Below are 56,027 nucleotides of genomic sequence, written 5' to 3'. Positions count from 1 at the left end.
GGCCGCCGAACGGTCCGCCGCCTCCCTGTCCGAAGCTCACTGCTCTGTCCTCTTCCCTCCCGCGTCCGCGGGGCTCTGCTCCGGTCCGGGGCGCTGCGCCCCGGACATGTCGTCCGGTCTGGTGGTCTGGTGGTCTGGTGGTCTGGTGGTCCTGGTGTGCGTCGGCTCAGCCGCACGTCCGGGCGGCGGCCGGGCTCTCCCCCCGGGCCACCGCCTCGACGATGTCGCGGGCCTGGCCCAGCGTGTCCACGGGGTACACCGTCAGACCCTCGGGCACACGGCCGGCCAGCTCCTCGCAGTTCGCCGTGGGGGCGAGGAACGTCGTGGCCCCCGCCTCGGCGGCGCCGCGCACCTTCTGCGGGATCCCGCCGATGGGACCCACGACGCCGTCCCCCGTGATCGTGCCCGTTCCGGCGATCGAGGCGCCCCCCGTCATCGCCCCCGGGGTCAGCCGCTCGATCACGGTGAGCGCGAACATCAGACCCGCCGAAGGTCCGCCGATGTCCGGCACGGTCAGCTCGACGTCCACCGGGACCTCGTAGGCGGTCTCGATCAGGGCCCCCATCTGCCACGGCTGGGGCGCGCCCTCGGGGGCGGCCGCCACCGGCACCTCGAGGTCCTGCTCCACGCCGTCGCGGCGGACCGTCAGCGTGACCGGGTCGGGCCCCGCGGCCCCGACGGCGGCGCGCACGGCCTCCAGGTCGGCCACGGGCCGTCCCTCGGCGGCGATCACCTCGTCCCCGGCCCGCAGGACGCCCTCGGCGGGCCCGCCGGGCACGAGCTGCTGCACGACGAGCCGCTGGGGCACCTCGCGTCCGAGCTCGTGCAGGGCCGCGGCGGTCGCGGTCTGCTGGGAGTCCGACATGGCCGCCGAATTGGCCTCGCCGACCTCGTCGGAGGTGACGCCGGTGGGATACATCAGCTCGCGCGGGGCCACGTCCACGGCGGGGTCCGTCAGGCCGCGGCCGAGGTCGAGCAGGGAGGTGGTGCCGATGGGAGGACCCCCGACCATCACGGTGGTCATGTGCAGGGTCCCCTCACCCGGGTCCGCCTCGCCGCCCTCGACGCGCAGCACGGGTCGACCCTCGCGTTCGCCCAGCAGGTCCACGGCGGGGCCGGGGCCCTCGAGGATGTAGGGGGTGGGGGCCAGCAGTGCCAGCCCGGCGCTGCCCAGGGCGAGCCATCCGGAGAAGGGCACGCGGGCGGCGCGGGTGGTCCTCGAGGGCACTGCGCGCACGCGACACCGTCTTTCCTGGGGGTCCTGATCGGGCCGTCCTCGCCGCCGGGCACGGGCCGCGCGGCGACGGTCACACCAGTCTACGCGGGGCCGCGACCCCCGCCTGCCCCGCGCGACGCCGTGCGCCATGGGCGAACCGCGCCGCCGCGACGTCGGGAGGGCGGGCGCGCCGCGCCGACGCGGATACGCTGGAGACATGAGCAACGACGCGCGCACGCCCGGATCCGACGACGGCCGCGACCCCCTGGAGGAGATGCTGCGGCAGCTCTTCGGCGGCCAGGGCCCCGACCCGGACGAAGTCCGACGCGCCATGGAGGGCCTGGGCGGCCCCGGCGGGGTGCCCTTCGACCCGTCCCAGCTGAATCCGGCCATGATGCAGCAGGCCATGGCCCAGTTCCAGGCGATGATGAGCTCCGGCTCCGGCTCGGACGGCCCCGTGAACTGGGCTCTGGCGAAGCAGGCCGCCCGCCAGGCCGTGGCCGGCGAGGACCCGGCCGTCGGCTCGTTCGCGCGACGCGAGGTGGACGAGGCGCTGCGGCTGGCCGAGCTGTGGCTCGACGGCGTCACGCAGACCGAGCCCGTCGGCAGCGTCGGCGTGGCCTGGTCCCGTGCCGAGTGGGTCGAGGCGACCATGGACCAGTGGCGCCGGCTCACCGAGCCCGTGGCCGTCTCGATGTCCCGCGCGATGTCCGCGGCCATCGAGCAGCAGCTGCCGGGCCAGCTCCCCGAGGGCATGGACGCCTCCCTGCTCGGCGGGCTGCAGCCCATGCTGAAGAACATGGGCGGCACGATGTTCGGCCTGCAGCTCGGCGGCGCCGTGGGCGCCCTGGGCAAGGAGGTGCTCTCGGGCACGGACATCGGCCTGCCCGTCGCCGGCCACCGTCTCGCCCTCGTCCCCGTGAACATCGAGGAGTTCGGCGACGGGCTCTCGGTGCCGGACGACCAGATCCGCATCTACCTGGCCCTGCGCGAGGCCGCACGCATGCGCCTGTTCCTGCACTCGCCGTGGCTCGAGCGGGACCTGTACGCCGCCGTCGAGCAGTACGCCGCGGGCATCCGCCTGGACACCGAGGGCATCGAGCGGGCCGCGCAGTCGGTGGACCCGATGGACCCCGGCTCCCTGCAGGCCGTGTTCGACGGGGCGTCCTTCATCGCCGCCCCGGACGCCACCCAGCAGGCCGCGCTGGACCAGCTGGAGCTGCTCGTCGCCCTCGTGGAGGGCTGGGTGGACGTGGTGGTCGCCGAGGCCGCGCGCCCCCTCGAGTCGGCGGCCGCCCTGCGCGAGACCATGAACCGCCGCCGCGCCTCGGGTGGCCCGGCCGAACAGGCCTTCGCCGCCCTCGTGGGCCTCGAGCTGCGCCCGCGCCGCCTGCGCGAGGCCGCCGCGTTCTGGGAGCACGTCACGGCCGAGCACGGCACGGAGTACCGCGAGGAGATCTGGCGCCATCCCGAGCGTCAGCCCACGGCGGAGGACCTCGAGGACCCCGCCGGGTACGCCGGGCGCCGCTCCGCCGCGGACGCCAGCGCCGAGTCCCTCGACGACGAGCTGCGCAAGCTCCTCGAGGGCGGCTTCGGCGACGCGCCGCGCGAGGGCTGAGCCCCTCCCGGCACGACGGCGGCGGGCGGTCCGGCACCTCGGGTGCGGGCCGCCCGCCGTCGTGTCAGCCCGCGTCCTCGTCCTCCGCCCACCGGTCCGGCGCCGTGCGACCGCGGCCCTCGGCGAAGGTGACCCCCTCGAGGAAGGCCATCGCCTCGGCGTAGCGCGGGTACCGGTCCACGAGGCGTCGGAAGGCCGGGCCGTGTCCGGACTCCAGCAGATGGGCCAGCTCGTGGACGAGCACCGCCGCCACCACCCAGTCCGGCATGCCGCGCAGCTGCGTCGAGAGCCGGATGGTGCCGCGGGCCGGCGTGCACGAGCCCCAGCGGCGGCGCTGCCGGGCCGACCACGTGACCGCGACCGGACGGGCCCGCCCGCCCAGGTGCGCCGCCGAGAGCCGTCCCGCCCAGGCCAGGAGCGCGTCGTCGGAGCGGGCGTCGGCGGGGCGGCCGTCCGGGTCGGCCGCGGGCTGCCCCGTCCCGCCGCGTGCGCCCACCTTCGCAACCATCCGGCCGATCCACTCGCGCTCCTGCGCGGCCGAGAGCCGGGCCGGGACATTGACCTGCAGGCGGCCGTCGCGCCACGCCGCCGAGACGGTGCGGGTGCGGGCCGTGGAGCGCACGAGCCGCACGGGCGTGCCCTCCCAGTCCAGATCGATGCTCTCGCGGGCGGGACCGCGGTGGGCGGCCGGGACAGCACGGGGAGGGCGGCCGGGGGTGGGCGGGACAGGGCGCATCCGGCCATTGTCCGGCATGGGCAGCAGGCTGTGGACAATCCGGCGCGGTCCGGGAGTGCCCTGGCAGGGTGGGAGGCACCGAGCTGAGAGGAGAGCCGTGCGCACCGTCGCCGAGACCGTCACCACCGTCCCTCATGACGCCGCCGCGTCAGCGCTGGAGCCGGGGGCGTGGGCCCCGCCGACCGACGTCCATGTGGCGGGCCTCGACGCGGTGGGCGCGGCGATCGCCCACGCACTCGCGGGGGCCGGGGCGCTGCGCCTGGCCCTGTGGGATCCGCGGCCCGTCGACGCCGCGGACCTGGGGACCGGCCTGCTGCCCGGGGACCTCGGTCGGCCCCGGGCGGGTGCGCTCGCGCGCCGGCTGGGCGATGTGGCCCCCGGGCTGCGCCTCTACGCGCACCACGGCCCGGTGCCGGTGCTCGTGGGGCAGGCGACGGTGGCGGTGGGGTCCGTGCTCGACGCGGACCTGGCCGCGCACGCCCTCGCCGCCGACCACCCGCTGCTGCCGGTCACGGTGGGGCCGAGAGCGGTCACGGTCGGACCGTGGTGCGCCCCCGTGGTGCGCGGGTGCCCGCTGTGCCGATGGCCCGCGGACCCGGCGGGCGTCCCCGGTGCCCCGACGGCGCCCGGCCCGTCGGCGCACCGGGGACAGGTGGACGGGCTCGCGGCGCTGCGGGCCGCCGTGCTGACCGTGGACGCGCTGCGGACCGGACCGGCCCCCGGCGTGCTGCGGGCCGATCGGGTGACGGGACGCACGCGCCGAGTGAAGGTCCGCCCCCGGCCCGGCTGCGCCTGCGACCCGGACGCGCTCGGCTGGGCGTTCTGACGGGGGCGGCGCCGCCGGCGGAACGGGGTGCGGGCCCGCGGCTCAGGCCGTCGGGGTGCCGTGCAGCAGCTCGAGCAGCTCCGGTCCGTGCTTCTCCAGCTTGGCCTTGCCGAGGCCGGGCACCTTCAGGAGCTCTGCCGGGGTCCTCGGCATGGCCTCGGCGATGGCCACGAGGGTGGCGTCCGTGAACACCACGAACGCGGGCATCCGCATCTCGGCGGCCGTGCGGGTGCGCCAGTCGCGCAGCTCCTCGAGCACCGCCTCGTCGTAGGTGGCGGGGCAGTCCAGGCAGCGGCCGACCTTGCGCTCGGCTCCCGTCTCGAGGGGCTTGCCGCACGTGCGGCACACGGCGACCTTCGCACCCCGGCGCCGCGGCGCCGTCGGGCCGGCCGCGGATCCGCGGGCCGGGGCGTGCTCGCGGGTGCCGCCGAGGGTCGGGTCGATGGCCCACAGGAACCGGGAGGGCCGCCGGGTGGAGCGCCCGCCCGTGCCCCGCGAGAGCGTCCACGTCAGCGACAGGTGCTGGCGGGCACGCGTGATCCCCACGTAGAGCAGGCGCCGTTCCTCGTCCACCTCGGCCTGGGTCTCCGCGAAGGAGATCGGCATGAGCCCCTCGGACAGGCCCACGAGGAACACCGCATCCCACTCGAGGCCCTTGGCCGAGTGCAGCGAGGCCAGGGTGATGCCCTGCACCGTCGGCGCGTGCTGGTGCTGGGCCCGCTCGTCGAGCTCGGCCACGAGCTCGGTCAGCGTGAACTCGGCCCCGCGCGTCGTGGCGAGCTGGTCGGCGAGGTTGACGAGGGCGTGCAGGGACTCCCACCGTTCACGGGCCGCGCCGGTGGCCGACGGCGGTTCGGCGGAGTAGCCGAGCGAGGAGAGCACGTCCCGCACCCGGTCCGTGACGTCGTCACCCGTCAGGTCCTGGGCCGCGCGGGCGGCCGCCCGCAGCTGCAGGATCCCGTCGCGCACCTCGCGCCGGGAGAAGAACCGCTCGCCGCCGCGCAGCTGGTAGCCGATCCCCGCCGAGGACAGCGCCGTCTCGAAGGCCTGGGACTGGCCGTTGGTGCGGAACAGGACGGCGATCTCGGAGGCGGGCACGCCGTCGTCGATCAGCGCCGCGATCCGGTCGGCGACCCAGCCGGCCTCGGCCTCGTCGTCGGTGCACTCCGCGAACACGAGGTCGGGGCCGGCCGGCCGCTGGGAGACGAGCTCGAGGGGGTCGGGCCAGCGCGGCATCGTGCGGTCCCGCTCCCCCGCCTTGGTGCGGTCCGCCAGCAGGCGGTTGGCCGCCTCCACGATCTGCGGGCTGGACCGGTAGTCGCGCACGAGCCGGACCACCGTGGCCGCGGGGTACCGCTCACGGAAGTCGGTGAGGAAGCGGGAGGTCGCGCCCGTGAACGAGTAGATCGTCTGGGAGGCGTCGCCGACGACGCACAGGTCGCCGCGGTCGCCGAGCCAGAGGTCGAGCAGGCGGTGCTGCAGCGGCGAGACGTCCTGGTACTCGTCCACCACGAACACGCGGTACTGGTCCCGGATCGTGGCCGCGATCTGCGGCTCGGTGGACAGGATCCCCACGAGGATCAGCAGCACGTCCTCGAAGTCGATCATGTTCCGGGCTGTCTTGGCCTCCTCGTAGCCGGTGTAGAGACGGGCGACGGTGGTGGCGGTCCAGCCGGCGGGCATCTCCCGCTCCTTCGCGGCCTCGGCGTAGCCCTCGGGGGCGTGCAGGGAGACCTTGGCCCATTCGATCTCGCCGGCGAGGTCGCGCAGTCCGGCCCGGTCCACGGTCATCCGCATGCGCTGGGCGACCTCGGTGAGCAGGCGCACCTTGTTCTCGATCAGCGAGGGCATGGGGCCGCCCACGGCCTGGGGCCAGAAGTACTGCAGCTGGCGCAGGGCAGCGGAGTGGAAGGTGCGGGCCTGGACGCCGGCCACGCCGAGGTCGCGCAGGCGGGTGCGCATCTCCGCGGCCGCACGCGCCGTGAAGGTCAGGGCGAGGGTGCGGTGCGGGTCGAAGACGCCGGAGGCGACGCCGTAGGCGATGCGGTGCGTGATGGCGCGGGTCTTGCCGGTGCCGGCGCCGGCCAGGATGCAGACGGGCCCGTGCAGGGCCGTGGCGGCCCGGCGCTGCTCCGGGTCGAGGCCGCGGAGGATCTCGTCGGGAGTGCTCATGCGGGACGAGTCCTCCTAGGTGATCAGGGTCTGCGCATCGGGCAGCGTCCCACCGTACCAATCCTCGATGAGCGCCCGCGCGATGGACACGGCCCCGGGCAGGGTGACGTCGCCCTCGCGGGCCAGACGCGCGAGCTCCTCCCGCTCGAACCAGCGCACGGAGAGGATCTCCTCGCCGTCCGGAACCGGCTCGACGCCGGCCGGGGCCAGGGCGGTGAACCCGAGCATGAGCGAGCGCGGGAACGGCCACGGCTGGGAGCCGCGGTAGCGCGGGTGCGTCACCGTGATCCCGGACTCCTCCGCGATCTCCCGGACCACCGCGTGCTCCAGGGACTCCCCCGGCTCCACGAACCCGGCCAGGCAGGAGTACAGCCCCTCGGGCCACGCCGCGTTGCGGCCCAACAGGATCCGCCCGGCCGGGTCGATGACGGCCACGATCACCGCCGGGTCCGTGCGCGGGAACTGCTCCCGGGAGCAGTCGCGGCAGCGACGCACCCAGCCGGCCGCCTCGACGTCCGTGACGCCGCCGCAGAACGCGCAGAAGCGGTGGGTGGCGTGCCAGTTGGCGTTCGCGACGGCGGCCACGAACAGCCCGGTGTCCGCGTCGCTGAGGGCGGCGGCCGCATCGCGGAGGCCGACCCACACGGCGTCGGCGAGCGCGGCGGCCGCGTCCTCGGGCAGGGCCGCCGGCGGCTCGACGGCGACGGAGACCACCTCGCGCTCCCGCCCGTGCGGGCCCCGGTCCGCCGCGGTGCCGCGGCCCAGATACGCGGCCTCGGCCGGCACGGGACCGGAGGGCGCGGTGAAGACGAGCCGGCCGTCCGCGACCGGTGCGCGGCCGCCCTGCAGCCACAGGACCTCCGTCCCCTCGCGCGCCCAGGACGCCGCCAGGTGGCCCGGGTCGAGGCGGGCCACGGCACCGCGGTCCAGCTCCTCGCGGGCCAGCGGCAGGGCCAGGGGTGGTGCGGCGGTGGGGTCGGACGACGACGGGGGGCAGGAGGCCATGCGTCCAGGCTAGCGACCCGTCTCCGGTGCGCCCGACGACGGGGGAGGGCGTTCCGCGCCTAGGTGTAGGAGGGCATGACGTTGTTGACTCGGGCCGGTGCCAACGAGGTCGGAGGAGCGTCTCCGCAGGAGGTATGAGGCCGATGGTAGTTGTAGTGGTTCACCCACACCGCCAGGGCCTCACGCCGAGCCTGCTCTGAGGTGTAGGGGCGGGCGTAGATGACCTCATCGACCATCAGCCGGTTGTACCGCTCGACCTTCCCGTTATGGCGCGGGGTGTAGGGGCGGATCCGGTGGTGCCGGCCCCCGAGCGAGACCACCTTCGCGGTGAAGTCCGCAGCCCGATAGTTGTTCCCGTTGTCCGTGATCACCCGGTCCACGGTGATGCCGTGGGCGGCGAAGAACGCCCGCGCCCGGTAGTAGAAGCTCACGGTCGTGGCCGCCCGCTCGTCCTCCAACGCCTCGGTGTAGGCCAGGCGGGTGTACCCGTCGATCGCCGAGTGCAGGTAGGTGTAGCCGACCCGCCGGCCAGGCCCGCGCTTGGAAGCACGGCCTGCTTCACTTTCACGTCCGTGGGTGCGCCAGCCGCCCCCGTCTGGGATCTTCCCGATCTTCTTCACGTCCAGGTGCACCATGTGCCCCGGGCCGCGGGCGGTGATCTTCTGTGGTCGTTGGCGCAGGTCCTCACCCGTGGGCGCGAGGTCTGGCAACCGGGAGATGCCCAGCCGGTGCAGCCACCTGCCCACCGTTCGGAGGCACACCCGGTGGCCTTCAGAGACGAGGTGGTGATGGATCCGGCGGGCCGACCACTTCTCCCTGCGACGCAGGGTCTGGATCTGGGCCACCACCTCGGGGTCGAGCTGGGCAGGTGAACGGTGCGGCCGGCTGGGCAGGTCCTGAAGGCCGGCTTCTCCCTGGGCGCGGTAGCGGGCCACCCAGGTGGCCACCGTGGGCCGGCTCACCCGGAACTCGGCGGCCACGTGCGCTTGTGGGATCCCGTCGTGCAGGTGGCGGTGGACCATCCTGAGTCGGCCGGTGGGGGTCAGGGGTGCGTTAGCGTGAGTCATGAGTGGGTCTTTTCGGGCAGGTGGGTGGTGTAGGAACTTCCATCCTGCGGGGCGGGGCCCACTCGTCTCATCTCAGCCGGCGCCTCGTGGCAAGAACCTCATGACCCACAACACCTAGGCTGGAGGGGTGGATCGTCAGCCCCTTCGTCTCGCAGCCCTGGCCGCCGCGGCCGTCCCCGGCCTCGCCCCCGTCTCCGCGGAGGCGAGCCCGGACGACCCCGCGGACTTCTCGACCGCCGTCGTCGTGGACGGTGAGGGCCAGCGGTGGCGGGTCCGCTCGCCCCGCACCCCGGAGGCGGGCATCCGTCTCGAGACGGAGCTGCAGGTGCTGGCGGGCCTGACCCCGGCGGTGCGCGCCGGCCTGCCGTTCCGCACGCCCTCCGTGGCGGGCGCGGTGCGGCTCGAGGGGCTGCGCACCTTCGTCTATCAGGACATGCCCGGGCGTCCCGTCACCCTGGATGAGCTGGCCCGGCTCGGCGAGCCCGCGGTGCAGGACGTGGGCCGTGTGCTGGCCGCGATCCACACGCTGCCCTCGGATGTCGTGGACCACGCGGACCTGCCCTCCTACACGGCGGAGCAGATCCGGCAGCGTCACCTCCACGCCCTCGACCAGGCGGCCACCTCCGGCCGCGTGCCGCCCCTGCTGCTGCGCCGCTGGGAGGAGGCCATGGAGGAGGAGGCCCTGTGGCGGTTCACCCCGGTGCCTGTGCACGGTGACCTGCACGAGGACAACCTGCTCCTCGAGCGCGGCCGCGTGGTGGGCGTGACGGGCTGGACGGACCTGCACGTGGGCGACCCGGCCGGCGACGTCGCCTGGCTGGCCGCCGCCACGGACCCGGACCTGGCCGACCGCGTCCTCGACGCCTACGCGGCCCGGCGGGCCGACGCGGGGGCCGCCGACGACGGCGACGCCCACCTGATGCGCCGTGCGGCGCTGCTCGCCGAGTTCGCCCTCGCCCAGTGGCTCACGCGGGGCCTGGACCGGCACGACGCGGGGATGGTCGCCGAGGCGGAGGCCATGCTGGCCGAGCTCGAGGGCGACGTGCGCGCCGCGCAGGAGGCGGCCGCGCGCCAGGCGGAGGCCGACGCGGCCGCCGACGCCGCCGAGGACGCCCGGGATGCGGCGGAGGACGCCCGGGAGGCCGCGGCCGCGAGGACCGCGGACCCGGAGACGGGCCCGCTGCCCGCCGTCGAGGTGGTGCGGCCGATCAACGGCGGGCCAGGGCGTCCGTGATGTGACGCTCGAGCTCCTCCTCCCCCGGCAGGTCCGGGAAGGAGCGCTCCTGCCCGTGGGCCACGTACACGAAGCTGGCCCCGATCCGTTCCAGCGGGATCCCGTGCAGCCGTGACCAGGCGAGCCGGTAGACGGCCAGCTGCAGCGACTTGAGCTCGAGGTCGCGGCCCCGCGGCACGGCGCCGGTCTTCCAGTCGACGAGCTCCCAGTCGGCCTCGGGGTCGAAGGGCAGGCGGGGGTCGCCGCCGGAGCGGTAGATCGCGTCGACCCGGCCCCGCAGTGTGATCCCGCCGACCGTCGTCTCGACCGGGGCCTCGACGAAGGCCGGGGTGCGCTCCGCCCAGCGCGAGGAGCGGAACCACTCCTGCATCGGGCCGAGGTCGAGGGCCTCGTCGACCCACAGGTCCGCGGCGTCCTCGGCCGAGTCGATGTCCAGCATGCCGGTGGCCCCGAAGCGCTCCTCGAGCCACGCGTGGAACGCCGTGCCGCGCCGCGCCGCGTGCGCGGGCGGCCGGGGCAGGGGCCGGCGCAGCTGCTCGGCCACGGCCTGCGGGTCGGCGGCGAGCTCGCCGTAGAGGGACACGGAGACGTGCTCGGGCAGGGCGGTCTCCCCGCCCGTCCCGGCGACGTCCCGGCGGCGCAGCAGCACCCAGTCCACCTGGCGGGCCAGCTCCGGGTCGTCCCCGAGCGCCGCCGGGTCCGCGGCGTGCACGGCCGCGGCGGCCGCCTCCACCCCGTGCCGGCGGGCCCGGGAGCGGCGCGGCAGCGGCTGCCAGCGTTCCTCGTCCTCGGGGTCCTCCGGGTCGGCGACGAAGGCCTCCGGGCCGTCGAGCGGGTCGAAGGGCCAGCGGGCGACCAGCGTCCGGCCCGCGGCGGGGTTGGCCTCGGGCAGGTCGTCCTCGGCCGGGGCGGGGCCGAGCGCGACGCCGGGCACCTCCCCCGCCAGACCGGCCACCTCCTCGAGGAAGGCCGAGGCCGGCAGGGGCTCCTTGTTGACTCCCTTGAACAGGGAGGTGCTCAGCCACAGGGCGGATCGCGCGCGCGTGTACGCGACGTAGGCCAGGCGCCGCTCCTCGCGCTCGGCGTGGGCGGCCACGGCCACGGCATAGGGGTCCGGGTTGCCCTCCTGGGCCGCCTTCGAGCTGTATCCGGTGCCGGCCGACTGGACCCAGTCCCGCTGGTCCTGCGCCCACGAGCCGTCCCACTGCGGCAGCGACGCGCGGTCCCCGCGCAGGGGCCACGGCAGCGCGCCGGCCCGGGGGCTGGTCCAGCGGTCCGCCCGCGTGGAGGGGAACGTGCCCTCCTGCAGGCCGGGGACCGCGACGACGTCCCACTCGAGCCCCTTCGAGGCGTGCGCGGTGAGCACCTGGACCAGGCCGGGGGTGGGCTCGGCGTTCTCGACGCCGAGGCCGTCCTCGTGCTCGAGGACGGACTCCGTCCAGGCCAGGAACGCCGTCAGGTCCGTCGCCGTGGTGCCGGCGCCGAAGTCGCGGGCCGCGTCCTGGAACGCGTTCAGGTGCCGCCGGGCCGCGGCCGCGGAGACGCCGGGCCGCAGGGCCACCTCGACGTCCAGCCCCGTCTCACGGATCACCTCCGCGATGAGGTCGGCCGGGTCCTCCCCGGTGCGCGTAGAGAGCCGGCGCAGCTCGGCGTTGACGGCCCTCAGTCGGGCCAGGCCCTCGGGTGAGAAGCCGCGGCCGCGCGAGCCGACCCAGTCCGTCCCCTCCCCGGGCAGGGAGTCGAGGGCCTCCAGCAGGGCGGCGGCGTCGGCGTCCTCCTCGGGGCTCACGTCCCGGGCCGGGTCCGGGGCGTCCCCGGCGGGGTCCTCCCGCCCACCGCCGGCCCGCCGGGCCCGCAGCCGCGAGACGAACCGGGCGCGCTCCTGCAGCACCTCGAGGTCGGCCACGCCGATGCGCCAGCGCGGGCCGGTGAGCAGGCGGACGAGCTGGTCGCTGCGCGTGGGGTCGGCCAGCACGTGGAGGACGGCGAGCACCTCGGCGACCTCCGGCAGCGCCAGCAGCCCGGAGAGCCCGAGCACCTCGTAGGGCAGGCCGGCGGCGTCGAGCGCGTCCCGCACGGGGCCGAACTGGGCGCGGGTGCGGCACAGGACGGCGCGGCTCGGGGTGGCCCCCCCGGGCCCGGACCCGGTGAGGGCGCCGAGGCGGGCGACGACGTCGGCGGCCTCCTCCTCCGCGGTGACGAACCGGTCCACCCGGACGACGCCCTCCCCCGCGCCCGGCCGGGGCCGCAGGGTGCGCACCTCCACCGGCGCGCCGCCCGTCGCGGCGGCGTGGGCGTTCAGCGGTGCGGCGACGGCGTTGGCGACCGCCAGGATCGACTCCTCGTTGCGCCACGCGATCGTCAGGTGCGAGACGTCCGCGTTCACGCGCCGCGGGGCGCCGCCGGGGCCGGTCTCCAGTCGGGGGAAGGCGTGCGGGAAGGCGAAGAGCTGCCCGGCGGAGGCGCCGCGGAAGCCGTAGATCGACTGGTGGGGGTCACCCACCGCGGTGACGCAGTGCCCCAACCCGGGCGCGTCGTCCTCGGGGCCGCGCGGGCCGAACAGCCCGGCGAAGATCCGCATCTGGGCGTGGGAGGTGTCCTGGAATTCGTCCAGCAGCACCACGGGGAACCGCGCGCGCTCCTGCTCGCCGGCCGCCGGCACCTCGACGGCGATGCGCGCCGCGTGGCGCAGCAGGTCGCCGAAGTCCATCACGTCCTGCTCGCGCTTGACCTCGTCGTAGCGGGCCACGAGGTCCGCCATGAGGGCGCGGTCCGCCAGGCCGGTCAGGAACTCCTGGATCTCCTTCGAGGGGGTCTTGGCGCGCGGGGGCAGCGGCAGGGCGCTCCCCTGCTCGGCCAGCCGGGCGAGGAACTCGCGCACCTCGTCCGCACTCACCAGGTGCTCGGCCATGTCCCCGGCCAGCCGCAACGCCTGCGTGATGAGCCGGGACGGGGCCACGCCGAGGGTGTCCGCGACCACCGGATGCGAACGCACGACGGCGCCCATGAGCCGGTGGGCGTCCGCGCCTCCGAGCAGCCGCGCCTCCGGTTCCACGCCGATCCGCAGGCCGTGGTCCCTGACGAGCGCGCCGGCGTAGGAGTGGTACGTGGACACCGAGGCGCGGCCCAGGTCCTCGGGCTCCCCGTCGAAGCCGGGGATCTCGAGGCCGGAGCGCAGCAGGGCGTCCACGCGCCCGTTGATCCGCTCGGCGAGCTCACCGGACGCCTTCCGGGTGAACGTGACGCCGAGGACCTCGTCCGGGCGCACGAGACCGTTGGCCACGAGCCAGACCACGCGGTCGGCCATGGTGGCGGTCTTGCCGGAGCCGGCGCCGGCCAGCACCAGGCGCGGAGTGAGCGGGGCGGTGACCACCTCGGCCTGCTCCTCCGTGGGCGGGGGCAGCCGCAGCCGCGCCGCGATGTCCTCCGGGGAGTGGACCGCGTCCTCGACGCGCGGACGATCGGTCTGAGCGGCGGGATCGCCGGTCAGCGGGGCCATTCGGTGACCTGCCTTCCTTCGGAGCAGAGCGGACAGACGGAGGGCAGCGCGCACCGGCGGGCGCCGGCCTCGTGGAGGGCGAGGAAGCGCGGCCCCGTGGTGCGGCGGGCCGCCGTGAACACCTGCTCGAGCGCCCAGGTGTCCTCGTCCTCGAGGGCCGGCTGGTCCTGCACCTTGGTCTTCTGGGTGCCGGCGCCGAGCTGGACGAGGGCCGCGCCGGCCGGTGTCGTGGGGTGCTCCAGACCGGCGAGCGCGGCGCGCAGGGCGGGGTCCGTGGCGGGGTCGTCCCGGACCTGCTCCAGACCGCCGGCGCGGACGGCCACCTGATAGGCGGCCAGCTGGGGCTGGCGCGCCATCTCCGCGCCGGTGGGCGCGCTGCGGCCGGTCTTGAGGTCGGCGATGAAGGGTCGGCCCTGCGCATCCGCCTCGAGCCGGTCCACGACGCCGGTGATCCGGACGGTGGTCCCGCCCCAGGTCAGGTCCGCGAGGAGCCGCACCTCCTGGGCCACGGGCCGACGCCCGGCCGCCCGGGCGATGCTCCAGTAGCCGATGTAGGCGTCCACCAGGCCGCGGGCCCGGTCGTGCTCGATCTCCGTGATCCAGCCCTCCGGCAGGCCGAGTTCGGGCAGGCGGCGTTCCAGTTCGGCGCGCACGTCCTCGGGCACGCCCTCGGGGTGGTGTTCGGCCACCGAGTGCACGAGCGTGCCCACGGACTGGGCGAGGGTTCCGCCCGCGTTCGCGCCGACGTGGTACAGCACCCAGTTCAGCGGATTGCGCAGGGCCGTCTCCACGCGGGAGGGCGAGAGCGCGACGACCTCGCGCTCCGGGTCGACGAGCGCGGCCTCGGTGGACAGCGGCAGCAGGCCCCACCAGCGTCGGGGGTCCGCGACGGTCACGCCGTCCTCGGCGAGGACCGCCAGGCCGGCGGCCGCCGCGGCCCGGGATGTCGCCCCGTCGGCCGCGTCCGCCTCGTCCCCGGCCTCCAGGACGCGGCGCAGCCGGCCGACGAGCGCGGACGCCGTGATCGGGTCGGGGACCGCGGTGAGCCGCCGGACGCCGGCGGCGTCGCGCGCCTCGGCGGGCAGCCGTTCGGGCGGGTCCACCAGGTCGAGGAAGTCGGAGGGGCCCTCATCCGGCGAGCGGACGGCCGTGACGACCACCTGACGCCGTGCCCGGGAGACCGCGGCCGCGAGCATGCGCAGCTCGTCCTGACGCACCTCGCGCAGCCGGGTGCGGTGATCCGTGGGCCACGGGGCGTCCGCGGGCAGGGTCACGAGGTCCACGAGGTCGGTGGCGCCGAGCAGCTGGCCGCGCAGCCGGGTGTTCGGCCACACGCCCTCCTGCAGGCCCACGACGATCACCGTGTCCCACTCCTGGCCGGCCGCCGCGGCGGGGGTGCGCACGTGCACGGCGTCACCGGACTCGGCACGGCGGGCCAGGGTGTCCACGGGCAGGTCCTGGGACTCCATGTAGACGGCGAACGACTCGGGCGACGCGCCCGGGAACTGGTCCACGAAGCGCTCGGCCACCTTGAACAGGGCGACGACGGCGTCGAGGTCCGCGTCCGCCCGGCGGGACTCGCGGCGGTCGTTCGCGTGCTCGGCGGGCCGCAGCGCGAGCGAACGCCACCGCTCGGCCCGACCGGAGGCGGACCACAGCGCCCACAGCACGGTCTCGGGCGAGGCCGAGGGGGCGCGGGCGGCCTCCAGGCCGTCCCGGAGCATCCAGTGGACGCGGCGCAGGGCGCGGTGCCGCTCGTGCTCGGGGCCGGCCAGGCTCGGGTCCAGCAGGGCCGCGGCGAGCAGCGCGTCCGAGGTGCGCCGGCCGCCCCGGCCCCGCTCGGCGGCCAGCAGGTCCTGGCGCAGCCGCCGCACGTGCAGCGCGCTGGCCATCCCGTACCGGCCGGTGAGCAGTCCCACGACCTCGTCCGGGTCGAGCACGTCCTCGACCCGGGCCTCCGGATCCTCCGCGAGCGCCCCCGCCGCGTCCACCAGCGTGAGCAGGGGCGCGACGGCGGGCTCCTCCTTCAGCACGAGCCCGGCGGCGTCGCGCAGCACGGGGACGCCCTCGGCCTCCAGGTGGCGGGCGAGCGCGGCCACACGGGAGCCGGAGCGGGCGACCACGAGGATCCGGTCCAGGGGCACCCCGTCCTCGTGGTGGACCCGCAGCACCCGTTCGAGGACGAGCTGGTCCTCGTGGGCGCGGGTGGGCACGACGTGCGCGCGGACGGCGCCGTCACCGTCCGCCGGGACGGTCTCGGTCCGGGTCCGTTCGACGCCGGCGGTGCGCTGGCGGACCCGGCGGGCCACGCGCAGGTAGGCGTCCTGGACCTCGGCGCGCATGCGGTGCCCGCGCGTCAGCACCCGGACGCGCCCGTCCGGGGACGCGGGCGGGGCGGCCCCCGGCACGGGATCGGGGTCGAGGACCCCGGGGTACCGGGCGAGGAGGTCGGGCCGGGCGCCGCGGAAGCCCTCCACTGTGGTGTCCGGCGACGCGGTGAGCAGCACGTCCCGCCCGCGTCCGAGCACGGTGAGCAGGTCGTGCACGGCGGGGGTGGCCTCGTGGAGGTCCTCGACCACGAGCACGGCCAGGCGGTCCCGCTCCGCCGCCACGAACGCCTGCGCCGCGGCGTCGCGCTCCGGGTCCTCGGGATGCCGCTCGGTGAGCACGCGGACGGCGGCGGACAGCAGCCCGGCGGCGTCGAACGCCTCGGCCATGCCCAGGTCGATCCGGTCCCGGTAGTCCTGCAGCAGCACGGCCGCGGCCTCCCACTCGGGGCGCCCGTGGGCGGTGCCGAGCTCCTGCAGGCGGCCCGGCTCGAGGCCGAGCTCGCTCATGCGGTCCACGAGCTCGCGGACCTCGCGGCGGAATCCCCGCGCCTCCACGGCGGGGGCGACGTCGGCCGGCCAGTCCGGCGCGGCGGCGAGGCCGGCGGCGTAGCCCTCGAGCAGCTCGGCGATGACCGTGTCCTGCTCGGCACCGGTGAGCAGCCGGGGGGCGACCTCCAGATGCCTCAGCGGTCCCGTGACGCGGGCACGGCGCAGCAGGTCGAACGCGTAGGAGGACCAGGTCCGCACGGGGGTGACGGCGCGGGTGCCCCGACCGGCGGCGGCGAGCCGGCGGGTCAGCGCGTCGCGCAGCCGCGCCGCCGCATCCCGGCTCGGGGCCAGCAGCAGGAGGGACTCGGGGTCCAGCCCCGCCTCGATCCGGCGGGCCGCGTACTCGACCGCCACGGTGGTGCGCCCCGTGCCGGGGGCGCCCAGCACGAGCACGGCGTTGTGCCCGGGGGCGAGCGAGGCGATCGCCTCCTGCTCGTCCGTGAGCGTGATCCGGTCCTCGGGCGCGGCGGCCGTGCGCACCAGCCGAGCGGCCCGTTCCGGCGCCGCCGCGTCGTCGTCGAAGGGGTCCACCCCGTGTTCCCTGGTCATGGCCTCATCCTCGCACCGGGCCCGGACACGATACGGTCGGCGATCGCACGGATCGCCCGCGCGGCGCCGTCGTCGGGCTCCCAGCGGGCCCGGGGCAGGTCCACGCGCCCGGCCGGGGTGCGGGGCATGGCCTCGCGTTCGTGCTCGACGGCGGCCCGCGCGGCCAGCTCCGGAGGCAGCGAGCCGTCGGCCCGGACCACCCGCCACCACGGCGTGCCGGGGCTCGATTCGGCCATCGCCCGGCCGGCCTGCCGCGGACCGCCGACCCCCAGCAGGCCGGCCAGCCCCCCGTAGCTGACGGCGCGTCCGGGCGGGACCAGACGGGCGAGCGCCTCGAGCCCCTCGCCGAGGGTGAGCGGTCCGTCGTCGCGGTGGCGGGCGCCGGGGAGCACAGGGTGATCGGTCACGACCCCATCCTGTCGTGTCCGCCGCTCCGGGTAGCGTGAGGCGCGTGACTTGGCATGAGAGCATCCGCGCCGGCTTCGACCTCGAGACCACCGGACGTGATCCGCGCACCGCGCTGATCGTGACCGCCACCCTGGTGATGGTGGACGAGCAGGGCCGCGCCGCGTCGTCGGCCGAGTGGCTCGTGGACCCGGGCGTGCCCATCCCGGCCGAGGCGGCCGAGGTCCACGGCGTCACCACGGAGCGGGCGCAGGCGGAGGGCATGCCCGCCGCGCAGGGTGTCACGGAGATCACCGAGACCCTGCGGGACCTGTTCGCCGCGGGCATCCCCGTGGTGGCGTTCAACGGCGTGTACGACTTCACGGTGATGGACCGGGAGGCGCGCCACCACGGGCTGACGCCGCTCGAGGCCCGCCCCGTGATCGACCCGTTCGTGCTGGACAAGCAGGTGGACCGGTTCCGCAAGGGCAAGCGCACGCTCTCCGCGGTGTCCGAGCACTACGGGGTGACCCTGGAGAACGCGCACACCTCCGCGGCGGACGCCCTCGCCGCCGTCCAGGTGGCCGACGCCCTGGCCGCCCGGTACGAGCAGCTGCGCGTCGCGCCGGTGGACCTGCACGAGCGGCAGGTCCGCTGGAAGGCCGAGCAGGCGGAGAGCTTCGAGCAGTACCTGCGACGCAAGGACCCGCAGGCCACCGTCTCGCGCCACTGGCCGGTCGAGGCCGAGCGCTGAGCGCCCGGCCCCGACCCGCACCCGGGTCTCAGCCCTGGGGCGTCGCCGCCGCGGCCGCCTTCGCCGCGGCCGGCAGCGCGTCGAGCACCCGGGTGACCGCCGCGTCGTCGTGGGCGGCGGAGACGAACCAGGCCTCGAACACGGACGGCGGCAGGTACACGCCGGAGGCCAGCAGCGACTGGAAGAACGGGGCGTAGCGGAAGACCTCCTGGCCCTGGGCGTCCCGGTAGTCCCGCACGCCGGTGCCGGAGGTGCCGAACGCCAGGGAGAACAGGGTGCCGGCCCGCTGGATCGAGTGGTCCACGCCCTCGGCGTCGAGCGCGGCCACGAGGCCCTCGCGCACGGCGTCCGAGGCGCGCGTCACGGCCGCGTAGACGGCCTCGTCGGCGCGGGAGAGCGTGGCGTGGCCGGCGGCCATGGCCACCGGATTCCCGGAGAGGGTGCCGGCCTGGTACACGGGGCCGAGCGGGGCCAGGTGGTCCATGATCTCGGCGGAGCCGCCCAGGGCGGCCGCGGGCATGCCGCCGCCGATCACCTTGCCGAAGCACCAGACGTCCGGGGTCCAGCCCTCGGGCTGTCCGGACAGGCCCCAGCCGCCCGTGGCGGTGGCGCGGAAGCCGGTGAGCACCTCGTCCCAGATCAGCAGCGCGCCGTGGCGGCGGGTGATCTCGCGCAGGAACGCGTTGAAGCCCTCGGCGGGCTCCACGACGCCCATGTTGCAGGGCACGGCCTCCGTGATGAGCGCGGCGATGCGCTCGCCGTGCTCGGCGAACACGGCCTCGACGGCGGCGCGGTCGTTGTAGTCCACCACGAGGGTCTCGGAGGCGGCGGCCTCGGTGACGCCCGCGGAGCCGGGCAGGGCGGCGGTCGCCACGCCCGAGCCGGCCGCGGCCAGCAGGCCGTCCGAGTGGCCGTGGTAGCAGCCGGCGAACTTCACGATCAGGTTGCGGCCGGTCACGCCGCGGGCCAGGCGCAGGGCCGTCATGGTGGCCTCGGTGCCGGTGGACACGAAGCGCACGCGCTCGACCGGGACCTTGGAGGCGATCAGCTCGGCCAGCGCGGTCTCCTCCAGCGTGGAGGTGCCGAAGCCGAGGCCGCGGTCCACGGCGGCGTGCACGGCCTCGACGACCTCGGGGTGCTGGTGGCCCAGCAGCATGGGGCCCCACGAGCAGACCAGGTCCACGTACTCGTTGCCCTCGACGTCGGTCAGGTACGGGCCGCGTGCGCCGGCCATGAACCGGGGCGTGCCGCCCACCGAGCCGAAGGCGCGCACGGGTGAGTCGACGCCGCCGGGGATGACGGCCTGGGCCGCGGCGAAGGCGGCGGCGTTGGTGGTCGGCTGGGACGCGGTCACAGGGACCCCTCCTTCATCCAGCGGCCGAGCTCGGCCGCCCAGTAGGTGAGCACGGAGTCGGCGCCGGCGCGCCGGATGGAGAGCACGGACTCGACGATCGAGGCCTTCCGGTCGATCCAGCCGTGCGCGGCGGCGGCCTCGATCATCGCGTACTCCCCCGAGATCTGGTACGCGGAGACGGGCACGTCCGCCATGTCCGCCACGTCGCGCACGATGTCCAGGTAGCTCATCGCGGGCTTGACCATCACCATGTCCGCGCCCTCCTCGAGGTCGAGGGCGACCTCGAGCAGGGCCTCGCTCCGGTTGGCGGCGTCCATCTGGTAGGTCTTGCGGTCGCCCGTGAGCTGGGAGTCGACGGCGTCGCGGAACGGCCCGTAGAACGCCGAGGAGTACTTCGCGGCGTAGGCGAGGATCGCGGTCTCGTGGTGGCCGGCGCCCTCGAGGGCCTCCCGGATCACGCGGACCTGGCCGTCCATCATCCCGGAGGGGCCGAGCACGTCCGCACCGGCCTCGGCCTGCGCGACGCCCATCCGGGCGTAGATCTCCAGCGTCGCGTCGTTGTCCACGGTGCCCTCGGCGGTGAGCACGCCGCAGTGGCCGTGGTCGGTGAACTCGTCCAGGCACAGGTCGGACATCACGACGAGCCCGTCCCCCACCTCCGCCTTCACGTCCCGGATGGCCCGGTTCAGGACGCCGTCCGGGTCCAGGGCGGCGCTGCCGACGGCGTCGCGCGTGGTCGGCACGCCGAACAGCATGATGCCGCCCAGGCCCAGCTCGGCGGCCTCGGCCGCGGCGGCCTTGAGCGAGTCCGCGGTGTGCTGCACGACGCCCGGCATCGAGGCGATCGGCACGGGCTCGGCGGCGCCCTCCTTGATGAAGGCCGGCAGGATCAGCTCGGCGGGGTGCAGGCGCGTCTCAGCGACGAGGCGGCGCATCGCGGCGGACCGGCGCAGACGCCGGGGACGGTGCAGCGGGAAGGACATGACGGGGTCACACGCTCCTGGTTCGGGGACCCGTCCAGTCTAGGCGCGGAGGCTGACCGCGCGCCGGGTACAGTCATGGCGCCCCGTCCGCCGTCGAGAGGCCCGTGATGCCCCCGCGCCTGCGCCCCGGTCAGACCCTGCTGCTGGCCTCGCTCGTCTTCGGCCTGTTCTTCGGCGCGGGCAACCTGATCTTCCCCGCCGGCCTGGGCCGGGATGCGGGCGCCGCGGTCACGCCGGCCACGCTCGGCTTCCTCGTCACGGCGGTGGGGCTGCCGGTTCTGGGCATCGTCGCCTCGGCGGTGACGGGGGCGCGCTCGGTCCGTGAGATGACGGCGCCCGTCTCCCGGCGCTTCGCCGTGGCGTTCACGTGCCTGCTGTACCTGACGATCGGCCCCCTCTTCGCCATCCCCCGCACCGCCACGGTGTCCTATGAGATCGGTGTCGCGCCCCTGGCGGGCGACGGCGGCCTGCGGCTGCTCGGCTTCACGGCGGCGTTCTTCGCGGTCGCCGCGGTCGCGGCGTTCCGTCCGGGCCGGCTCATGGAGTGGGTGGGGCGGTACCTGACCCCGGCGTTCCTGGTCCTGCTCGGCGCCCTGGTGGCGGCCGCCGTCGTGGCCCCGATGAGCACGGGCGCCCTGCCCTCGCCGACCCCCGCCTACGCCGACGGGGCGCTCGTGCGGGGCCTGCTGGACGGCTACGCCACGATGGACGCGCTCGCCTCGCTCGCCTTCGCGGTCGTGATCGTCGACGCCGCCCGGCGCCTGGGCGTGACGGGCCCGCGCCGCATGGCGGTGGAGCTGGGCAAGGCGGGGCTGCTCGGCGGCGCGGCGATGACGGTGGTCTACGCCTCGCTGGCGTACATCGGCGCCACGAGCCACGGCGCGTTCGCGCAGGCCACGAACGGCGGCGACGTCCTCGCCCGCAGCGCGAGCCACTTCTTCGGCACGGCGGGCGCGTACCTCATCGCGGCCATCGTCTTCGTCGCGTGCCTGAAGACCTGCATCGGACTGATCGTGGCGTGCGCCGAGATGTTCGCGGAGATGTTCCCCGGGTCCTACCGGCTGTGGGCGGGCCTCTTCCTCGTGGTGTCCTTCGCGCTCGCCAACCTGGGCCTGGAGGCGATCATCGCCTGGTCCGTCCCGGTGCTGATGTTCCTCTACCCGATCGCCGTCGTCGTCATCCTGCTCGGCCTCGCCTGGGCCTGGGTGCGGGACCGCCCGGCGGTGGCCCGCTGGGTGGTCGCCTGCACGGGGCTCGCCGCCTTCTTCGACCTGCTGGGCGCCCTGCCGGAGGCGCTCGTGACGACGCCGCCCGTCACCGCCCTGACGGGCCTGGCCGGCCGGGTGCTGCCCGGCTACGCGGTCGGCTTCGGCTGGGTGGTCCCGGCGCTCGTCGGGCTGGTCGTCGGCACGCTGGCCGCCGCCTCGCGGCCCCGCTCCCGCCGGGGCGAGCGGGAGGCGATCCCGGTCACCGCCGGCCACGGGCGCACCGCCGCCGACTAGGGTGGGACACATGCCCGAACCCACCCCCGCATCCCTGCGCATCGCCGTCCTGATGGACAGCGACAACGTCTCCCCCAAGTTCGCCCCCCTGATCCTCGAGGAGCTCGCCACCTACGGCACCCCCACGATCAAGCGCGCGTACGGCGACTGGACCACGACCAACCTCAACGGCTGGAAGAAGGCGCTGAACCACCACGCGATCCAGCCGGTCCAGCAGTTCGCCTACACCGTGGGCAAGAACTCCTCGGACTCCGCGCTCATCATCGACGCGATGGACCTGCTCTGGATGGGCAACGTGGACGCGTTCGCCCTCGTCTCCTCCGACTCCGACTTCACGCGCCTGGCCACCCGCCTGCGCGAGGGCGGCAAGCGCGTGATCGGCCTGGGCGCCCGCAAGACCCCCGCCTCCCTGCGCAACGCCGTGGACCAGTTCATCTACCTCGAGCTGCTCGGCACCGCCACGGACCACGACGTCGACGACGACGAGACCGGCGAGGACGCCCCCGCCAAGGAGGAGAACGCCAAGGCGTCCGAGGGCTCCGGCCGCTCGGGGTCCCGCCGCGGCGGTCGAGGCCGCGGTCGCGGGGCAAAGACCACCGACGCCACCGACACCCCCGAGGCCACGGACGCGGACGCGGAGGCCCCCGCTGTCGACGAGGCCCCTGCTGCCGACGAGGCCCCCGCCGCCGACGAGGCGCCCGCCGGGGACGCCGCCGCCGGCAAGGACGGGAAGGCCGCGGAGGCGAAGTCCGGGGCCGGTCGGCGGGGCCGCCGTGCGTCGTCGTCGGACGTCACCGAGGACCCGACCCCGCCCGAGGTGCCGGTCGAGGCCGAGCCCGAGCACGACGAGGCCGACGCCGCCCCGCGCATCGACCTGCAGGCCGCGCTCACCAAGGCCGTCAACGCCACGAGCACCGACGACGGCTGGGCCACGCTGTCCCTGATCGGCCAGCACCTGAGCCGCACCCACGTGGACTTCGACCCGCGCGACTTCGGGCACTCCAAGCTCTCCACCCTCGTGGAGGACCAGCCGTACCTGCGCACCCGCACCGAGGGCCGGACCATGGAGGTCTCGCTGGTCCGCCGCCGCAGCCGCCGCGCCGAGGGCTGAGCGGCACGGCCCGTCGTCCCCCGCGGCCGGCGGGCCGGTCAACCGGCCGTTCACCCGCCGGCCACCCGCCCACCACGCCCGCCCGGTAGGCTCCCCGCCATGGGGAACACTCTGGGCTTCCTGCGCGGCGTCGACCGCCTGCACGCCTTCTACACGGAGAACGTGCGCATGCTCGCGCACGCGTACGACCTGACGGACGAGGAGGCCTCGGAGCTGCTCGCCAACACGGGCTTCACCAACGTCTCGGTCGCCATCCTGCGCGGCCCGCGGGTGGACATCATGGCCGCCGCCACCGGCGTGCCGCAGGACGAGAAGCACGACGCCGGCCCGGCGCCGTCGGAGGACGACGCGCCCGACCCGGACGGCGACCGCCCCGACTGAGCCTCGCCTCGCGTGCGGCCGGGCGGCTCAGGCCGCACCGCGCAGCACGGCCAGCACTCCGGCCGCGTCCGGCGTGGGGGCCGTCCCGAGCAGGGGCAGACCCCGCCGCGCGCACGTGTCACGGGTCGGCGCGCCGATCGCCACGAGCCGCACCCGCTCCCCCACCAGTGGCGTCAGACCCGCGGCCACGAACTCCTCCGCCGCGGACGAGCTGGTGAGCACCACGGCGGTCCCCGCCGCGACCGCGGCCAGCCGCGCGGGCGTCACGACGTCCCCCCGGCCCTCGTCCGCCGCCCCGTCGAGCAGCCGCCTGCCGGCCTGCGCCGGATACGGCACCGTCCGGTAGGCGAGCCCGGTCCGCACGTCCCAGCCCGCCGCGCGCAGGCCGTCGGCGAGGCGGGACCGGGCCCGATCGGACTGGGGCAGCCACGCGCGGGCGCCGCGGGGATGCAGGGCGGCGAGTCCGGCGATCAGGCCCTCGGCGGAGCGGTCCTCGGGCGGCAGCCACGGCGCCGCGTCGCAGCCCGCCTCGGTCAGCACCCGTGCCGTGCCCGGTCCGGTGACCGCGATCCGCGCGCCCGCCGGGACATGGCCGTCCCAGCCGACGGCCCTGAGCGCGCGCACGGTGTTGGGGCTCGTCAGCACGAGCCAGCGGGACCCGTCCGAGCGCACCGGCCCGGCCGCATCACCGTCGGCCCCCGCCCAGTCCGCGAGCAGCGCGCGCAGGGGGCCGTCGTCGTCGGGCAGCGCGAAGTCGGTCAGCGGCAGGAAGCCGACCCGCAGCCGCCGCCCCGCCACCTCGGTGCCGGCGAGACCGGCCTCGAGGTCGCCGGCCTGGGCCGGCTGGCGGGTGAGCAGGACGCGCATCTCAGGCCGGGTCGTCGGGGCGCGGGGCGCCGTCGCCCCGGTCCACCCCGCGCACCGTGCCGGGCAGCAGGTCGGCGCCCTCGGCCACGAACTGCTCGGCCACGTGCACGCCGAGTGCCTCCGCGGCCACGAACAGGGTGTCCTCGAGCCACTCGTCGGCGGCCGCCGGGTCGCCGGCCACGTCGGCCGGCACCGGGTCGAGCTGCACGGACGAGGTCCGGCGCAGCACGCGCGAGCCGTCGAGGGCGGCCACCATCGCGGTCATCTCGATGCGCGGCGCGCCGGCCTCGCCGTCGGTCACGCGGGCCACGGCCCCGATCGGCGCGGCGCAGCCGGCCTCGAGGCGGCGCAGCAGGGCCCGCTCGGCGGTGACCGCCACGTGGGTGTCCCGATCGTCGACCAGCTCGAGGGCGGCGTGCAGCCTCCCGACCGGCGCCTCGGGGTCCAGGAGCGCCCGACCGAGGAAGGACTCGTCCTCGGCCCGGATCTCCACGGCCAGGGCGCCCTGCCCGGGGGCGGGCACCATGACCTCCGGGTCGATCCGCTCGGTGATCACGTGGTCCAGGCCGAGCCGGTCGAGCCCGGCACAGGCCAGGATCACGGCGTCGAGGTCACCGCGGGGCGAACCCGCGGCGGCCGGGGCGTGATCGTCGTGCTGCTCCAGCCCGGGCACGCGGGCCAGGCGGGTCTGCACGTTGCCGCGGATGTCCACCAGCTCCAGATCCGGGCGCAGCGCCTTGAGCTGGGCCACGCGGCGCGGCGAGCCCGTGCCCACCCGGGCGCCCTCGGGCAGGGTCGCCAGGGTGAGGCCGTCGCGGGCGCACAGGGCGTCCCGCAGGTCGGCCCGGGCCGGCACCGCGGCGATCTCGAGGGTCTCCGGTTGGACGGCCGGCAGGTCCTTGAGCGAGTGCACGGCCGCGTCCACGACGCCGTCGAGCACGGCGGCCCGCAGCGCCGAGGCGAACACGCCGGTGCCGCCCAGCGAGGCCAGCGAGCCGGTGGTGACGTCGCCCTCGGTGCGGATCACCACCAGCTCGTGGGCCAGGCCGGAGCGCTCCGTGAGCGTCTCGGCCACGTGGGTGGTCTGCGTGGTCGCCAGGGCGGAGCCCCGGGTGCCGATGCGCAGGGGGGTCACGGTCTCAGGCCTCCTCGGCGGGGGCCGCGGCGCCCGCCTCGTGCTCGGCCAGCCCGCGCACGGCGGCGTCGACAGCGGACGTCGTCGGCCGCGTCGAGCCGTCCCGCATCACCTTGACGCAGCAGTCCGGCCGGCACACGTCGTACCACGCCGGGAAGCAGCCGACCGCGGCGCGACCCTCGCGCCGGCCCAGCCGCTCCTCCACGATGTCCACGAGCCCGGCCACGAACCGCGGGTCGGTGCCCGGGGTGGGGCTGCGACGGAACCCCACGCCCAGCCCCTCGGCGGTCTCCTTGGCCTCGGTGTCGAGGTCCCAGACCACCTCCATGTGGTCCGAGACGAACCCCAGCGGCACGACGATGAAGCCCGCCACGGCACGCCCCTGCGCGTCCGTCTCGGCGCCCTCGCCCGCGAGGTGCTCCATCGCGTCGTTGATGTCCGGCTCGAGCCACGGCACCGAGGGCGGGCCGGAGCGCGACTGGTACACGAGCGACCACGGCACGTCCGCGGCCTCGGGCACGCCGGCGAGGATCTCGCGGGCCACATCGAGGTGCTGCGCCGAGTACACGTCCGCACCCTCATCGCCCGGCTCCGCCCCCGCCTGCGCGCGCAGGTCGGCGGCGAGGCCGCGCGGGCCGGCGGCGGCGGCGTCGGAGGTGGGGATCGAGTGGGTCGCGAAGAGCACGTGGATCCGCGCGTCGTCCCCCAGCTCCGCGCGCAGCGAGGCCAGGTCCGCGCGCAGGCCGTCCCGGAACGGCTCGATGAAGCCGGGGTGGTTGAAGTACTGGCGCGTCTTGTCCAGGTCCACCTTCCCGGTCAGGCCGGTCTGCTCCAGGGCCATGCCCATGTCCTCGCGGTACTGGCGGCACGAGGAGTAGCAGGAGTACGCGGAGGTGGTGACCGTCAGGATGCGGCGGTGCCCGTCGGCGTGCATCCGCGCGAGGGTGTCCGGGAAGTAGGGCTCCCAGTTGCGGTTGCCCCAGTACACGGGCAGGTCCAGGCCGCGGGCGGCCAGCTCGGCCTCGATGGCCGCCTTCAGCGCGCGGTTCTGCGCGTTGATGGGGCTGACGCCGCCGTTGGCGCGGTAGTGGGTGGCGACCTCCTCGAGGCGCTCGTCCGGGATGCCGCGCCCGCGCGTGACGTTGCGCAGGAACGGGATCACGTCGTCCTGGCCCTCGGGCCCGCCGAAGGAGGCGAGCAGCAGGGCGTCGTAGTCCTTGGGGGCCATCACGCCGCACACGTCGTAGTCGACGCCGGCGGCGGCCTTCTCGGGCGTCCGGAGGGCCGGGGCGACGCCGGCGTCCGGGCCGGTGTGGACGGGCGCGTCGGCGCGGGGCTCGGGGGCGGTAGTCATCAGGCCAGCACCTCCGCGATCTCGGCGGTCTCCAGACGGCGTCCGGTGTAGAACGGCACCTCGCTGCGCACGTGCAGGCGGGTCTCGTTGTTGCGCAGGTGGCGCATCATGTCCACCAGGTCCGTCAGCTCGTCCGCCTCGAGGCCCAGCAGCCACTCCCAGTCGTTCAGGCCGAACGCGCTGGTGGTGTTCGCCCACACCTGCGGGAAGTCCTGGCCGAGCTGGCCGTGCTCGCGGAGCATGCGGGCCCGCTCCTTCGGGTCCAGCAGGTACCAGTCGTACGAGCGCACGAACGGGTAGAAGCACAGCCACTTCAGGGCCTTGCGGCCCATGGCGAAGGCGGGGACGTGGTCCTTGTTGAACTCGGCCATGCGATCTGCGCCCATGGCCGAGAGCACCATCGTGGTGCCCTCGAGCAGACGGGTGCGGCGCAGCTCGCGGATGGCGGCCTGCAGGTCCTCGGGCACCTGGCCGTACATCCACACCATGACGTCGCCGGCCTCGCGCATGCCGGAGACGTCGTAGACGCCGCGCACGGTCACGCCGGTCTGGGCCACCCGCGCGACGGCCTCGTCGAACTCCTTGGCGGCCTTCTTCGCGTCGCGGCCCTCCAGTCCCAGCCAGCCTGGCTCGCCCTGCGGGCGGGCGAACACGGTGTAGGTGGTGAACCAGTCCTTGCCGGCCTCGGCAGGGGTGGTGGTGCTGTCCTTGGTCATGGTCCTCTTCCTTGGGATCCGATTGCGTCAGGGGTGGTCTGGGGGCGAGGTCAGCCGGCGGGCGGTGCGTCGGCGCCGAGGGTGCGGTCCACGCCGGCGACGACGGCGGCCAGCCCGGTGCCGTGCACCCAGCTGCCCACGAGGTCGAGGCCGGGCACGTCCCGTGCCCAGTCGATCAGCGTGTCCGCCTTCGCGCGGTCGGGGCCGGCCTGCGGCGGGATGGAGCGGCGCCAGCGGGTGACGGTGCGGGCGACGACGTCCTCCTCCGCCAGCGGCACCCCGGTGAGAGTCGCCGTGTCCACGAGCGCCTGCGCGAGCAGCTCCTCGTCCGCGCTGCGATGGCCCAGGGCCTCGGGCCCGCCGCCCTGGCGGCCGTAGGACAGGCGCAGCACATGGCGGTGGGGGTGACGGGCGACGCCGTCCTCCTGCGGCCGCGCGACGACCTCGCGCAGCCACGCCCACTTGGCGGTGGCGTGGGTCAGGGCCTTGGCGGCCACGTCCGTCCCGGCGCCGACCAGCACTCCGGTGCCGCGTGGCGCGTCGTCCAGGCCCGCGGCCTCGACGACGAGCGTGGCCAGCGCGATGCCCTCGCCGAGGGCGGGACCGGCGTCGGGGTCCAGGGCCTCGGCCGAGAGCGGGGCCAGCAGGTCCCAGGCGGTGACGCCGTCCACGGCCAGCACGACGCGGTCCACGTCGAGCCCGCGGACGACCTCGTCGTCCCGGTCCGAGATCTGGGCCCACCAGCCGCCGGTGGCGGGCACGCGGGACAGGGCGGCCACCCGGACGCCGCGCAGGACGGTGGCCCCGTCCTCACGCAGCGCCTCGACGAGCCGACCGGTGAGGCGGACCATGCCGCCGTCCAGCCCGGCCACGAGCGAGCCGGGTGTCCCGGTGGACCGCAGCGCGGCGACGCCCGCGGCCAGCCCGCCGTGCTCCACGGCGGCGGCGAGCAGGCCGGGGGCCACGCGCGCCAGCTCGACGACCGCGGGGTCGGCCGAGTGGACTCCGGCGACGACGGGGGCCACGAGGCGGTCGAGCACCTCGTCGCCGAGGCGGTCGGCCACGACCTGCGCGACGGTCACCGGTTCACCGGCCGCGAGCGCGGCGGCCCAGCGATCCATGGGGGCCTCGGCGTCCTGCCGGGCGCGCTCCAGGCCGGCCGGCGTGAGGGCGGCGGCGAGGTCCTCGGCGTCGAGGTCGCCGGGGATGCCGACGATGCCGAGACGCGGGGCACGCACGGGGCCGGCGGGACCGTGCAGCCACGAGCCGAGGGGCTCGGGCGCGACGATCTTCTCGCCCAACCCGAGCTCCTCCACGAGCGCGCGCACGGCGGCGCCGCGGACGGCGAACGACTCGGCGCCGCCGTCGAGTTCGAGGGTCTGGGTCTCGGGGGCCCCGGTCTCGCCGTGCGAGGGGACGTCGAGGAAGCGCGGGGAGACCGCGCCCCCGAGCACGGAGGTGGCCTCGGCGAGGGTCACGTCCCAGCCCGCCGCGGACAGTCGGTGGGCCGCGACGAGGCCGGCGATGCCGCCGCCGACCACGAGCGCCGTGCCGCTCATGCGCGCTCCTCCCGCTCGGCGGTCTCGGCCCCCGGTGCCGGGTCCTGGCCCTCCCGCTCCGGCACGGGCAGGGAGTGGATCAGCTCGACCACGCGGGTCAGCACGGCCGCGTCCGTCTCCGGCGGCACGCCGTGGGCGAGGTTGACGACGTGACCGGGCGCGACGGCGCCGGAGGCGACGACGTCGCGCACGTGGGCCTCGAGGACCTCCCACGGGGCGGCGAGCAGGGCCGGGTCGATGTTGCCCTGCAGGGGCACGGCGCCGCGTCCGTCGGGGCCGGGGTTCGCGCTGAGCCGGCGGTGCGCCTCGGCGAGCGTGAGGCGGTGGTCCACGCCGACAGCGGTCGCGCCCGCGTCACGCATGTGGTGCAGGAACTCTCCGGTGCCCGTGCCGAAGTGCAGGAGCGGGGCGCCGTCGGGGACGCCGGGCCCGGCGAGGTCGGCGACATGGGCGAGGGCCGCCGTCGAGTGCGGCTGCACGTGCTCGAGGTAGTCGTCCGCCGAGAGCGAACCGGCCCACGAGTCGAACAGCTGCGCGGCGGAGGCGCCGGACTCGAGCTGGGCGCGCAGGAACTGGCCGGACACGGTGGCCGCCCAGCCGGCCAGGGCGGCCCAGGTCTCGGGGTCGGCGTGCATCATGCGTCGCGGGCCGAAGTGGTCGCGGGAGGGACGGCCCTCCACCATGTACGCCGCCAGCGTGAAGGGGGCGCCGGCGAAGCCGATCAGGGGGCGCGGGCCCAGCTCGGCGACGGTGGCCGCGACGGCCTCGCGGATGACGTCCAGGGCGGCGTCCTCGAGGACGGGCAGCGCGGCGACGTCGTCGGCGGTGCGGACGGCCTGGCCGAGCACGGGGCCCACGCCGGGCTGGATCTCCACGTCCACGCCCGCCAGGCGCAGGGGGACCACGATGTCCGAGAAGAAGATCGCTGCGTCGACGTCGTGGCGGCGCACCGGCTGCATCGTGATCTCCCGGACCAGGTCCGGCATGAGGCAGGAGTCGAGCATCCCGATCCCCTCGCGCACCCGGCGGTACTCGGGCAGCGAACGGCCGGCCTGCCGCATGAACCACACGGGGTGGCGGTCGGGGCGCTGGCCGCGCAGCGCGCGAAGGAGCGGGCTGGCCACGGTCGAGCGTGACGGATCCTCGGTGCGCAGCGGGTGCTCGGCGGGCAGTGCCGGGACGGCCGCGGGGGTCTCGGGGGTCTGGGACAGGGCGGACATGCCCCCAGTGTCCCACCGGTCGTGTCCCGGTGGCACATCAGCGTCCTCCGTGAGCGCCGTCACACTGGCCGACGGCACCCGGGTCAGGTCCGCCTTCCCGGACGGGCGGGGCGGTCGGGGCTAGACTTGGCCCGCTGTGACTGTCTTCTCTCTCGTCGCCTCCCACCATGACCTGGACCTGGACACGGTCGCCCGCCTCAGCGCCGGCGCGACCGGGGTCGGGCCCGCCCTGCCCGGCAGCGGCGCGGCGGGCGCCATCGTGCTGGCCACGTGCAACCGCGTGGAGATCTACGCCGAGGCCGACGGGGCCGGCGTCGAGGCCGCCCGCGCGGGGCTGCTGTCCGCCGTCGCCGCCTCCACCTCCCTGCCGGACGAGGACGTGCACGCCGCGTTCCGCACGCTCGACGCCGACGCCACGGCCCGTCACCTCTTCGAGGTCGGCGCCGGACTGGACTCCGCCGTGGTGGGCGAGCGCGAGATCGCCGGTCAGGTCCGACGCGCCCTGACGGCGGCCCAGGAGGCCGGCACCGCCTCGGGCCCGCTCGTCCGCCTCTTCGAGTCCGCCACGCGCACGGCCAAGGACGTCGGCTCCCGCACGGCGCTCGGCGCGGCCGGCCGCTCGGTCGTCTCCGTCGCCCTGGACCTCGCGGAGGAGCTGCGCGGTCTCACCGACGCCGCGGCCCAGCGCGACTTCTGGGCCGGGGCCACCATCCTGCTGATCGGCACGGGCGCCTACGCCGGCACCACGCTCGCGCAGCTGGCGGACCGGGGTGCGACCACCGTCGGCGTGCACTCGGCCTCGGGCCGCGCGGAGCAGTTCGTCGCGGACCGCGGCGGCTGGGCCCTCGCGCTCGGCGGCGAAGCCGTGGCCGGTGCCGTCGCCGAGGCGGACGTGATCATCGGCTCCTCCGGGGGCGAGCGCCAGATCAGCCCCGAGCGCCTGCAGGAGCTGCGCGAGGGCGGACGGCGCCCGCTCACGGTGGTCGACCTGGCCCTCTCGCGCGACTTCGCCCCCGCCGTCGCGGACCTGCCGGACGTCGACCTCATCACCCTCGAGTCGGTGCGGCTGGCCGCCCCCGAACAGGCCGAGGTCGCCGTCGCCGAGGCCCGCGCACTCGTGGACGACGCCGTCGAGGAGTACCGCGCGGCGCAACGCGGCCGCAGTGCCGACGCGGCGATCAAGGCCCTGCGCCGCCACACCCTCGGCGTGCTCGACCGGGAGCTCGAGCGCGTGCGCGCCCGCCACGGCTGCACGGCGGCCGCCGAGGAGGTGGAGTTCGCCCTGCGCCGCATGGTGAACCTGCTCCTGCACGAGCCCAGCGTGCGCGCCAAGCGACTCGCCGCCGAGGGCCGGCTCGACCGCTATGAGGACGCCCTCGAGGCGGTCTTCGGGATCGAGGCCCCCGGCCGCCCCGCCCCTGCCGTGGGCACGGTCGAGGCGGCCTGCCCCGCGCACGAGGACGAGGGCGGCGCCGCGCGCATCGCGTGAGCCCGCCCCGCGCCAGGAGGACCCCGTGACCGCCCACCCCGCCGCCACCGCGCCCGACGAGCCCGGGCGAGGCCGTCGTCTGCCCCGGCACGAGCGTCGCCGCCAGCTGCTGGACTGCGCCCGCGCGGTCTTCGCCGCGGAGCGGTACGCGGGGGCCTCCATGGAGCAGATCGCCGAGCGGGCCGAGGTCTCCAAGCCGGTCCTCTACCAGCACTTCCCCGGCAAGCACGAGCTCTTCCTCGAGCTGTTGGACGCCGAGGTCGCGAGCCTGCGCGCGCTCCTCGAGGCGGCGATGGACACCCGTCGGGGCAACCGTGCACGGGTGCGGGCCACCGTGGCCGCCGTGTTCGAGTACATGGCCTCCCCCGAGCGGACCCACCGCCTCATCTTCGACTCCGGCATCGACGGGGACCCGGAGGTGCGCACGCGGAGCGAGGCCGTGCACCGGCTGCTCTCCTCCGAGGTCGCGCGCACCATCCGCGCGGACACCACCGTGGCCGAGGCCGAGGCCGAGGTGCTCTCCCGCGGACTCGTCGGCTACCTCCTGGGCGCCGCCCGTCACTGGGCGGACCGGCTCGACGCCGACGCCCGCCCCGCCGCGGCTGAGATGGCCCGCACGGTGGACGCGCTCATCTGGCGCGGCCTCACCTCGTTGCCCTCCGCGGACGACGCCCCGCGCTGACCCGGCCGTCCGGCCCGTTTCGCCCGCGGGTGAACCTCGTGGGCGCCCGCCCACCTCACCGAGCGGTCCCGTAGGCTGACGGCGGACCGCACAGGACGCGACGAAGAGAAGAGGTTCCCCATGGAGATCCGCATCGGTGTGCAGCACGTCGGCCGCGAGGTCGTCATCGACAGCGAGCAGTCGGCGGACGAGGTCCGCTCCCTCGTGGACGCCGCCGTCGCCGACGGCACCCCGCTGGTCCTGGCGGACGCCAAGGGCCGCCAGGTGGTCGTCCCCGGCGACCGCATCGGCTTCGTGGAGATCGGCGCGAAGAAGTCGGGCCCGCTCGGGTTCGCCGCCTCCTGACCCGCCCGCACGCCCCGGTGATCCGCCGGGGCGTGCGTCGTCTCGGCCCCCTGCCCAGGAGCATCGCCATGTCCTCCCACGCCCTCGGCCTCCGCGGCCCTGCCGACCCGGCCCTGCTCGATCGCCTCGCCGCCCTGCGGACGGAGCTCGAGCTGCCGCCGGCCTTCCCCGCCCCCGTCCTGGCCGAGGCGGAGGCGGCCGCGCGTGAGGTGCACGCGGGCCTGACCGGGAGCCCGGACCACGCGGACCGCACGGCCCTGCCGTTCGTCACCGTGGACCCCGCCGGCTCCACGGACCTGGACCAGGCCCTGCTCCTGACCCCCGCCGACGACGACGGCATCCTCGTCCGCTACGCGATCGCGGACGTGCCCGCCTTCGTGGCCCCGGGCGGCGCCGTGGACGCCGAGGCCCGCCGTCGCGGCCAGACCGTGTACCTGCCGGACGGCCGGGTCCCCCTGCACCCGGAGGTGCTGAGCGAGGACGCCGCCTCCCTGCTGCCGGACCGCGAGCGCCCGGCGTTCGTGTGGACGTTCCTGCTGGACGCCGCGGGCGCCGTCGTCGAGATGGGCCTCGAACGCGCCCGCATCCGCTCCCGGGCGCAGCTGACGTACGGGCAGGTGCAGGCCTTCCTCGACGCACAGCCGGGGGCGCAGGCGCCGACGACGCCGCGTCCCGGGGTCACCGACGCGGACTTGGCCGCCGCCGAGGGGTGGCCGGCCGAGGTGCGCGACTCGCTGACGCTGCTGCCGGAGGTGGGCCGACGGCGGGCCGCGCAGGAGGCCGCCCGCGGCGGTGCCTCCCTGAACCTGCCGGACCAGGAGGTCCGTGTCACCGAGGACGGGGCGCACGAGCTCGTGCACCGGGCGCCGCTGCCGGCGGAGGAGCACAACGCCCAGCTCTCCCTGCTGACCGGCATGGCCGCGGCCGAGCTGATGCTGGCCGCCGGAGTCGGGATCCTGCGCACGATGCCGGCGCCGGACGCCGACGCCGTCGCCGCCTTCCGAGAGCGCACGCGCGCCCTGGGCGCCCCGTGGAACGAGGACCAGGACTACGGCGCCTACCTGCGTTCCCTCGACCCGGCCGACGCGCGGCACCTGGCGGTGCTGCACGCGGCCACCGGGCTGTTCCGCGGCGCCGGGTACACGGCCTTCGACGCGCAGGCCGAGGACCCGGCCCTGCGCACACCGCCGGCCGAACCGGCCCAGGCCGCGCTCGCCGCCCCCTACGCCCACGCCACCGCTCCCCTGCGCCGGCTCGTGGACCGCTTCGTCCTGGCCCTGTGCCACGCCCACGCCTCCGGCGCCCCCGCCCCCGCGTGGGTCCGCAGCGCCCTGCCCGAGCTGCCCGCCCTCATGGCGGACTCGTCGCGCCGGGCCTCGGCCGCGAGCCGGACGGCGGCGGACCTCGTGGAGGCGGCGGCGCTCGAGTCTCGCGTCGGCGCGGAGCTCGAGGGGATCGCGGTGCGCGAGGCGAAGGACGGCACGGAGGTGTGGCTGCTCGACCCGGCCGTGAGCCTGCGGGTGCCGGGCAGCGTCCCGGCGGGCACCCGGGTGCGCGTGCGGATCGAGGGCGTGGACCGCGCCTCGGGTGCGATCACGGCCGCGGGGGTAGACTGGTCGCACAGCTCACGCTGACCCAGGATGACCGGTCGCTCTCTGATCACCCTGACCCGCCGCCCGCGCCCCTGACGCCCGGGACGGCACCATGACCTGCCGGATCCGGCACGGCCCGCCTCGCACGGCGCGCCCAGCCCGGTTCCACGGGGCGCCGCCCGTCGGCCGCTCCGCGTGCTTGCCTCGCGATCGGCTTCCGCTTGAACCGCGCGCACGGCGGAGCCGGGCCCTCCGCCCGCCGTGACGACGCCCGACCAGGAACGCGAGTCGCCATGACCCAGAACTCCGAGCACACCCCCGCCCCCGCCGACGTCGACCCGACGGTCGCGGAGATCGCGGAGGACATCGTCACCGAGGACGCCGCCCCCGTGGCCCCCGAGCAGACCTTCGCCGACTTCGGGGTGCACCCCAAGATCGTCGAGGCCCTGGAGGCCAAGGGCATCGTCCACCCCTTCCCCATCCAGGCCATGACCCTGCCGGTCGCCCTCGGCGGCCACGACATCATCGGCCAGGCCAAGACCGGCACCGGCAAGACCCTCGGCTTCGGCATCCCCGCGCTGCAGCGCGCCATCGGCCCGGGTGAGCCCGGTTGGGACGGCCTCGAGGCCAAGGGCACCGCGGGCGCCCCGCAGGCCCTGATCGTCGCCCCGACGCGCGAGCTCGCCGTCCAGGTGGCCGGCGATCTCACGGCCGCCGCGGCCCGGCGCCCCCTGCGCATCGCCACCATCTACGGCGGCCGCGCCTACGAGCCGCAGATCGAGGAGCTGCAGCGCGGCGTCGAGATCGTCGTCGGCACCCCCGGCCGCCTCATCGACCTGATGCGCCAGCGCCACCTGCGCCTGGACCTGGTGAACACCGTGGTGCTGGACGAGGCCGACGAGATGCTGGACCTCGGCTTCCTCCCGGACGTCGAGACCCTGCTCGCCGCCGTCCCGGCCGTGCGCCAGACCATGCTGTTCTCGGCCACCATGCCGGGTCCCGTGGTCGCGATGGCGCGCCGTTACATGACGCAGCCCACCCACATCCGCGCGGCGGACCCGGAGGACGAGGGCCTGACGAAGAAGGACATCCGTCAGCTCGTCTACCGCGCCCACCACATGGACAAGGACGAGCTCGTGGCTCGCGCCCTGCAGGCGGAGGGCCGCGGCCGGACCATCATCTTCACGCGCACCAAGCGCACGGCAGCCCGCGTGGCGGACGAGTTGACGGCGCGCGGCTTCGCGGCCGGCGCGCTGCACGGCGACCTCGGCCAGGGCGCCCGTGAGCAGGCGCTGCGCGCGTTCCGCAACGGCAAGGTGGACATCCTCGTGGCCACCGACGTCGCGGCGCGCGGCATCGACGTCGACGACGTCACCCACGTGTTCAACTTCCAGGCGCCGGAGGACGAGAAGACCTACGTGCACCGCGTGGGCCGCACGGGCCGCGCCGGCAACAAGGGCGTGGCGGTGACCCTCGTGGACTGGGAGGACATGCCGCGCTGGTCCCTGATCGACAAGGCGCTCCGCCTCGGCCAGCCCGAACCGGTGGAGACCTACTCCTCCTCCCCGCACCTGTTCTCCGACCTCGGCATCCCGAAGGGCACGAAGGGCCGTCTGCCGCAGGCCAAGCGCGTGCTCGAGGGCCTCGAGGGCGAGACGCTCGAGGACCTCGGCGGCCCCGAGGCGAAGCAGCGCGACGGCGGCCGCGGACGGGGTCGCGAGGGCGGCCGGTCCCGCGACGGCGAGCGCGGCGGACGTGAGGGCGGCCGCGGCGGACGTGGCGGTCGGGGCCGGGGCGGCCGCTCCGGCGAGGGCCGTGACGCGGCGCGCGGCGGGGGCCGCGGCGAGCGCTCCGAGCGCTCGGGCCGGGGCCGTGGTGAGGCACCCGCCGAGCAGCGCGCCGAGGGCCGGGGCCGTGGTCGCGGCGAGGGCCGCGAGCGCACCGCCTCGCGCTCCGAGGCCCCCGCAGCCCGGACGCCGGAGCCGGTGGCCGGCGTCGAGCTCACGGAGGCCCGCCGGGCCGAGCGCGCCGAGGCCCGGGCCGAGGCCCGTCGTCGCCGGGGCGGCCGCACCCGCACGCGCCGCCGCAACGGCGAGGTCGTGGACGGCTGACCCTCCCGTCCGGGCCCCCGGGAGTCTTCTGCGCGAATGACCCTTCCGACCGCCGTGCAGGCGGCCGGAAGGGTCATTCGCGCAACGGATCCTCCGCCGTCGCCCGGGCCGTCCGGGTTCAGCCGCGGATGATCGCCGTGCCGGTGCCCTGCCGCTCGATCTCGGCGAGCACCTCCGCGCCCGTGGTGTGCTCGCCGATCGGATTGGGCTTGCCGGTGCCGTGGTAATCGGACGAGCCGGTGACGAACAGTCCGTGCCGGTCCGCGAACGCGCGCAGCCAGGTGCGCTCCTCCGCCGGGTTGTCCCGGTGCTCGACCTCGACCCCCGCCAGTCCGGCCTCGGCCATCTGCTCGAACACCTCGTCGCCCACCACGCGGCCCCGCATGCGCGCCCGGGGATGCGCGAACACCGGCACCCCGCCGGCGGCCCGGATGAGCGCAACCGCCTCGGCCGGGTCCGGGGCGAAGTGCGGCACGTAGTACTTGGACCGGCCGGCGAGGATCTCCCGGAACGCCGCGGACCGGTCCGGGACGGCCCCGATCGTCACGAGGGCGTCGGCCAGGTGGGGCCGGCCGATCGTCGCGTTCTCCGCCGCGTGCTCCTGGACCAGCTCCCACGTGATCGGGAAGTCCGCGCCCAGGCGCCGCACCATCTCCTGCGCCCGGATCAGCCGCGCGTCGCGGGCCAGGCCGACCTCCCGCAGCAGGGCGGGGTCCTCGGGGTCGTGCAGGTAGCTGAGCACGTGCACGCTCACGCCGTCGGCGGAGGTGCAGGACATCTCCATGCCGGGCACGAGCGTCAGCCCGGTCTCCCGCGCGGCGTGGGCGGCCTCGGCCCAGCCGGCGGTCGTGTCGTGGTCGGTGAGCGCGAGGCCGTCCAGCCCGGCCCGCGCCGCCGCACGCACCACGTCGGCCGGCGGCTCGGTGCCATCGGACTCGGTCGAGTGCGTGTGCAGGTCGTAGCGGGCCATGGCGGCCATGGTACCGAGACCCGCGCGCGGCGGCCCCGACCTGCCCGCGCCCACCGGTGCCATGATGGAGGGCATGACCGATGCCGCACAGCACCCCGCCCAGACCGCCCCCGACCAGCCCGCCGCCACCCCCGAGGCGGGCGCCGACGGCGCCGGCGCGGTGAACCCCCAGCCGCTGGCCGAGCGCGTCGACAACCGCTCGCAGCGCCCCGCCTCGAACGCCTTCCGCGACTTCATGGCCTCCGGCTGGGCGCCCTCGTCGCAGGCCCTGCCCGATCCCGACGCCTCTGCCCCGTACGCCGCCCGGCGGCGGGCCGCCGTCTCCGCGCGCTTCCCGGGCGAGCGGATCGTGGTGCCGGCCGGCCGCCTCAAGGTCCGCTCGAACGACACCGACTACCGCTTCCGCGGGCACTCCGCGTTCGCCCACCTGACGGGCCTCGGCGTGGACCACGAGCCGGACGCCGTGCTCGTGCTCGAGCCCGCGGACCCGGGCGCCGGCGACGACGGCACGGACCACACCGCCACCCTGTACTTCCGTCCCCTGGCCGGCCGGGACACCGAGCAGTTCTACGCGGACTCGCGCTCGGGCGAGTTCTGGATCGGCCCCCGTCCGACCCTGGCCGGCCTGGCCGCCCGCACGGGTCTGCGCACGGCGGGGCTCGAGGAGCTCGAGTCCGCCGTCACCAAGAACGTGGCCGCGGACGGCACCGCGGTGCGGCTGCTGGCCGAGACCGACCAGGACGTGGACGCGCTGCTGGCCGCCGTCCGGACCGAGGCCGGCGTGGACCTGGCCGCCGCGGCCGAGGCCGACGCCCAGACCGCCGAGTTCCTCTCCGAGCTGCGCCTGGTGAAGGACGCGTGGGAGGTCGAGCGGATGCGCGCCTCGGTGGCCGCGACCATCGCGGGCTTCGAGGACGTCGTGCGGGCCCTGCCGCGCGCCGTGGGACACGACCGCGGCGAACGCGTGGTCGAGGGCGCCTTCTTCGCCCGCGCCCGCCTCGAGGGCAACGACCTGGGCTACGACACGATCGCGGCCTCCGGCAACAACGCCACGATCCTGCACTGGATCCGCAACACGGGCACCGTGCGCCCGGGTGAGCTGCTCCTGCTCGACGCCGGCGTCGAGGACGACTCCCTCTACACCGCGGACATCACCCGCACCCTGCCCGTGTCCGGCACGTTCACGGACGTGCAGCGCCGCATCTACCAGGCGGTCCTCGACGCCGCGGACGCCGCCTTCGCGATCGTGCGCCCCGGCATCCGGTTCCGCGAGCTCCACGCCGAGGCCATGCGGGTGCTCGTCGACCGCCTCGACGGCTGGGGCCTGCTGCCGGTCTCGGCCGAGGTCGCGCTCTCGGACGAGGGCCAGCACCACCGGCGCTGGATGCCCCACGGCACCTCGCACCACCTCGGCCTCGACGTGCACGACTGCGCGCAGGCCAAGCGCGAGCTCTACCTGGACGGCGTGCTCGAGCCGGGCATGGTCTTCACGATCGAGCCGGGTCTGTACTTCAAGGAGGAGGACCTGGCCGTGCCGGAGGAGTACCGCGGCATCGGCGTGCGCATCGAGGACGACATCCTCGTGACCGAGGACGGGGCCGAGAACCTCTCCGCGGCCCTCCCCCGCACCCCGGACGAGATCGAGGCCTGGATGGCGCGGCTCCAGGCGTGATCCGGCGCGGAGGGCGCCCCTAGGGTTCGGACCATGGGTATCGACCTGACCACCGAGCTCACCGCCCTCCGCGACCGCCTCCTCTCCGCCGAGGCGGAGCACGCCGACCTCATCTCCCGCGTCCGGGAGCGCCACCGGGCCTCGGCCCGGAACCTCGTGCACTACGTCGCCCTGCGCGGCACCGACCTGCGGCCCCTGCAGGAGGCACTGAGCGACGCCGGCCTGTCCTCTCTGGGCCGCATGGAGGCCGGCGTGCTGGGCCACGTGGACGCCGTGCTGGCCGCCGCCCGCGCACTCGACGGCGAGCCCGCCCCCGCGCCCGAGGACGACGCCCTGACCTCCGCCGAGGGCCGCGCCATCCTCGCCCGCAACGCGGCGAGCCTGCTCGGTCCGGCCCGCGGCGACCGGGACGCGCGCATCATGGTGACCATGCCCTCCGAGGCCGCCACGGACCCAGAGCTCGTGGCCCGGATCGCCGAGGCCGGCATGGACCTGGCGCGCGTGAACTGCGCCCACGACGACGAGCAGGCGTGGGCCGCCATGATCGCGGCGGTCCGCCGGTGTGCCGGTGCGGGCCGGCCCGCACCCCTGGTCGCGATGGACCTGGCCGGGCCGAAGGTGCGCACCGGCCCCATCGAGCCGGGACCGCGCGTCGTGAAGGTGAAGCCCGCCCGGGACCCCTCCGGGATCGTCACCGAGCCCTCCCGCGTGTGGCTCGCCGCCGGGCCCCACGACGCCGTGGCCACAGCGGACCGGCCGGACGGCGCCGTCGTCGTGCCGCTCGCGGACCCGGAGGGGAAGACCCTGGCGGTCCTGCAGCGCGGCGACGAGATCGAGCTGACCGACGCGCGTGGCGCTCACCGCAGGCTCGAGGTCGAGCAGGTGGACGGCGAGGGCGTGCTCGTGCAGGCGGACAAGACGGTCTACTGGGCGACGGGCACGGCGCTGACGACGCCGCACGGGCCGCTCGAGGTCGGGCCGCTGCCCCCGCTCGAGCAGTCCATGCGCGTGCACGAGGGCGAGGAGATCGTGCTGGCCCGCTCGCTCGAGCCGGTCCCCGCGGTCGACACGCCGCCCTACCGGATCGGCCTCACCCTGGCGCAGGCGTTCGCGGACGCGGCGGTCGGCGACCGGGTCTCCCTCGACGACGGGCGGATCGGCGCGCGGATCACGGCGGTGTCCGACGACGAGATCACCCTCGAGGTGACCCAGGCCGGCCCGCGCGGGGCGAAGCTCAAGGCGGAGAAGGGCGTGAACTTCCCGGACACGCACCTGGACATCCCGGCCCTCACGGACGAGGACCTCGCCCACATCCCGTTCGCGGCCCGCCAGGCGGACATGGTGAACATGTCCTTCGTCCGCTCGGCCGAGGACGTGGCCCAGCTGATCGACGCGCTCGAGGCCGAGGACGCGCCGGACGTGGACATCACGCTGAAGATCGAGACGGTGGAGGCCTTCCGGCAGCTGCCGCGGATGCTGCTCGAGGCGATGCGCTGGCGGGACGTCGGGGTGATGATCGCCCGCGGCGACCTGGCGGTGGAGGCCGGCTTCGCACGGATGGCCGAGCTGCAGGAGGAGATCCTGTGGCTGTGCGAGGCCGCGCACGTGCCCGCGATCTGGGCCACCCAGGTCCTCGAGTCCCTCGCCAAGACCGGCCTGCCCTCACGGGCGGAGATCACGGACGCCGCGATGGCGCAGCGGGCCGAGGCCGCGATGCTGAACAAGGGCCCGTACATCGACCGCGCCGTCACCGTCCTCGGCGACATCCTGGGCCGGATGCACGGTCATGCGAGCAAGAAGCGCGACATGCTCCGGCGGCTCGAGTCCTGGTCCCTCTGACGGGGCTCAGCCGCGCGGCTCGTCCTGGGGCCGGGGCGGGTGGCCGCCGCGCGCCTCGATGAGCTTGGCGACCTCCTCCGGGGGCAGGGTCACGCCGTAGGAGCGGTCCAGGCCGGTGGGCGCGGGGTCCGCCTCCGGGACGGGCCGGGCCGGCGCCTCGGGTCCGCCGGGAGCGGGCGCCGCGTGGGACCCGCCCGACGACGGCGCGGCGGCCGGGGTGGCCTGCACGGGCCCGTCCTCGGCCTCCTCCGCGGCGGGCGCGGGCGCCGGCTGCGGGGCCGCGGGCGGCGTCGGGGCCGCGGCACCGCCCAGGCCCAGCTCCTGGCGGGCGCGGGCGGCGTGGTCGAACGCGACCACGAGGTCGAAGGCCGTCGGCACGACGGCCTGCGAGGACGCGAAGCCGTGCTGGCCCCGACGCATCGCGAAGCCGATCACGCCGAAGATCAGCCACACCGCCAGGCCCAGCAGCATGGAGGTGAGGATCTGCCCCGGGCCGGCCTCGGGGGCCAGCAGGTAGAGGAACACGCCGATCAGTCCACCGAAGAACACGCCGCGCACTCCCGCGGACAACGCCACCTGGGCGTAGTTCAGCCGGCCGCGCACCCGCTCCACGACCCGCAGGTCCTTGCCCACGATCGACACGGCGCTCACGGGGAAGTCCGTGGCGGCGAGGCGGTCCACCTGCTCGCGCGCCTGCGCGTAGGTGGCGTAGGTGGCCAGCAGCTCTCCGCGGGGCAGGCCCTGCTCGGCGCCGGGCTGAGGGTTGGACATCATGAACGACATGGACCCATTGTGCCCGGCCCGGCGCCCGGGCGGGCGGCGGTCCGCCGTACGCGGACACGGAGCCGCGGTCCGGCACGCCGTAGGCTGGGTCGGTGAGCTCCCCCAAGATCTTCGTGGCCCGCCTGCTGGGCCTGGACGTCTTCGACCCCCTCGGCGACCGCCTGGGACGGCTGCGCGACGTCGTCGTGCTGGACCGCGGCCCCGCCGCAGCCCCGTTCGCCACCGGCCTCGTGATCGAGGTCCCCGGCAAGAAGCGCGTCTTCGTCCCGATGACGCGGGTGACGTCCATGGACTCGGGCCGGATCATCACGACCGGGCTGATCAACCTGCGCCGGTTCTCCCGCCGTGGCGCCGAGCAGATGGTGGCCGCCGACCTCTTCGACCGGAAGGTGCGCCTCTCCGACGGGTCGGGCGAGGCCTTCCTGGAGGACATCGGGCTGGAGCAGCAGCGCAACGGCGACTGGCTGGTCTCGGACCTGTACGTGCGCCGCATCGTCGGCCGCGGCCCCTTCGGCCGCGCCCAGCGGGGCGAGCACCTCCTGCTGAACTGGGACGAGGCCCGCTGGACGGCGCAGGCCGACCCGCAGGGGGCCACGAGCTTCCTCGCCGCGCACGAGGACCTCAAGCCCGCCGACCTGGCGGACATGCTCCACGACATGTCGGAGAAGCGCCGCGTCGAGGTCGCCAGCGAGCTGCAGGACGAACGCCTCGCGGACGTGCTCCAGGAGCTGCCCGACGACGACCAGGTGCAGATCCTCTCCCAGCTGGACATCGACCGCGCCGCCGACGTCCTGGAGGAGATGGACCCGGACGACGCGGCGGACCTGCTCCACGAGCTGCCCGACTCCCAGCAGGAGCTGCTGCTCGAACGCATGGAGCCGGAGGACGCCGAGGACGTCCGGCGCCTGCTCGAGTACGAGGAGGGCACGGCGGGCTCGCTCATGACCCCCGTGCCGGTCATCCTCCCCCCGGAGGCCACCGTGGCCGAGGCCATGGCGACCATCCGACAGCAGGAGATCTCCCCCGCGCTGGCCTCGCTCGTGATCGTGGCCCGGCCGCCGTTGGAGACGCCGACGGGCCGGTTCCTCGGCGTCGTCCACTTCCAGCGCCTGCTGCGGTACCCGCCGCCGGAGGCGATCGGCAACATCATGGACAAGGATCTCGAGGCCGTCTCGGACCTCGCCCCCATCGCCCACGTGACCCGCGAGCTCGCGACCTACAACCTCACGTGCATCCCCGTGGTGAACGAGCAGGACCGCGTCGTCGGGGCTGTGAGCGTGGACGACCTGCTCGACCACATCCTGCCCGACGACTGGCGGGCCATGGACCTCGACGACGCCGAGACCCGCCCCGCAACCTGACCCCGCGGCCCGCCGCCGCACGACACCGGAGGTGTGAGCATGACCCAGACCGCGCGAGACCTGCGCCCGGGCCGCGGCACCGGCCTGGACACCCCGCTGAGCGCCAGCGGGCGCCGCGTGCCCCGGCTGGCCCCGAACCCGGACGCCTTCGGCGAGGCCACCGAGGGCATCGCCCGCTTCATGGGCACCCCGCAGTTCCTCGTCTGGATGACGCTGTTCTGCGCCGCCTGGCTGGGCTGGAACACGTTCGGCCCGATGGAGTGGCGGTTCGACTCCGCCGAGCTCGGCTTCACCGCGCTCACGCTCATGCTCTCCCTCCAGGCGTCCTACGCCGCACCCCTGCTCCTGCTGGCGCAGAACCGCCAGGACGACCGGGACAAGGTCGCGCTGCGCGAGGACCGTGACCGCGCCGAGCGCAACCTCGCCGACACCGAGTTCCTCACCCGCGAGATCGCCGGTCTGCGGCTGGCCGTCCAGGAGGTCGCCACGCGCGACTTCGTGCGCGGCGAGCTGCGCGGCGTCCAGGACGACCTCAGGGACGACCTTCGCGAGGCGCTGCGCGCCGAGCTGCGGGAGGAGATCCGGGAGGAGATCCGGGAGGAGCTGCGCGCCGGCCTCCCGGGCGCCGAGGCCCAGCCCCGCAAGAACAAGAAGACCAAGGGCCGCGGCCGGGATGCGCGGCGCGGCGACGCCGGCGCCGAGCCCACGACCACCACGCTCGCCACCCTCGCGGCCCAGGAGGCCCGCGAGGCCGACGGGTCCGGTCCGGCGGCCGGTCCCGCCGACGGTGCGGGCCCGGTGGACGGGGGCGGCCGATGAGCGCCCTGGGCCTGCCCGTGCCCGAGGTCCGCACCGACCTCGAGCGCCGGGTGCTGGAACGGCTCGCCACGGTCCAGGACCCCGAGATCCGCCGCCCGATCACCGACCTCGGCATGGTGGAGTCGGTCCTGGAGACCGCCCCGGGCGTCGTCGAGGTCGCGGTCCTGCTCACGATCGCCGCGTGCCCCCTGCGCGGGACGATCCAGACGGACGTGGCCGCCGCCGTCGCCGACGTGCCCGGCTGCGGGTCCGTGGACGTGCGCGTCGGGGTCATGGAGCCCGAGCGCCGCCTGGCGCTACAGGACGCCCTGCGCGCGGCCCGGCCGACGAACCCGTTCGGGAAGGACACGCTCACGCGCGTCCTCGCGGTGGCCTCGGGCAAGGGCGGCGTGGGCAAGTCCTCGGTCACGGCCAACCTCGCGGTCGCGCTCGCCGCGCGCGGGCTCGCCGTCGGCCTGATCGACGCGGACGTGCACGGCTACTCCATCCCCGGGCTCCTGGGCGTGACCGCCACCCCGACCAAGCTGGACCGGATGATCCTGCCCCCCGTGGTGCGGGACGTGAAGGTCATCTCGATCGGCATGTTCCTCGACGCGGACCGGCCGGTGGCCTGGCGCGGGCCGATGCTGCACCGCGCGCTCGAGCAGTTCGTCACGGACGTGCACTGGGGCGACCTGGACGTGCTGCTCGTGGACCTGCCCCCGGGCACCGGGGACATCGCGATCTCGACGGCGCAGCTGCTGCCCGCCTCGGAGCTGCTCGTGGTGACCACGCCGCAGCACGCCGCCGCGCAGGTGGCCGCGCGCGCCGGTCAGCTGGCGGAGCAGACGGGGCAGACCGTGGCCGGCGTCGTGGAGAACATGGGGCCGATGACCCTGCCGGACGGCACCGTGCTGGATGTGTTCGGGACCGGCGGCGGTGCCGAGGTGGCGGAGCGGCTGTCCGGGGTGCTGGACACTCAGGTGCCGCTGCTGGGCACCGTCCCCCTGGACCCGGCGCTGCGCGCGGGCGGCGACGCCGGCGAACCCGTGGTGGTGTCCGCGCCGGAGAGCCCCGCGGGCCGGGCGCTGACGCAGATCGCGCAGCGGGTGGCCGTGCGACCGCGCGGGCTGGCCGGGCGACCCCTGCCGTTCACCCCTCGCTGACCTCGGGTGCCGGCGCCCCGGCCGGGGCACCCGACGCGCGCGACGGCGTCAGGTCGCGTCGACGTCGAAGGGGGCGGGCGCCAGCCCGAGCAGCTCGAGGGGGTCCGGTGCGGTCTCGACGGCGGCAGGACGCTCCTCTGCGAGGGCCTCGGCGCGGCCGGAGGCCATCAGGGCTGCGGCGGCACCGCCCACGGCGGCCGCCCCCGCGGCGGGCGCGGTGGACCGAGTCTGTGCGGCGGCGACGGACTCCGCGGCGGCGGTGCTGCCGCCCCCGGCGGGGCGGCGGAAGAGCGTCCGCGGATCCATGTCCGCCAGGTCCTGGTGGGTGAGGCCGCCGTGCACGTCCTCGGCGCTGATGCCCGTCGCCTGCGCCGCCCGGGACGCGGGCGTGGACGAGCCGTCGGCGGGCTCGCGGAGCGCGTCGCGGATGATGCGGCGCGGGTCGTACTGGCGGGGGTCGTACTTGCGCCAGTCCACCTCGTCGAAGTCCGTGCCGGTCTCCTCCTTGAACTGCGCCTTGGCACCCTCGGCCTTGTCGCGCATGACGCGCAGCCAGTCGGTGAAGGCGCGCGTGTACTCGGGGAGCTTCTCCGGCCCGAGGATGACGATCGCGAGCACCGCCAAGATGATGAACTCGCTGCCGTTGATACCTAACACCCTCCGAACTCTACTAGAGCGGCACCGCCCCACAGCCCGGAGCCGCGGGGGCGGGGCGGCTCAGCCGCGGGGGCGCGGCACGGCGTCCGCGATGCGTTCGAGGCCTCGCTCCAGGCGCTCCTCGACGGCGTCTCCGCCGCCCAGCTCGAGCACCCGTGCCCGCTCGGAGACCAGCAGGTGGGTGAGGACCGCGTCCGCGCGCTCGTCCGGCAGGGTGGCCTCCACGCGGTAGGCGGCCTGCGGCGTGGTCAGCTCGGCCGTCCAGCCGTCCTCGCCCCCCGCCGGGACGATCCGGTAGACGCCGCCGCCGGCCAGTCGACGCTCCTGCGCCCCCGTGCTCAGGGGCGCGGTCGAGGCACAGCCCTCCGGGGCGGCTCCCACGATCCGGGGTCGGCACTCGCGGACGGTCACGGTCGGCTCGTCCCGACCCCAGCCGACGACGACCTCCACGTCCTCGGCCGTCTGGGCGGTGTCCACGGTGAGCGGCTCCAGGCCGGCCCCCACGAGGGAGGGCACCGTCCAGCCCTGACCCCGCAGCTCCGCGACGGTTCCGCGCCGGTCCGTCGACGCGGTCCCGGCTGCCGGCAGGGCGACGGTGTCCGTCGGGGTCGGGGCCGTGCGCACGGCCGTGGCGCGGGGCGCGCCGGCCACCCAGACCGCGGTGAACAGCCCGCCGAGCAGGACGACGAAGGTGAGCAGCCCCACCACGAGGCGGCCGGAGACGCCGCGGGCGCGCAGCACCGGGGCCACGACGGCGCCCGCCGGACGCTGGTGCACCGTGCGGGCGGCGTCGAGCACGCGGGCCCGGGCCTGGACCGTGGCGCGGCACTCGGGGCAGCGGTCCAGGTGGCGGGCGATGCGCGCCCGGGACGCGGCGGGGAGGGCGCCCTCGAGGTAGGCGTCCATGTGGCGCTGGGTGTGTCGACGTCCCATGCGGCCACCTCCTCGGTCCTCGCGTCCTCGGCCCGGCGAACGGCCTCCCACATGGCGGGAGCCGGTTCGTGCCATCTCCCATCATCGGCCCGCCTCCTGGGAGAACTCTGGGTCGCGGCCGCGTGCCGACCCGTACACTGGCCCGCGTCGCCCGTGCCGCGGGCGAGGTCCCGCCGTCGTCGTCCCGGAGTCACCCATGAGCGCCCTGCAGCCCCAGCCCACCGACAAGCACGCGTCCTGGGCCTGGTCGGAGAGCCGGGCCACCGAAGACGACGTCGTCCTGCGCGCCCGCGAGCGCGCCGCCGAGCTGGAGGTGCCGCCGGTGAGTGAGGGGACGGCGGCCCTGTTGACGGTGCTGGCGGCCACGCGTGCCCCCGCGGCGGTCGTGGAGGTGGGCACGGGCGCCGGCGTCTCGGGTCTCGCCCTGATGCGCGGTCTGCCCGAGCGCACGGTCCTCACCACCGTGGACCCGGACGCGGAGGCACAGCGCGCGGCCCGCGAGGCGTTCTCGGAGGCCCGCCTGCCCACGAGCCGCACCCGCATGATCACGGGGCGCTCCCGGCTCGTCCTCCCCCGGCTCACGAGCGGCGCCTATGAGATGGTCCTGGTGGACGGGGACCCGGCCGCACGTCAGTTCGACGTCGAGCAGGCCGCGCGCATGCTCGCCCCCGGCGGCGTGCTCGTCGTGGTGGACGCCCTCGACGGCGACCGCGTTCCCCGGCCCGCCGTGCGCGACGAGTCCACCGTGTCCGCCCGGGCGGTGGACCGCCTCATCCGGGAGGACGAGCACTGGCTGTCCGCCGTCGTCCCCTCCGGCACGGGCGTGCTGATCGCGGTGCGCCGCTGATCCGCGGCGTCGCCGGGAACGCGGACGCCCCGCGCACCGTGACGGTGCGCGGGGCGTCCGCGTCGAAGGGGTCCGGGCTCAGGCCTGGATGACGCCCTCGAGGCACTCCTTGAGCTCGCGGGCCTCGTCCGCGTTGATCTCCAGCACGAGACGGCCGCCGCCGTCGATCGGCACGCGCATGATCAGGCTGCGCCCCTCCTTGGTCACTTCCATGGGACCGTCCCCGGTGCGGGGCTTCATGGCGGCCATTGCGACTTCCCTTCTGGATGATGTTCCCGTCACGGCGTCCGGCGACCGCGGGAGCGGGCGCTGTCCGGACGCCTCCGGCGCCCCCGCACGCGAGCGTGCGCGAGGCCGGTCACATCACCATTATCGCGGATTCCGCGTGCTCGCGCCAAACGATGGCCTGCACCGAGCCCGGTCCGCGACTCAGGCACGCCCCGCCGGATCGCTCCGGGACGGGTCGGCGGCCTCGAGCTCGGCCACCCGGGCCCGCAGGGCGGTCACCTCGTCCTCGCACTGCGCCAGGGCGTCCCGCAGCCGCAGCAGGACGGCGTCCACCTGGTCCCGCTGGTAGCCGGGCACCGCGACGGCCAACCGCAGCAGGTCGACATCCGCCGCGCGCGGCCGCTCCGGCAGCAGCACGGGGTGCCCCGGCGTCCGCCCGGCCGGGTCGTCGGCCCGGAGCGTGAGCCGGCCCGCGAGGGCGGCGGCCAGGGCCGCCAGCACGACGACGAGCACGGCCACCAGGACGATCCACTGCGGCCCGCTCACGCGTCGGCCCTCCCCGCCGAGCGGAGCACGCACGCGACGGCCTCCTCGGCCGTGTCCACGAGGTGGAACAGGTCCGGGTCCTCGGGCGAGATCATGCCGCGCTCCACGAGCGTGCCGCGGATCCAGTCCACGAGCGGGCTCCAGAAGCCGCGGTCCACGAGGACCACGGGAAAGCGGGTGACGGTGCCGGTCTGCACGAGGGTGAGGGCCTCGAAGAGCTCGTCCAGGGTGCCGAGGCCGCCGGGCAGCACGATGAACCCCTGCGCGTACTTGAGGAACATGACCTTGCGGACGAAGAAGTAGCGGAAGTCCACGCCCACGTGCACCCAGGGGTTCAGGCCGGTCTCGAACGGCAGATCGATGCCCAGGCCCACGGACTCTCCACCGGCCTCGTGGGCACCCCGGTTGGCGGCCTCCATGGTGCCGGGCCCCCCGCCGGTGATGACCGTGTACCCGGCCTGGGCCAAGCGGCTCCCGACCTCGTGGGCCAGGGCGTACTCGGCGCTGCCCTCGGGCGTGCGCGCCGAGCCGAACACGGAGACCGCGGGACCCAGCCCCGCGAGGGTGCCGAAGCCCTCGACGAACTCCGCCTGGATGCGCAGGACACGCCAGGCCTCGGACGTCGTCGAGGTGACGTCGGCGGCGGGGCGTGCGGCGTCGCCGGGCCGCCGGCCGTCGAGGAGGAGCTGGTCGAACGTGGGGGTGTGCGCCGCCTCCCCGCGCAGGACCTGCCCGCCGCGGCGGACGCGCTGGGGCGCGGCGGCGACGTCGCCGCCCGAGGGGTGCTCATGTGGGGCCATGGCGTCAGCCTAACGAGCCGGCGGGCCGCCAGGGCCGGCGTCGCACGGCGCACCCCGCCGGGTGTGGCGTGCGCTATATTCCATTGGCATGACGCAGATCACGCCTGAGCAGCCCCACGGCGCCCACCTCCTCGACGAGGCCGGCACGCGGCGCCGTCGCGGTGCCGCAGGCGACGACCTGATCGTCCTCGAGGGCGTGAACAAGCACTTCGGCGACTTCCACGCCCTCCGACAGATCGACCTGCGGATCCCGCGCGGCCAGGTGGCGATCGTCCTCGGCCCGTCGGGCTCCGGCAAGTCGACCCTGTGCCGCACGATCAACCGGCTCGAGACCATCGACGACGACGGCGGCCGCATCCTGATCGACGGGCGGCCGCTCCCCAGCGAGGGCCGGCAGCTCGCCCAACTGCGCGCCGAGATCGGCATGGTCTTCCAGTCGTTCAACCTCTTCGCACACAAGTCGATCCTGGAGAACGTCACCCTCGGGCCCATCAAGGTGAAGGGCAAGCGCCGGGCGGACGCCGAGCGGCACGCGATGGAGCTGCTCGAGCGCGTGGGCGTGGCCGCCCAGGCCAGGAAGATGCCGGCCCAGCTCTCCGGCGGGCAGCAGCAGCGCGTGGCCATCGCCCGTGCCCTGGCGATGGAGCCGAAGGCCCTGCTCTTCGACGAGCCGACCTCCGCCCTCGATCCCGAGATGGTGCAGGAGGTCCTCGACGTCATGGTCCAGCTCGCCGAGGGGGGCATGACCATGGTCGTGGTCACCCATGAGATGGGCTTCGCCCGCAAGGCCGGAGACCGCGTGGTCTTCATGGCCGACGGCGCCATCCTCGAGGACACCGACCCCGACACCTTCTTCACGAACCCCCGGCACGAGCGCGCCCAGGACTTCCTGGGCAAGATCCTCGCGCACTGACCCCGTCCCCCGTCGCCCCCACCGCACCGAACCAGAGGAGAGCACCATGCTCCGCACGAAGCTCCTGACCCTGTCCGCCGTCACCGCCGCGGCCGCCCTGTCCCTCACCGCCTGCGCCCCCTCCTCGTCGCAGGGCGGCGGTGGCGACGCCGCCGGCTCGTCCTCGGCCGGCGAGTCGACGTCGTCCGGCTCCGGCGAGCGCCTGCGCATCGGCATCAAGTTCGACCAGCCGGGCCTGGGCTACCGCGAGGGCTCGGCCCAGCCCACCGGCTTCGACACGGACGTGGCCCGCTACGTGGCGGACAAGCTCGGCGTGGCCGAGAAGGACATCGAGTGGGTCCAGACCCCGTCCGCGAACCGGGAGAACGCCCTGGAGAACGGCGAGGTCGACATGATCTTCGCGACGTACTCCATCACGGACGCCCGCAAGGAGCGCGTCGACTTCGCGGGCCCGTACTTCGTGGCCGGCCAGGACCTGCTGGTCCGCGCGGACGACACCGCGATCACCGGCCCCGAGTCCCTCGAGGGGAAGAACCTCTGCTCCGTCACCGGCTCCACCTCGGCCCAGAAGATCAAGGACCAGTTCGCCTCCGGCGTGAACCTGGTGGAGCAGGGCGGCTACGCCGAATGCGTGACCTACCTCGAGTCCGGCCAGGTGGACGCCGTGACCACGGACGACATCATCCTCGCGGGCTTGGCCGCCGCCGACGCCAACAAGGGCAAGTTCAAGGTCGTCGGCAACACCTTCACCACGGAGCGCTACGGCGTCGGTCTGCCGAAGGACTCGGAGCGGTGCGAGGACATCAACGAAGCCATCAAGGAGATGAAGGACTCCGGCGAGTGGGAGAAGGCCCTCGAGTCCAACACCGAGGGCACGGGCTACACCTACGACGAGACGCTGAACTCCGGCGAGGACGCCGAGTTCGAGCCCTGCGCCTGACGACCTGCGCCGCCGGGTGGGCCTGGGACGTGAGCTGAACCGGCACCCTCGGCCCGCCCGGCGGCTCCCCTGCCCGTCAGCCCTGTCCCGACCCTCGGAGAACTCATGGAATCGATCTCCTCGCTCCTCGCGGACTACGGCGCGGACATCCCGCTCGCGTTCTGGACGAACATCAGGCTCGCGTTCCTCGCGACCCTCGGCTCGTTCGTCCTCGGCGTGGTGCTCGCCCTGTTCCGCATCTCGCCCGTCCCCTCGCTGCGCGCCCTCGGCGCCGGCTACGTCAACGTGGTCCGCAACACCCCGCTCACGATCATCATGCTGCTCGGCGTGCTCGCCGTCTGGGGACAGCTGAAGATCAGCTTCTCGTCCGACTTCACGCTGAACTTCTTCATCTACGCCGTGATCGCCCTCTCGCTTTACCACGCGGCGTTCATGTGCGAGGCGATCCGCTCCGGCGTCAACACCGTCCCGCTCGGGCAGGCCGAGGCCGCCCGCTCCATCGGCCTGGGCTTCCTGCCCGCGGCCCGCCACGTGATCCTGCCCCAGGCGCTGCGCGGGGCCATCACCCCGCTCGGCAACACCGTGATCGCGCTGACCAAGAACACCACCGTCGCCGCCGCGGCGTCGGTGGCGGAGGCCTCGGGCCTGATGAAGCGCATGATCGAGTTCAGCCCGGACGTGATGGTGGCGATCTTCCTGACCTTCGCGATCGGCTTCTGCCTGATCGTCATCCCCATCGGCCTGCTGACCACGTGGGCCTCGGAGAAATGGGCGGTGGCCCGATGAGCGCCCAGGCCTCCGTCCTCTTCGACGCCCCGGGCCCGATCGCCCGCCGGCGGATCCTCCTCGCCAACCTCGTCGCCCTCGCCGCGGTCCTGACCGTGGCGGTGCTCGTCCTGATCCAGATGAACGCCACCGGCCAGCTCTCCGGCCGCCGCTGGCTGGCCGCCGTCGACGGCAACGCGTGGCGGAACTATTACCTGCCGGGCCTGCAGTTCACCCTGCAGTCCGCGGGCATCGCCGTGGTCTCCTCCGTGGTGTTCGGCCTGGTGTTCGGCTTCCTGCGGCTGGCCCCGGTCGGCCCGGTGCGCTGGCTGGCCGCCGTCGTCGTGGAGTTCTTCCGGGCCGTGCCGGTGCTCGTGATGATGGTGTTCTTCTACCAGCTGTTCGCACAGGTCGCGCGCTCCGGAGCGATCCAGCCCCAGGACGGCCCGTACTACGCGGTGATCGCGGCGCTGACCCTGTACAACGGGTCTGTGATCGCGGAGCTGGTGCGCTCCGGGGTGCGCTCGCTGCCGCGCGGCCAGCGCGAGGCGGCCGCGGCGGTGGGCATGACGAGCACCCAGTCCCTGCGGCTCGTGGAGGTGCCCCAGGCCCTCATCGCCATGCTGCCGTCGCTGCTGAGCCAGTTCGTGGTGATCCTCAAGGACTCGGCGCTGGGCTACCTCATCGGCTTCTTCGAACTCCTGCAGTACGCCCGCCAGCTCGGCTCCGGCAACGGCAACATCCTGCAGTCCCTCGTGGTGGCCGCGATGATCTTCATCGTGATCAACTTCCTCCTCACCTGGGCGGCCACCCGGCTCTCGCGGCGGCTGTCGTCGCGGACGGCCGGCGACGCCAGCGCCCCCACGACCCCGCGCGTCGGGGCGCCCACGGACACGGCGGGCTGACCGGGCGGCGGGCGAGGCGGGCCCGCAGGTCGGGCGGCTGGCACCGGCCGACGTCGTCGGGTCAGCCGGCCAGCCAGGCCGTGAGCGCCGCGAGGCACGCGTGGACCGCCTCGCGGGGCACGTGCTCGTCGTCCGTGTGGGCCAGGAGGGCGTCGCCGGGGCCGAAGTTGACCGCGGGCACGCCCAGCTGGGAGAACCGGGCCACGTCCGTCCACCCGTACTTGGGCTGGGGCTCTCCCCCGACGGCGGCGACGAACGCGGCGGCGGCCGGCCGGTCCAGACCGGGGCGGGCGGCGGGCGAGGCGTCGTCGATCCGCACCTGGGCGTCCCAGTCCACGCCGGCCCCCTCCAGCACCGTGCGGACGTGCGCGTGGGCCTGCTCGAGGGTCTTGTCCGGCGCGAACCGGTAGTTCAGGTCCACGGACGCCTCGTCCGGGATGACGTTGCCCGCGACGCCGCCGGCCACGCGGATCGCGTGCAGCCCCTCGCGGTACTCCAGGCCCTCCACCGTGACCGTGGCCGGCTCGTACGCCGCCAGGGCGGTGAGCACGGGGGCCAGCTTGTGGATCGCGTTGTCGCCGCGCCAGGCGCGGCCCGAGTGCGCCGCGACACCGGGGAACGTGACGCGGTACCGGCACGTGCCGTTGCAGCCGCCCTCCACGACGCCGTCGGTCGGCTCGAGCAGCACCGCGAAGTCGCCCTCCAGCAGCTCGGGGGCCTGGCGGGCCACGCGGGCGAGGCCCGACAGGTCCGAGGAGACCTCCTCGTGGTCGTAGAACACCCACGTGACGTCGTGCACGGGGGTCGGGCCGTCCGCGCGGCCGAAGCGGCCGGCCAGGGCCAGCTGCACGGCGACGCCGGACTTCATGTCCACGGCTCCGCGGCCGTACAGCACGTCCCCGTCCCACGCCGAAGGCACGGTCCCGCGCGAGCCCGGCGCGGTGGGCAGGGGCACCGTGTCCAGGTGCCCGGCCAGGATCACGCGGGTCGGCCGCCCCAGAGCGGTGCGGGCGACGACGGCGTCCCCGAACCGCCGCACCTCGAGGCCGCCGAGGGCGCGCAGGGCCTGCTCGACGGCGTCGGCCAGCGGCCCCTCCTCCCCCGAGACGGAGCGCACGTCCAGCAGGATGGCGGTGAGCGCCGCGACGTCGAGGTCCGGATCGGCGAGGTCGGGCAGGGACACGGGGGTGAGACTCATGTGTCCAGTCTACGGACGGGCCTCTCGCCGCCCTGCAGCGTGCCCCGGCCGCTCAGTAGGCTGAGGCGCATGACCCAGACCGCCGCACAGCAGCCCTCCCCCCGTCTCGTCTCCGGCCACGGCCTGGCCACCACGGCCGCCGACGGCGCCGTCCTGGACGTGTGGTTCCCCGCGCCCGTGGCCGGTCCGCTCTCCGCCGCGGACGCCTCGCTGCGCGACACCCTGCGCGCCCTCGCCGCGGACGACGCGGACCGCGGGACCACGCAGGCCGTCGTCGAGCTGGAGGTCGACCTGGACGCCGCCCCGGCCTCCACTGCGGACGCGTGGCTGCGCCTGCACGCCCTCTCGCACCGCCTGGCGCGGCCGAACGAGCTCAACCTCGACGGCGTCTTCGGGCTGCTCACCAACGTGGTGTGGACGAACCACGGACCCTGCGCGGTCGCCGACTTCGAGCTGACGCGGGCGAGGCTGCGTGCCCGCGGCGCCGTGCAGGTGTACGGCGTGGACAAGTTCCCGCGCATGACGGACTACGTCGTGCCCTCCGGGGTGCGCATCGGCGACGCGGACCGGGTGCGCCTGGGCGCCCACCTGGCCGAGGGGACGACCGTGATGCACGAGGGCTTCGTGAACTTCAACGCGGGCACCCTGGGGCATTCGATGGTGGAGGGCCGGATCTCGGCCGGCGTCGTGGTGGGCGACGGGTCCGACGTCGGAGGCGGCGCGTCCATCATGGGCACGCTCTCCGGCGGCGGCACCCAGCGGATCGTGATCGGCGAGCACGTGCTGCTCGGCGCGAACTCCGGCGTGGGCATCTCCGTCGGCGACGACTGCGTGGTCGAGGCCGGTCTGTACGTCACCGCGGGCACGCGCGTGAGCGTGCTGCAGGACGGCGAGGCGGCGCGAACCGTGAAGGCCGTGGACCTCTCCGGCGTGCCGAACCTGCTGTTCCGCCGCAACTCCACCACGGGCGGGGTCGAGGCCCTCCCCCGCGCCGGCCGGACCGTCGAACTGAACGCGGCGCTGCACGCGAACTGACCCGGCGCACCCGGTCCCCGGCCCGCGACCCGCGACCCTTCCCTCCCCGTTCCCCGCCGCGTTGGGGGGCGATTTCCGGTGGTATCCCGCCGGGATAACGCCCAGTATCGCCCCCGGAACTCCCCGGCGGTCCGGGGGCGGGAAGACGACGACGGCGGCACGCGGCGCGGGCCGTCGGCTCCTGCACAGCAGCGCCCGCCCCGCGCGTCGTCCCCGTGCCGCGGCCACCCCGCCCCGGGCGCCCCGCCGGCGTCGGCCGATGGGTGCATGCCGCGCGTCGTGACTCCTCTGCCGCCCGACCAGCCCGCCGTGCTGTTGGCCACGGACCTGGCCCGGCTGGGGCTGCCGCCCGACCGCGCCCGCCGGTCGGACCTGGAGCGGGTCGGACAGGGCTTCCACCGGCAGCGGGCACGCCCTGGCACGGGCTGGGCCGACCTGGGCCTTCCCGAGCCCGGGCACGGCTTCTCCCCCGATCACCTCGCCGCGCTCCTGCGGCGGCGCCCGGATGCCGTCCTCTCCCACGAGACCGCGGCCCACCTGCACGGCCTGCCGATGCCCGCGCGAGCCTGGCGGCGGCGCGACCCGGCGACGGGCGAGCTCGAGGCCGACCCGCCGGTGCACCTCACCGTGGCTCGGGGGACACGACGCGTCCGGCGGGCCGGACTGATGGACCACCGCAGGCCGCTGGCGCCCGAGTTCGTCACGCACGTGCACGGCCTGCGCGTTACCACCGTCGATCGCACCTGGCTGGACCTGTGCTCCCTGACTCCTCCGTGGACGTTCGAGGACCTCGTGGCCGCCGGCGACCACGCCGTCCGGCACCCGTGGACGCCCGCGGGCCGGACGGATCCGGCCACCACGATCACCGCGCTGCGGTCCGCGCTGCACGCGTCCGGACGCTTCCATGGCCGCCCGGCCGCCCGGGAGGCGCTGGACTCCGTTCGCGTCGGGGCGGACTCGCCGCCCGAGACCCGCCTGCGCCTCGCCCTCGTGGCCGGCGGGCTGCCGGAGCCGGAGCTGCAGGCCGCGCTCGAACCCGGGGACCCCTTCTCCCCCGTGGCCGACCTGGCCTACCGCCACGTGCGCCTGGCCCTGCAGTACGACGGTGCGGGGCACCGCACGCGGGAGCAGCAGGCGCGCGACGCCCGCCGGGACCGCTACGGGCAGGCGCGCGGCTGGACGACGCTCCGCGTCACCTGGGCGGATGGGCGCGAGGACTTCCGTGGCGTCGTCGCGGTGGTCCGACGCCGCCTCGGCCACTCCGCCTCGACATGAAGACGCTCCGGCGAACGCATTGGGGGCGGTTTCGGGTGGTATTCCGTCGGAATACC

At 75.5% G+C, this 56,027-nt stretch carries 49 protein-coding genes (1 of these 49 running past the window's edge); 24 read left to right on the top strand and 25 right to left on the bottom strand.

The features are described from left to right. Positions 1 to 40, bottom strand: partial view of a UPF0182 family membrane protein gene (locus ACTSKS_RS05770; protein ID WP_095694745.1) — the 5' portion only. 3,104 nt of this gene lie to the left of the window's left edge; 40 of the gene's 3,144 nt are visible here — the first part of the coding sequence; it begins with the start codon at positions 38 to 40; its stop codon lies off the left edge, out of view. Positions 41 to 166: 126 nt separating this feature from the next. Next, a complete protein-coding gene (locus tag ACTSKS_RS05765; RefSeq protein WP_442927358.1) occupies positions 167 to 1,237 on the bottom strand; it encodes a YlbL family protein in 1,071 nt (356 codons plus the stop codon). Between the two features lie 196 nt (positions 1,238 to 1,433). On the opposite strand from ACTSKS_RS05765, the gene ACTSKS_RS05760 reads away from it, so the two are divergent. After that, a complete protein-coding gene (locus ACTSKS_RS05760) occupies positions 1,434 to 2,834 on the top strand; it encodes a zinc-dependent metalloprotease (protein WP_044659760.1) in 1,401 nt (466 codons plus the stop codon). 64 nt (positions 2,835 to 2,898) lie between these two features. Here the strand turns inward: ACTSKS_RS05760 and ACTSKS_RS05755 are convergent, their stop codons facing one another. After that, positions 2,899 to 3,570 carry a M48 metallopeptidase family protein gene (locus tag ACTSKS_RS05755; protein ID WP_078025608.1) on the bottom strand — a complete coding sequence of 224 codons (672 nt, stop codon included), beginning with the start codon at positions 3,568 to 3,570 and terminating at the stop codon, positions 2,899 to 2,901. Between the two features lie 97 nt (positions 3,571 to 3,667). Here ACTSKS_RS05755 and ACTSKS_RS05750 point away from each other — a divergent pair, with 97 nt between their 5' ends. Then, a complete protein-coding gene (locus ACTSKS_RS05750) occupies positions 3,668 to 4,396 on the top strand; it encodes a ThiF family adenylyltransferase (RefSeq protein ID WP_078025607.1) in 729 nt (242 codons plus the stop codon). Between the two features lie 42 nt (positions 4,397 to 4,438). Here the strand turns inward: ACTSKS_RS05750 and ACTSKS_RS05745 are convergent, their stop codons facing one another. Genes ACTSKS_RS05745 through ACTSKS_RS05735 form a run of 3 tightly spaced genes read right to left on the bottom strand, consistent with a single transcriptional unit; the run spans position 4,439 to position 8,640 of the window. Next, positions 4,439 to 6,568 carry an ATP-dependent DNA helicase UvrD2 gene (locus ACTSKS_RS05745; protein WP_078025606.1) on the bottom strand — a complete coding sequence of 710 codons (2,130 nt, stop codon included), beginning with the start codon at positions 6,566 to 6,568 and terminating at the stop codon, positions 4,439 to 4,441. A gap of 15 nt (positions 6,569 to 6,583) precedes the next feature. Then, complete coding sequence (gene nudC, locus ACTSKS_RS05740) at positions 6,584 to 7,573, bottom strand: NAD(+) diphosphatase (protein WP_095694747.1); 990 nt, start codon at positions 7,571 to 7,573, stop codon at positions 6,584 to 6,586. Between the two features lie 59 nt (positions 7,574 to 7,632). Then, on the bottom strand, positions 7,633 to 8,640 hold the full coding sequence (locus tag ACTSKS_RS05735; protein ID WP_442927357.1) for an IS481 family transposase: 1,008 nt from the start codon (positions 8,638 to 8,640) through the stop codon (positions 7,633 to 7,635). A gap of 127 nt (positions 8,641 to 8,767) precedes the next feature. Here ACTSKS_RS05735 and ACTSKS_RS05730 point away from each other — a divergent pair, with 127 nt between their 5' ends. Further along, entirely contained in the window at positions 8,768 to 9,874 is a 1,107-nt protein-coding gene (locus tag ACTSKS_RS05730) for a phosphotransferase (protein WP_036314344.1), read from the top strand. Here ACTSKS_RS05730 and ACTSKS_RS05725 read toward each other — a convergent pair. Genes ACTSKS_RS05725 through ACTSKS_RS05715 form a run of 3 tightly spaced genes read right to left on the bottom strand, consistent with a single transcriptional unit; the run spans position 9,849 to position 17,208 of the window. Continuing rightward, positions 9,849 to 13,373: an ATP-dependent helicase gene (locus tag ACTSKS_RS05725; RefSeq protein ID WP_442927356.1), complete on the bottom strand. Its 3,525-nt coding sequence runs from the start codon at positions 13,371 to 13,373 to the stop codon at positions 9,849 to 9,851. The two genes, ACTSKS_RS05730 and ACTSKS_RS05725, sit on opposite strands and share 26 nt — an antisense overlap. Beyond that, positions 13,361 to 16,801 carry an ATP-dependent helicase gene (locus ACTSKS_RS05720; protein ID WP_036314339.1) on the bottom strand — a complete coding sequence of 1,147 codons (3,441 nt, stop codon included), beginning with the start codon at positions 16,799 to 16,801 and terminating at the stop codon, positions 13,361 to 13,363. Before ACTSKS_RS05720 ends, ACTSKS_RS05725 begins: the two co-directional genes overlap by 13 nt. Further along, the gene (locus ACTSKS_RS05715) at positions 16,798 to 17,208 is read right to left on the bottom strand and encodes an MGMT family protein (protein ID WP_036314337.1); all 411 of its coding nucleotides are present in this window, start codon (positions 17,206 to 17,208) and stop codon (positions 16,798 to 16,800) included. Before ACTSKS_RS05715 ends, ACTSKS_RS05720 begins: the two co-directional genes overlap by 4 nt. A gap of 44 nt (positions 17,209 to 17,252) precedes the next feature. Between ACTSKS_RS05715 and ACTSKS_RS05710 the strand changes: the two genes are divergently transcribed. Continuing rightward, positions 17,253 to 17,939: a 3'-5' exonuclease gene (locus ACTSKS_RS05710; protein ID WP_036314335.1), complete on the top strand. Its 687-nt coding sequence runs from the start codon at positions 17,253 to 17,255 to the stop codon at positions 17,937 to 17,939. A gap of 28 nt (positions 17,940 to 17,967) precedes the next feature. On the opposite strand, the gene hemL is transcribed toward ACTSKS_RS05710, so the two are convergent. Together hemL and hemB are read right to left on the bottom strand one after the other, a co-directional pair. Further along, positions 17,968 to 19,293, bottom strand: coding sequence for a glutamate-1-semialdehyde 2,1-aminomutase (gene hemL, locus ACTSKS_RS05705; RefSeq protein ID WP_036314334.1), 1,326 nt, complete (start codon positions 19,291 to 19,293; stop codon positions 17,968 to 17,970). Further along, the gene (hemB, locus tag ACTSKS_RS05700; protein WP_036381100.1) at positions 19,290 to 20,276 is read right to left on the bottom strand and encodes a porphobilinogen synthase; all 987 of its coding nucleotides are present in this window, start codon (positions 20,274 to 20,276) and stop codon (positions 19,290 to 19,292) included. Before hemB ends, hemL begins: the two co-directional genes overlap by 4 nt. Positions 20,277 to 20,383: 107 nt before the next feature. Here hemB and brnQ point away from each other — a divergent pair, with 107 nt between their 5' ends. From brnQ to ACTSKS_RS05685, 3 genes are all read left to right on the top strand, one after another. Continuing rightward, entirely contained in the window at positions 20,384 to 21,778 is a 1,395-nt protein-coding gene (brnQ, locus tag ACTSKS_RS05695; protein ID WP_095346900.1) for a branched-chain amino acid transport system II carrier protein, read from the top strand. Between the two features lie 10 nt (positions 21,779 to 21,788). Continuing rightward, positions 21,789 to 22,889 (top strand): NYN domain-containing protein, encoded by a 1,101-nt coding sequence (locus ACTSKS_RS05690; RefSeq protein WP_049147277.1) that lies wholly within the window; start codon positions 21,789 to 21,791, stop codon positions 22,887 to 22,889. A gap of 99 nt (positions 22,890 to 22,988) precedes the next feature. Further along, positions 22,989 to 23,270 carry a hypothetical protein gene (locus ACTSKS_RS05685; protein WP_049147275.1) on the top strand — a complete coding sequence of 94 codons (282 nt, stop codon included), beginning with the start codon at positions 22,989 to 22,991 and terminating at the stop codon, positions 23,268 to 23,270. A 27-nt stretch (positions 23,271 to 23,297) separates the two neighbouring features. Here ACTSKS_RS05685 and ACTSKS_RS05680 read toward each other — a convergent pair whose 3' ends face one another. Genes ACTSKS_RS05680 through hemE form a run of 6 tightly spaced genes read right to left on the bottom strand, consistent with a single transcriptional unit; the run spans position 23,298 to position 30,121 of the window. Then, on the bottom strand, positions 23,298 to 24,137 hold the full coding sequence (locus ACTSKS_RS05680; protein ID WP_049147273.1) for a uroporphyrinogen-III synthase: 840 nt from the start codon (positions 24,135 to 24,137) through the stop codon (positions 23,298 to 23,300). 1 nt (position 24,138) lies between these two features. Then, positions 24,139 to 25,272: a hydroxymethylbilane synthase gene (hemC, locus tag ACTSKS_RS05675; protein ID WP_049147271.1), complete on the bottom strand. Its 1,134-nt coding sequence runs from the start codon at positions 25,270 to 25,272 to the stop codon at positions 24,139 to 24,141. Between the two features lie 4 nt (positions 25,273 to 25,276). Continuing rightward, positions 25,277 to 26,626 (bottom strand): ferrochelatase, encoded by a 1,350-nt coding sequence (locus ACTSKS_RS05670; protein WP_119217194.1) that lies wholly within the window; start codon positions 26,624 to 26,626, stop codon positions 25,277 to 25,279. Next, on the bottom strand, positions 26,626 to 27,342 hold the full coding sequence (gene hemQ, locus ACTSKS_RS05665) for a hydrogen peroxide-dependent heme synthase (RefSeq protein ID WP_036314319.1): 717 nt from the start codon (positions 27,340 to 27,342) through the stop codon (positions 26,626 to 26,628). Before hemQ ends, ACTSKS_RS05670 begins: the two co-directional genes overlap by 1 nt. Positions 27,343 to 27,392: 50 nt before the next feature. Further along, the gene (locus tag ACTSKS_RS05660) at positions 27,393 to 28,901 is read right to left on the bottom strand and encodes a protoporphyrinogen/coproporphyrinogen oxidase (RefSeq protein WP_230282681.1); all 1,509 of its coding nucleotides are present in this window, start codon (positions 28,899 to 28,901) and stop codon (positions 27,393 to 27,395) included. Then, positions 28,898 to 30,121: a uroporphyrinogen decarboxylase gene (gene hemE / locus ACTSKS_RS05655; protein WP_036314314.1), complete on the bottom strand. Its 1,224-nt coding sequence runs from the start codon at positions 30,119 to 30,121 to the stop codon at positions 28,898 to 28,900. Before hemE ends, ACTSKS_RS05660 begins: the two co-directional genes overlap by 4 nt. Positions 30,122 to 30,257: 136 nt before the next feature. On the opposite strand from hemE, the gene ACTSKS_RS05650 reads away from it, so the two are divergent. The 5 genes from ACTSKS_RS05650 (at position 30,258) to ACTSKS_RS05630 (ending at position 36,340) form a co-directional block, all read left to right on the top strand. Continuing rightward, positions 30,258 to 31,610, top strand: coding sequence for a glutamyl-tRNA reductase (locus ACTSKS_RS05650; protein ID WP_134415727.1), 1,353 nt, complete (start codon positions 30,258 to 30,260; stop codon positions 31,608 to 31,610). Positions 31,611 to 31,635: 25 nt separating this feature from the next. After that, positions 31,636 to 32,292, top strand: coding sequence for a TetR/AcrR family transcriptional regulator (locus ACTSKS_RS05645; RefSeq protein ID WP_442927354.1), 657 nt, complete (start codon positions 31,636 to 31,638; stop codon positions 32,290 to 32,292). 120 nt (positions 32,293 to 32,412) lie between these two features. Further along, positions 32,413 to 32,637 carry a DUF3107 domain-containing protein gene (locus ACTSKS_RS05640; RefSeq protein WP_002854967.1) on the top strand — a complete coding sequence of 75 codons (225 nt, stop codon included), beginning with the start codon at positions 32,413 to 32,415 and terminating at the stop codon, positions 32,635 to 32,637. Positions 32,638 to 32,705: 68 nt separating this feature from the next. Next, positions 32,706 to 34,271 (top strand): RNB domain-containing ribonuclease, encoded by a 1,566-nt coding sequence (locus ACTSKS_RS05635; RefSeq protein ID WP_442927353.1) that lies wholly within the window; start codon positions 32,706 to 32,708, stop codon positions 34,269 to 34,271. 251 nt (positions 34,272 to 34,522) lie between these two features. Continuing rightward, positions 34,523 to 36,340, top strand: coding sequence for a DEAD/DEAH box helicase (locus ACTSKS_RS05630; RefSeq protein ID WP_230259642.1), 1,818 nt, complete (start codon positions 34,523 to 34,525; stop codon positions 36,338 to 36,340). A 118-nt stretch (positions 36,341 to 36,458) separates the two neighbouring features. Here the strand turns inward: ACTSKS_RS05630 and ACTSKS_RS05625 are convergent, their stop codons facing one another. After that, the gene (locus tag ACTSKS_RS05625) at positions 36,459 to 37,319 is read right to left on the bottom strand and encodes a PHP domain-containing protein (protein ID WP_049147253.1); all 861 of its coding nucleotides are present in this window, start codon (positions 37,317 to 37,319) and stop codon (positions 36,459 to 36,461) included. Positions 37,320 to 37,383: 64 nt separating this feature from the next. Between ACTSKS_RS05625 and ACTSKS_RS05620 the strand changes: the two genes are divergently transcribed. Both ACTSKS_RS05620 and ACTSKS_RS05615 read left to right on the top strand, forming a co-directional pair. After that, entirely contained in the window at positions 37,384 to 38,982 is a 1,599-nt protein-coding gene (locus ACTSKS_RS05620) for an aminopeptidase P family protein (protein WP_442927352.1), read from the top strand. A 33-nt stretch (positions 38,983 to 39,015) separates the two neighbouring features. After that, positions 39,016 to 40,821, top strand: a complete 1,806-nt coding sequence (locus ACTSKS_RS05615; protein ID WP_145951355.1) for a pyruvate kinase — start codon at positions 39,016 to 39,018, stop codon at positions 40,819 to 40,821. Positions 40,822 to 40,827: 6 nt separating this feature from the next. Here ACTSKS_RS05615 and ACTSKS_RS05610 read toward each other — a convergent pair whose 3' ends face one another. Then, positions 40,828 to 41,604: a general stress protein gene (locus ACTSKS_RS05610; protein ID WP_036339215.1), complete on the bottom strand. Its 777-nt coding sequence runs from the start codon at positions 41,602 to 41,604 to the stop codon at positions 40,828 to 40,830. Positions 41,605 to 41,696: 92 nt separating this feature from the next. Here ACTSKS_RS05610 and ACTSKS_RS05605 point away from each other — a divergent pair, with 92 nt between their 5' ends. The 3 genes from ACTSKS_RS05605 to ACTSKS_RS05595 are packed head-to-tail and all read left to right on the top strand — an operon-like array spanning position 41,697 to position 44,929. Further along, entirely contained in the window at positions 41,697 to 42,965 is a 1,269-nt protein-coding gene (locus ACTSKS_RS05605; RefSeq protein ID WP_036316492.1) for a magnesium transporter MgtE N-terminal domain-containing protein, read from the top strand. A 39-nt stretch (positions 42,966 to 43,004) separates the two neighbouring features. Then, positions 43,005 to 43,784 carry a DUF1003 domain-containing protein gene (locus ACTSKS_RS05600; RefSeq protein WP_145951354.1) on the top strand — a complete coding sequence of 260 codons (780 nt, stop codon included), beginning with the start codon at positions 43,005 to 43,007 and terminating at the stop codon, positions 43,782 to 43,784. Next, complete coding sequence (locus ACTSKS_RS05595; protein WP_063189570.1) at positions 43,781 to 44,929, top strand: Mrp/NBP35 family ATP-binding protein; 1,149 nt, start codon at positions 43,781 to 43,783, stop codon at positions 44,927 to 44,929. Before ACTSKS_RS05600 ends, ACTSKS_RS05595 begins: the two co-directional genes overlap by 4 nt. A 48-nt stretch (positions 44,930 to 44,977) precedes the next feature. Here the strand turns inward: ACTSKS_RS05595 and ACTSKS_RS05590 are convergent, their stop codons facing one another. Together ACTSKS_RS05590 and ACTSKS_RS05585 are read right to left on the bottom strand one after the other, a co-directional pair. Then, a complete protein-coding gene (locus tag ACTSKS_RS05590) occupies positions 44,978 to 45,586 on the bottom strand; it encodes a Sec-independent protein translocase TatB (RefSeq protein WP_145951353.1) in 609 nt (202 codons plus the stop codon). A gap of 60 nt (positions 45,587 to 45,646) precedes the next feature. Further along, positions 45,647 to 46,519 (bottom strand): zf-HC2 domain-containing protein, encoded by an 873-nt coding sequence (locus ACTSKS_RS05585; RefSeq protein ID WP_036316484.1) that lies wholly within the window; start codon positions 46,517 to 46,519, stop codon positions 45,647 to 45,649. A gap of 196 nt (positions 46,520 to 46,715) precedes the next feature. Here ACTSKS_RS05585 and ACTSKS_RS05580 point away from each other — a divergent pair, with 196 nt between their 5' ends. After that, positions 46,716 to 47,366 carry an O-methyltransferase gene (locus ACTSKS_RS05580; RefSeq protein WP_036339203.1) on the top strand — a complete coding sequence of 217 codons (651 nt, stop codon included), beginning with the start codon at positions 46,716 to 46,718 and terminating at the stop codon, positions 47,364 to 47,366. A 78-nt stretch (positions 47,367 to 47,444) separates the two neighbouring features. Here ACTSKS_RS05580 and ACTSKS_RS05575 read toward each other — a convergent pair whose 3' ends face one another. The 3 genes from ACTSKS_RS05575 to ACTSKS_RS05565 form a co-directional block, all read right to left on the bottom strand. Further along, a complete protein-coding gene (locus ACTSKS_RS05575; protein WP_002855133.1) occupies positions 47,445 to 47,615 on the bottom strand; it encodes a DUF3117 domain-containing protein in 171 nt (56 codons plus the stop codon). Positions 47,616 to 47,795: 180 nt separating this feature from the next. Continuing rightward, a complete protein-coding gene (locus tag ACTSKS_RS05570; RefSeq protein WP_012751007.1) occupies positions 47,796 to 48,140 on the bottom strand; it encodes a hypothetical protein in 345 nt (114 codons plus the stop codon). Further along, a complete protein-coding gene (locus ACTSKS_RS05565) occupies positions 48,137 to 48,940 on the bottom strand; it encodes a TIGR00730 family Rossman fold protein (protein ID WP_095347505.1) in 804 nt (267 codons plus the stop codon). Before ACTSKS_RS05565 ends, ACTSKS_RS05570 begins: the two co-directional genes overlap by 4 nt. Positions 48,941 to 49,118: 178 nt before the next feature. On the opposite strand from ACTSKS_RS05565, the gene ACTSKS_RS05560 reads away from it, so the two are divergent. The 4 genes from ACTSKS_RS05560 to ACTSKS_RS05545 all read left to right on the top strand — a co-directional run bounded on the left by ACTSKS_RS05560 (position 49,119) and on the right by ACTSKS_RS05545 (position 52,463). Further along, a complete protein-coding gene (locus tag ACTSKS_RS05560; RefSeq protein WP_129866787.1) occupies positions 49,119 to 49,853 on the top strand; it encodes an amino acid ABC transporter ATP-binding protein in 735 nt (244 codons plus the stop codon). A 46-nt stretch (positions 49,854 to 49,899) separates the two neighbouring features. Next, a complete protein-coding gene (locus ACTSKS_RS05555) occupies positions 49,900 to 50,793 on the top strand; it encodes a glutamate ABC transporter substrate-binding protein (protein ID WP_060973724.1) in 894 nt (297 codons plus the stop codon). A gap of 105 nt (positions 50,794 to 50,898) precedes the next feature. Then, positions 50,899 to 51,579, top strand: coding sequence for an amino acid ABC transporter permease (locus tag ACTSKS_RS05550; protein ID WP_049146610.1), 681 nt, complete (start codon positions 50,899 to 50,901; stop codon positions 51,577 to 51,579). Beyond that, a complete protein-coding gene (locus ACTSKS_RS05545; protein ID WP_060973725.1) occupies positions 51,576 to 52,463 on the top strand; it encodes an amino acid ABC transporter permease in 888 nt (295 codons plus the stop codon). Before ACTSKS_RS05550 ends, ACTSKS_RS05545 begins: the two co-directional genes overlap by 4 nt. A 61-nt stretch (positions 52,464 to 52,524) precedes the next feature. Here the strand turns inward: ACTSKS_RS05545 and dapE are convergent, their stop codons facing one another. Beyond that, on the bottom strand, positions 52,525 to 53,661 hold the full coding sequence (dapE, locus tag ACTSKS_RS05540; RefSeq protein ID WP_230259644.1) for a succinyl-diaminopimelate desuccinylase: 1,137 nt from the start codon (positions 53,659 to 53,661) through the stop codon (positions 52,525 to 52,527). A gap of 69 nt (positions 53,662 to 53,730) precedes the next feature. On the opposite strand from dapE, the gene dapD reads away from it, so the two are divergent. Both dapD and ACTSKS_RS05530 read left to right on the top strand, forming a co-directional pair. Beyond that, positions 53,731 to 54,696 (top strand): 2,3,4,5-tetrahydropyridine-2,6-dicarboxylate N-succinyltransferase, encoded by a 966-nt coding sequence (dapD, locus tag ACTSKS_RS05535; RefSeq protein ID WP_002855156.1) that lies wholly within the window; start codon positions 53,731 to 53,733, stop codon positions 54,694 to 54,696. Positions 54,697 to 54,975: 279 nt separating this feature from the next. Next, positions 54,976 to 55,971 (top strand): DUF559 domain-containing protein, encoded by a 996-nt coding sequence (locus tag ACTSKS_RS05530; RefSeq protein WP_230259645.1) that lies wholly within the window; start codon positions 54,976 to 54,978, stop codon positions 55,969 to 55,971. The last annotated feature ends 56 nt before the right edge of the window (positions 55,972 to 56,027 follow it).

It is taken from the genome of Micrococcus sp. TCR-5, assembly GCF_052220525.1.
GTDB lineage: Bacteria > Actinomycetota > Actinomycetes > Actinomycetales > Micrococcaceae > Micrococcus > Micrococcus luteus.
This window is presented reverse-complemented; position numbering and strand designations above follow the sequence as displayed.

Excerpts from the sequence above, each read along its gene's own strand:
- ACTSKS_RS05685 (WP_049147275.1), top strand. The coding sequence starts at position 22,989 with ATGGGGAACACTCTGGGCTTCCTGCGCGGCGTCGACCGCCTGCACGCC.
- ACTSKS_RS05580 (WP_036339203.1), top strand. The coding sequence starts at position 46,716 with ATGAGCGCCCTGCAGCCCCAGCCCACCGACAAGCACGCGTCCTGGGCC.
- ACTSKS_RS05565 (WP_095347505.1), bottom strand. The coding sequence starts at position 48,940 with ATGGCCCCACATGAGCACCCCTCGGGCGGCGACGTCGCCGCCGCGCCC.
- nudC (WP_095694747.1), bottom strand. The coding sequence starts at position 7,573 with ATGGCCTCCTGCCCCCCGTCGTCGTCCGACCCCACCGCCGCACCACCC.
- ACTSKS_RS05745 (WP_078025606.1), bottom strand. The coding sequence starts at position 6,568 with ATGAGCACTCCCGACGAGATCCTCCGCGGCCTCGACCCGGAGCAGCGC.
- ACTSKS_RS05760 (WP_044659760.1), top strand. The coding sequence starts at position 1,434 with ATGAGCAACGACGCGCGCACGCCCGGATCCGACGACGGCCGCGACCCC.
- ACTSKS_RS05755 (WP_078025608.1), bottom strand. The coding sequence starts at position 3,570 with ATGCGCCCTGTCCCGCCCACCCCCGGCCGCCCTCCCCGTGCTGTCCCG.
- ACTSKS_RS05550 (WP_049146610.1), top strand. The coding sequence starts at position 50,899 with ATGGAATCGATCTCCTCGCTCCTCGCGGACTACGGCGCGGACATCCCG.
- hemQ (WP_036314319.1), bottom strand. The coding sequence starts at position 27,342 with ATGACCAAGGACAGCACCACCACCCCTGCCGAGGCCGGCAAGGACTGG.
- ACTSKS_RS05735 (WP_442927357.1), bottom strand. The coding sequence starts at position 8,640 with ATGACTCACGCTAACGCACCCCTGACCCCCACCGGCCGACTCAGGATG.
- ACTSKS_RS05615 (WP_145951355.1), top strand. The coding sequence starts at position 39,016 with ATGGGTATCGACCTGACCACCGAGCTCACCGCCCTCCGCGACCGCCTC.
- ACTSKS_RS05555 (WP_060973724.1), top strand. The coding sequence starts at position 49,900 with ATGCTCCGCACGAAGCTCCTGACCCTGTCCGCCGTCACCGCCGCGGCC.
- ACTSKS_RS05625 (WP_049147253.1), bottom strand. The coding sequence starts at position 37,319 with ATGGCCGCCATGGCCCGCTACGACCTGCACACGCACTCGACCGAGTCC.
- ACTSKS_RS05680 (WP_049147273.1), bottom strand. The coding sequence starts at position 24,137 with ATGCGCGTCCTGCTCACCCGCCAGCCGGCCCAGGCCGGCGACCTCGAG.
- ACTSKS_RS05640 (WP_002854967.1), top strand. The coding sequence starts at position 32,413 with ATGGAGATCCGCATCGGTGTGCAGCACGTCGGCCGCGAGGTCGTCATC.
- dapD (WP_002855156.1), top strand. The coding sequence starts at position 53,731 with ATGACCCAGACCGCCGCACAGCAGCCCTCCCCCCGTCTCGTCTCCGGC.
- ACTSKS_RS05660 (WP_230282681.1), bottom strand. The coding sequence starts at position 28,901 with ATGAGCGGCACGGCGCTCGTGGTCGGCGGCGGCATCGCCGGCCTCGTC.
- ACTSKS_RS05635 (WP_442927353.1), top strand. The coding sequence starts at position 32,706 with ATGTCCTCCCACGCCCTCGGCCTCCGCGGCCCTGCCGACCCGGCCCTG.
- hemE (WP_036314314.1), bottom strand. The coding sequence starts at position 30,121 with ATGTCCGCCCTGTCCCAGACCCCCGAGACCCCCGCGGCCGTCCCGGCA.
- ACTSKS_RS05630 (WP_230259642.1), top strand. The coding sequence starts at position 34,523 with ATGACCCAGAACTCCGAGCACACCCCCGCCCCCGCCGACGTCGACCCG.
- ACTSKS_RS05595 (WP_063189570.1), top strand. The coding sequence starts at position 43,781 with ATGAGCGCCCTGGGCCTGCCCGTGCCCGAGGTCCGCACCGACCTCGAG.
- ACTSKS_RS05620 (WP_442927352.1), top strand. The coding sequence starts at position 37,384 with ATGACCGATGCCGCACAGCACCCCGCCCAGACCGCCCCCGACCAGCCC.
- ACTSKS_RS05585 (WP_036316484.1), bottom strand. The coding sequence starts at position 46,519 with ATGGGACGTCGACACACCCAGCGCCACATGGACGCCTACCTCGAGGGC.
- ACTSKS_RS05720 (WP_036314339.1), bottom strand. The coding sequence starts at position 16,801 with ATGACCAGGGAACACGGGGTGGACCCCTTCGACGACGACGCGGCGGCG.
- ACTSKS_RS05600 (WP_145951354.1), top strand. The coding sequence starts at position 43,005 with ATGACCCAGACCGCGCGAGACCTGCGCCCGGGCCGCGGCACCGGCCTG.
- ACTSKS_RS05610 (WP_036339215.1), bottom strand. The coding sequence starts at position 41,604 with ATGTCGTTCATGATGTCCAACCCTCAGCCCGGCGCCGAGCAGGGCCTG.
- ACTSKS_RS05690 (WP_049147277.1), top strand. The coding sequence starts at position 21,789 with ATGCCCGAACCCACCCCCGCATCCCTGCGCATCGCCGTCCTGATGGAC.
- ACTSKS_RS05725 (WP_442927356.1), bottom strand. The coding sequence starts at position 13,373 with ATGGCCCCGCTGACCGGCGATCCCGCCGCTCAGACCGATCGTCCGCGC.
- ACTSKS_RS05545 (WP_060973725.1), top strand. The coding sequence starts at position 51,576 with ATGAGCGCCCAGGCCTCCGTCCTCTTCGACGCCCCGGGCCCGATCGCC.
- ACTSKS_RS05575 (WP_002855133.1), bottom strand. The coding sequence starts at position 47,615 with ATGGCCGCCATGAAGCCCCGCACCGGGGACGGTCCCATGGAAGTGACC.
- hemB (WP_036381100.1), bottom strand. The coding sequence starts at position 20,276 with ATGTCCTTCCCGCTGCACCGTCCCCGGCGTCTGCGCCGGTCCGCCGCG.
- ACTSKS_RS05670 (WP_119217194.1), bottom strand. The coding sequence starts at position 26,626 with ATGACTACCGCCCCCGAGCCCCGCGCCGACGCGCCCGTCCACACCGGC.
- brnQ (WP_095346900.1), top strand. The coding sequence starts at position 20,384 with ATGCCCCCGCGCCTGCGCCCCGGTCAGACCCTGCTGCTGGCCTCGCTC.
- dapE (WP_230259644.1), bottom strand. The coding sequence starts at position 53,661 with ATGAGTCTCACCCCCGTGTCCCTGCCCGACCTCGCCGATCCGGACCTC.